Annotated in this window: 50 protein-coding genes, 4 tRNA genes, 3 rRNA genes and 1 other RNA gene (2 of these 58 running past the window's edge); 41 read left to right on the top strand and 17 right to left on the bottom strand. The window is 46.3% G+C overall.

The window, feature by feature from the left end; genetic code table 11:
- Nucleotides 1-397 carry the 3' portion of an RluA family pseudouridine synthase gene (locus U0021_RS04080; RefSeq protein WP_114800644.1) on the top strand. It extends 332 nt beyond the left edge of the window, so the window shows 397 of its 729 coding nt (coding positions 333-729); its start codon lies off the left edge, out of view; it ends in the stop codon at nt 395-397.
- 48 nt (nt 398-445) lie between these two features.
- Here U0021_RS04080 and U0021_RS04075 read toward each other — a convergent pair whose 3' ends face one another.
- The 5 genes from U0021_RS04075 to U0021_RS04055 form a co-directional block, all read right to left on the bottom strand.
- Complete coding sequence (locus U0021_RS04075; RefSeq protein ID WP_049237738.1) at nt 446-772, bottom strand: beta-lactamase hydrolase domain-containing protein; 327 nt, start codon at nt 770-772, stop codon at nt 446-448.
- A 139-nt stretch (nt 773-911) separates the two neighbouring features.
- Nucleotides 912-2,621 (bottom strand): SulP family inorganic anion transporter, encoded by a 1,710-nt coding sequence (locus tag U0021_RS04070; RefSeq protein WP_114800643.1) that lies wholly within the window; start codon nt 2,619-2,621, stop codon nt 912-914.
- A gap of 3 nt (nt 2,622-2,624) precedes the next feature.
- Nucleotides 2,625-3,017 (bottom strand): hypothetical protein, encoded by a 393-nt coding sequence (locus U0021_RS04065; RefSeq protein ID WP_327037552.1) that lies wholly within the window; start codon nt 3,015-3,017, stop codon nt 2,625-2,627.
- A 69-nt stretch (nt 3,018-3,086) separates the two neighbouring features.
- Nucleotides 3,087-3,407, bottom strand: a complete 321-nt coding sequence (locus tag U0021_RS04060) for a BolA family protein (protein WP_114801166.1) — start codon at nt 3,405-3,407, stop codon at nt 3,087-3,089.
- A gap of 30 nt (nt 3,408-3,437) precedes the next feature.
- Nucleotides 3,438-4,262 (bottom strand): M48 family metallopeptidase, encoded by an 825-nt coding sequence (locus U0021_RS04055; protein WP_078256076.1) that lies wholly within the window; start codon nt 4,260-4,262, stop codon nt 3,438-3,440.
- A gap of 349 nt (nt 4,263-4,611) precedes the next feature.
- Between U0021_RS04055 and pstS the strand changes: the two genes are divergently transcribed.
- The 9 genes from pstS to U0021_RS04010 all read left to right on the top strand — a co-directional run bounded on the left by pstS (nt 4,612) and on the right by U0021_RS04010 (nt 14,090).
- On the top strand, nt 4,612-5,751 hold the full coding sequence (gene pstS / locus U0021_RS04050) for a phosphate ABC transporter substrate-binding protein PstS (protein WP_049237730.1): 1,140 nt from the start codon (nt 4,612-4,614) through the stop codon (nt 5,749-5,751).
- A 107-nt stretch (nt 5,752-5,858) separates the two neighbouring features.
- Nucleotides 5,859-6,821, top strand: a complete 963-nt coding sequence (gene pstC, locus U0021_RS04045; RefSeq protein ID WP_049237728.1) for a phosphate ABC transporter permease subunit PstC — start codon at nt 5,859-5,861, stop codon at nt 6,819-6,821.
- 10 nt (nt 6,822-6,831) lie between these two features.
- A complete protein-coding gene (gene pstA / locus U0021_RS04040; protein WP_078256078.1) occupies nt 6,832-7,704 on the top strand; it encodes a phosphate ABC transporter permease PstA in 873 nt (290 codons plus the stop codon).
- Between the two features lie 101 nt (nt 7,705-7,805).
- Complete coding sequence (gene pstB / locus U0021_RS04035) at nt 7,806-8,612, top strand: phosphate ABC transporter ATP-binding protein PstB (protein WP_049237765.1); 807 nt, start codon at nt 7,806-7,808, stop codon at nt 8,610-8,612.
- Nucleotides 8,613-8,905: 293 nt separating this feature from the next.
- Nucleotides 8,906-9,595, top strand: coding sequence for a phosphate regulon transcriptional regulator PhoB (gene phoB / locus U0021_RS04030; RefSeq protein WP_114801165.1), 690 nt, complete (start codon nt 8,906-8,908; stop codon nt 9,593-9,595).
- A 2-nt stretch (nt 9,596-9,597) separates the two neighbouring features.
- Complete coding sequence (gene phoR / locus U0021_RS04025) at nt 9,598-10,653, top strand: phosphate regulon sensor histidine kinase PhoR (RefSeq protein WP_114801164.1); 1,056 nt, start codon at nt 9,598-9,600, stop codon at nt 10,651-10,653.
- A 3-nt stretch (nt 10,654-10,656) separates the two neighbouring features.
- Nucleotides 10,657-12,147 carry a Ppx/GppA phosphatase family protein gene (locus U0021_RS04020; RefSeq protein WP_114801163.1) on the top strand — a complete coding sequence of 497 codons (1,491 nt, stop codon included), beginning with the start codon at nt 10,657-10,659 and terminating at the stop codon, nt 12,145-12,147.
- A 149-nt stretch (nt 12,148-12,296) separates the two neighbouring features.
- Nucleotides 12,297-12,372 (top strand) — tRNA-Gly (locus tag U0021_RS04015).
- A gap of 725 nt (nt 12,373-13,097) precedes the next feature.
- A complete protein-coding gene (locus U0021_RS04010) occupies nt 13,098-14,090 on the top strand; it encodes an LLM class flavin-dependent oxidoreductase (protein WP_049235836.1) in 993 nt (330 codons plus the stop codon).
- A gap of 114 nt (nt 14,091-14,204) precedes the next feature.
- On the opposite strand, the gene upp is transcribed toward U0021_RS04010, so the two are convergent.
- Entirely contained in the window at nt 14,205-14,852 is a 648-nt protein-coding gene (gene upp, locus U0021_RS04005; protein WP_114801105.1) for a uracil phosphoribosyltransferase, read from the bottom strand.
- A gap of 179 nt (nt 14,853-15,031) precedes the next feature.
- Nucleotides 15,032-16,054 carry a PTS transporter subunit IIC gene (locus tag U0021_RS04000; protein WP_114801106.1) on the bottom strand — a complete coding sequence of 341 codons (1,023 nt, stop codon included), beginning with the start codon at nt 16,052-16,054 and terminating at the stop codon, nt 15,032-15,034.
- A 265-nt stretch (nt 16,055-16,319) separates the two neighbouring features.
- Here U0021_RS04000 and ligA point away from each other — a divergent pair, with 265 nt between their 5' ends.
- Nucleotides 16,320-18,395, top strand: a complete 2,076-nt coding sequence (gene ligA, locus U0021_RS03995; protein ID WP_114801107.1) for an NAD-dependent DNA ligase LigA — start codon at nt 16,320-16,322, stop codon at nt 18,393-18,395.
- A gap of 5 nt (nt 18,396-18,400) precedes the next feature.
- Nucleotides 18,401-19,291 carry a DMT family transporter gene (locus U0021_RS03990; RefSeq protein ID WP_114801108.1) on the top strand — a complete coding sequence of 297 codons (891 nt, stop codon included), beginning with the start codon at nt 18,401-18,403 and terminating at the stop codon, nt 19,289-19,291.
- A 35-nt stretch (nt 19,292-19,326) separates the two neighbouring features.
- Here U0021_RS03990 and U0021_RS03985 read toward each other — a convergent pair whose 3' ends face one another.
- Nucleotides 19,327-19,929, bottom strand: a complete 603-nt coding sequence (locus U0021_RS03985; RefSeq protein ID WP_227538746.1) for a hypothetical protein — start codon at nt 19,927-19,929, stop codon at nt 19,327-19,329.
- 1 nt (nt 19,930) lies between these two features.
- On the bottom strand, nt 19,931-20,398 hold the full coding sequence (locus U0021_RS03980; protein ID WP_227538747.1) for an Lrp/AsnC family transcriptional regulator: 468 nt from the start codon (nt 20,396-20,398) through the stop codon (nt 19,931-19,933).
- Nucleotides 20,399-20,606: 208 nt separating this feature from the next.
- On the opposite strand from U0021_RS03980, the gene rarD reads away from it, so the two are divergent.
- Nucleotides 20,607-21,515, top strand: a complete 909-nt coding sequence (gene rarD / locus U0021_RS03975) for an EamA family transporter RarD (RefSeq protein ID WP_114801110.1) — start codon at nt 20,607-20,609, stop codon at nt 21,513-21,515.
- Between the two features lie 54 nt (nt 21,516-21,569).
- Here the strand turns inward: rarD and smpB are convergent, their stop codons facing one another.
- Nucleotides 21,570-22,034 (bottom strand): SsrA-binding protein SmpB, encoded by a 465-nt coding sequence (gene smpB, locus U0021_RS03970; protein WP_049235842.1) that lies wholly within the window; start codon nt 22,032-22,034, stop codon nt 21,570-21,572.
- A gap of 211 nt (nt 22,035-22,245) precedes the next feature.
- Here smpB and nfsA point away from each other — a divergent pair, with 211 nt between their 5' ends.
- From nfsA to mscL, 25 genes are all read left to right on the top strand, one after another.
- Nucleotides 22,246-23,028, top strand: coding sequence for an oxygen-insensitive NADPH nitroreductase (nfsA, locus tag U0021_RS03965; RefSeq protein ID WP_114801111.1), 783 nt, complete (start codon nt 22,246-22,248; stop codon nt 23,026-23,028).
- A gap of 147 nt (nt 23,029-23,175) precedes the next feature.
- Complete coding sequence (gene coaD / locus U0021_RS03960) at nt 23,176-23,670, top strand: pantetheine-phosphate adenylyltransferase (RefSeq protein WP_064611642.1); 495 nt, start codon at nt 23,176-23,178, stop codon at nt 23,668-23,670.
- Between the two features lie 8 nt (nt 23,671-23,678).
- Nucleotides 23,679-23,927: a YfhL family 4Fe-4S dicluster ferredoxin gene (locus U0021_RS03955; RefSeq protein WP_078256089.1), complete on the top strand. Its 249-nt coding sequence runs from the start codon at nt 23,679-23,681 to the stop codon at nt 23,925-23,927.
- A gap of 22 nt (nt 23,928-23,949) precedes the next feature.
- Nucleotides 23,950-24,288, top strand: an RNA gene (rnpB, locus tag U0021_RS03950) — RNase P RNA component class A.
- A 131-nt stretch (nt 24,289-24,419) separates the two neighbouring features.
- Nucleotides 24,420-24,496: transfer RNA gene (locus U0021_RS03945), tRNA-Met, on the top strand.
- A gap of 430 nt (nt 24,497-24,926) precedes the next feature.
- Nucleotides 24,927-26,455: ribosomal RNA gene (locus U0021_RS03940) — 16S ribosomal RNA — on the top strand.
- Between the two features lie 61 nt (nt 26,456-26,516).
- Nucleotides 26,517-26,593 (top strand) — tRNA-Ile (locus tag U0021_RS03935).
- Between the two features lie 4 nt (nt 26,594-26,597).
- A tRNA-Ala gene (locus U0021_RS03930) sits at nt 26,598-26,673 on the top strand.
- A gap of 245 nt (nt 26,674-26,918) precedes the next feature.
- Nucleotides 26,919-29,772 (top strand): 23S ribosomal RNA (locus U0021_RS03925).
- Between the two features lie 145 nt (nt 29,773-29,917).
- Nucleotides 29,918-30,031: ribosomal RNA gene (gene rrf / locus U0021_RS03920) — 5S ribosomal RNA — on the top strand.
- Together the 16S, 23S and 5S rRNA genes with 3 tRNA genes alongside form the textbook arrangement of a ribosomal RNA operon.
- Before the next feature lie 132 nt (nt 30,032-30,163).
- Complete coding sequence (locus U0021_RS03915; protein ID WP_114800427.1) at nt 30,164-30,976, top strand: ABC transporter permease; 813 nt, start codon at nt 30,164-30,166, stop codon at nt 30,974-30,976.
- A gap of 9 nt (nt 30,977-30,985) precedes the next feature.
- Nucleotides 30,986-31,657, top strand: a complete 672-nt coding sequence (locus U0021_RS03910; RefSeq protein WP_049236914.1) for an ABC transporter ATP-binding protein — start codon at nt 30,986-30,988, stop codon at nt 31,655-31,657.
- Complete coding sequence (locus U0021_RS03905; protein WP_114800426.1) at nt 31,635-32,738, top strand: capsule biosynthesis protein; 1,104 nt, start codon at nt 31,635-31,637, stop codon at nt 32,736-32,738. Before U0021_RS03910 ends, U0021_RS03905 begins: the two co-directional genes overlap by 23 nt.
- 9 nt (nt 32,739-32,747) lie before the next feature.
- Complete coding sequence (locus U0021_RS03900; RefSeq protein WP_114800425.1) at nt 32,748-34,457, top strand: polysaccharide biosynthesis/export family protein; 1,710 nt, start codon at nt 32,748-32,750, stop codon at nt 34,455-34,457.
- A 20-nt stretch (nt 34,458-34,477) separates the two neighbouring features.
- Nucleotides 34,478-36,691: a capsular polysaccharide biosynthesis protein gene (locus U0021_RS03895; RefSeq protein WP_114800424.1), complete on the top strand. Its 2,214-nt coding sequence runs from the start codon at nt 34,478-34,480 to the stop codon at nt 36,689-36,691.
- Between the two features lie 76 nt (nt 36,692-36,767).
- A complete protein-coding gene (locus U0021_RS03890) occupies nt 36,768-37,997 on the top strand; it encodes a capsule biosynthesis protein (protein WP_114800423.1) in 1,230 nt (409 codons plus the stop codon).
- 270 nt (nt 37,998-38,267) lie between these two features.
- Nucleotides 38,268-40,082: a translation elongation factor 4 gene (gene lepA, locus U0021_RS03885; RefSeq protein ID WP_049236924.1), complete on the top strand. Its 1,815-nt coding sequence runs from the start codon at nt 38,268-38,270 to the stop codon at nt 40,080-40,082.
- A 56-nt stretch (nt 40,083-40,138) separates the two neighbouring features.
- Complete coding sequence (lepB, locus tag U0021_RS03880) at nt 40,139-41,233, top strand: signal peptidase I (protein ID WP_114800422.1); 1,095 nt, start codon at nt 40,139-40,141, stop codon at nt 41,231-41,233.
- Nucleotides 41,234-41,250: 17 nt separating this feature from the next.
- On the top strand, nt 41,251-42,039 hold the full coding sequence (gene rnc, locus U0021_RS03875) for a ribonuclease III (protein WP_049236928.1): 789 nt from the start codon (nt 41,251-41,253) through the stop codon (nt 42,037-42,039).
- A gap of 45 nt (nt 42,040-42,084) precedes the next feature.
- Entirely contained in the window at nt 42,085-43,080 is a 996-nt protein-coding gene (gene era, locus U0021_RS03870; protein ID WP_114800421.1) for a GTPase Era, read from the top strand.
- 23 nt (nt 43,081-43,103) lie between these two features.
- Nucleotides 43,104-43,913, top strand: coding sequence for a DNA repair protein RecO (gene recO / locus U0021_RS03865; protein WP_114800420.1), 810 nt, complete (start codon nt 43,104-43,106; stop codon nt 43,911-43,913).
- Between the two features lie 24 nt (nt 43,914-43,937).
- Entirely contained in the window at nt 43,938-44,687 is a 750-nt protein-coding gene (pdxJ, locus tag U0021_RS03860; protein WP_114800419.1) for a pyridoxine 5'-phosphate synthase, read from the top strand.
- 254 nt (nt 44,688-44,941) lie between these two features.
- Nucleotides 44,942-46,234, top strand: a complete 1,293-nt coding sequence (locus tag U0021_RS03855; protein ID WP_114800418.1) for an OmpA family protein — start codon at nt 44,942-44,944, stop codon at nt 46,232-46,234.
- A gap of 217 nt (nt 46,235-46,451) precedes the next feature.
- Nucleotides 46,452-48,296, top strand: coding sequence for a translational GTPase TypA (gene typA, locus U0021_RS03850; protein WP_114800417.1), 1,845 nt, complete (start codon nt 46,452-46,454; stop codon nt 48,294-48,296).
- 137 nt (nt 48,297-48,433) lie between these two features.
- The gene (gene mscL / locus U0021_RS03845; RefSeq protein ID WP_078256690.1) at nt 48,434-48,868 is read left to right on the top strand and encodes a large conductance mechanosensitive channel protein MscL; all 435 of its coding nucleotides are present in this window, start codon (nt 48,434-48,436) and stop codon (nt 48,866-48,868) included.
- Between the two features lie 81 nt (nt 48,869-48,949).
- On the opposite strand, the gene glmU is transcribed toward mscL, so the two are convergent.
- The 7 genes from glmU to U0021_RS03810 all read right to left on the bottom strand — a co-directional run bounded on the left by glmU (nt 48,950) and on the right by U0021_RS03810 (nt 55,305).
- Nucleotides 48,950-50,311 (bottom strand): bifunctional UDP-N-acetylglucosamine diphosphorylase/glucosamine-1-phosphate N-acetyltransferase GlmU, encoded by a 1,362-nt coding sequence (glmU, locus tag U0021_RS03840; protein ID WP_114800416.1) that lies wholly within the window; start codon nt 50,309-50,311, stop codon nt 48,950-48,952.
- 8 nt (nt 50,312-50,319) lie between these two features.
- Nucleotides 50,320-51,045 carry an ABC transporter permease gene (locus U0021_RS03835; RefSeq protein ID WP_078256688.1) on the bottom strand — a complete coding sequence of 242 codons (726 nt, stop codon included), beginning with the start codon at nt 51,043-51,045 and terminating at the stop codon, nt 50,320-50,322.
- A complete protein-coding gene (locus tag U0021_RS03830; protein WP_114800415.1) occupies nt 51,042-51,764 on the bottom strand; it encodes an ABC transporter permease in 723 nt (240 codons plus the stop codon). The genes U0021_RS03835 and U0021_RS03830 overlap by 4 nt, the downstream gene beginning before the upstream one ends.
- 185 nt (nt 51,765-51,949) lie before the next feature.
- Nucleotides 51,950-52,747 carry a transporter substrate-binding domain-containing protein gene (locus U0021_RS03825; protein ID WP_114800414.1) on the bottom strand — a complete coding sequence of 266 codons (798 nt, stop codon included), beginning with the start codon at nt 52,745-52,747 and terminating at the stop codon, nt 51,950-51,952.
- Between the two features lie 84 nt (nt 52,748-52,831).
- Nucleotides 52,832-53,632, bottom strand: coding sequence for a transporter substrate-binding domain-containing protein (locus tag U0021_RS03820; RefSeq protein WP_114800413.1), 801 nt, complete (start codon nt 53,630-53,632; stop codon nt 52,832-52,834).
- 81 nt (nt 53,633-53,713) lie between these two features.
- Nucleotides 53,714-54,490 (bottom strand): transporter substrate-binding domain-containing protein, encoded by a 777-nt coding sequence (locus tag U0021_RS03815; RefSeq protein ID WP_114800412.1) that lies wholly within the window; start codon nt 54,488-54,490, stop codon nt 53,714-53,716.
- Between the two features lie 41 nt (nt 54,491-54,531).
- A complete protein-coding gene (locus tag U0021_RS03810; RefSeq protein WP_049236955.1) occupies nt 54,532-55,305 on the bottom strand; it encodes an ABC transporter ATP-binding protein in 774 nt (257 codons plus the stop codon).
- Between the two features lie 223 nt (nt 55,306-55,528).
- On the opposite strand from U0021_RS03810, the gene U0021_RS03805 reads away from it, so the two are divergent.
- The 3 genes from U0021_RS03805 to U0021_RS03795 form a co-directional block, all read left to right on the top strand.
- Nucleotides 55,529-56,818, top strand: coding sequence for a glutamate-5-semialdehyde dehydrogenase (locus U0021_RS03805; RefSeq protein ID WP_114800411.1), 1,290 nt, complete (start codon nt 55,529-55,531; stop codon nt 56,816-56,818).
- A 37-nt stretch (nt 56,819-56,855) separates the two neighbouring features.
- Nucleotides 56,856-57,260, top strand: coding sequence for a carboxymuconolactone decarboxylase family protein (locus U0021_RS03800; RefSeq protein ID WP_114800410.1), 405 nt, complete (start codon nt 56,856-56,858; stop codon nt 57,258-57,260).
- Between the two features lie 197 nt (nt 57,261-57,457).
- Nucleotides 57,458-57,671: the start of a DNA translocase FtsK gene (locus tag U0021_RS03795; RefSeq protein WP_114800409.1), read on the top strand. The gene runs 2,399 nt beyond the window's last position; 214 of the gene's 2,613 nt are visible here — the first part of the coding sequence; it begins with the start codon at nt 57,458-57,460; the stop codon falls past the right edge of the window.

Below are 57,671 nucleotides of genomic sequence, written 5' to 3'. Positions count from 1 at the left end.
CGTTGTGTTTGGAACATTGATGACAGACGATAAAAAGGGTGTCATTGATGTGCCTGTGCGCTATGAGCCAACAACCAAGCCGCGTCATATTGTCGATATGGATTGGAATAAGCGGGCGCTGACCCATTATGAAGTGTTACATCATGAGCTGCGCTGTGATGAGAGCGGCAGGGCGCATCCTGTGACTCGAGTGGCGCTCAAGCCCATCACAGGGCGTAGTCATCAGCTTAGGGTGCATATGGTATATCTGGGTCATGTGATGATCGGTGATCCCATTTATGCTGAAGATGTGGCGCTTACACTGTCAAATCGCTTAAATCTACACGCTCACAAGCTTCGCTTAAAACACCCAACGCATGGCATTTGGATGGATTGGACCAGTCCAGTGCCATTTTAAGGCTGTGTATTTTAATTGGATGATGACCCAAAGATCATTATAGCCTGATCAGATCAAACCCGAGACGACCGCGCATTGATACAGGCGCTTGGCGCGTGAGCCTGTACCACAAAATACCATCACAGGTTTTGGCGCATCTTTAATCAGATCAGCGAACGCTTGGGCTTGGGCGAGATGGATGTCATCAATATCAATCGGCAGGGTGTGATAGCTAAGTCCAGCGATTTCGGCACTTTGAGCAATGTCAGACCCTTTGGGCTGCCCATCAATTTCATCATCAAAACGCAGATTAATCAAACTTTTAAAGCCTAATTTGGCAAGTCCATGACATTGCTTAGGATGGATTTGTTTGTAAAGGGTGATTTGACTGTGCATGGGTGAATCCTTGATATTTGTTTTGGATTTATGATACCCAATGCCAAGATGACTTGCAATTGTGATTTGGCATAAGCTTATGACAGTATTTAGCGATTACAGCTGTCATTGTTTCAAAATGGAATAAGGTAGGGCTGGTTCAAAGGTCTGTGCTGGGCTTGGTCAGGCTTTGAACTGCTTGATTGGCACTTAAAAAAATACGCCCTGACAGATCTTCAACCATCGGACTTGTCTTTAGAATATCCATCACAGGACCCTTGACTTCAGCCAAATGTAGGCGCTGACCACGCTCAATGCAGCTTTGATTGAAGGTGATAAGCATCTCTTGGGCAGATAAATCGACGTGATTGACCGCAGTCATCATCAGGACAATGTCATGAATGCTGGGGTCGTCAGACAGCTGGGTTAAATTGGCAAGAACGGACTGAGCATTACCAAAATACAAGCTTTCATCAATGCGCAAAAGCAGCAGTCCATCAAACGTGGTTGCTTCGTGCCGCTCAATATTACGAAAATGTTCGCTGTCACCGACGCGCCCCACAATGGCGATGTGTACTTGATGTGTGCGATAAATCATCGCGGCAAAACTTGCCAAAAGTCCGACAACCAAACCGCTATTTAAACCAAAAATAATCGAGGTAAAGAAGGTGATACCAAAACAAATGGCATCGAATTTATCCAGCTGCCACGCGCTGATAAAGGTTTTGGTATCAACCATCGAGATGACAGAGCTGATGATCACTGCTGCCAAAATGGCATAGGGCAGACCTGCCAAATAGCGCCCCAAAAAAAGCAAGATCATTAGCACGCCCAAGGCGCAAATGATGGACGCTAACGGTGTTTTGGCGCCCACAGACAGGTTTAGGCTGGTGCGCGAGATACCGCCTGCGACCGCAAAACCACCAAAGGCACCGCTGGTGATGTTCGCCAAACCCAAGCCCCCAAGCTCTTTGTTGGCATCGTACGGCTCACCGCGTATCCGTGCCTGCTGTGCTGAGATCGTACTTGACGAAATAAAAGCGATCAGCGCGATCAAGAGCGCCGAGGGTAATAAATCTAATAAAGTGGTTACAGAAAAATTGGGAAAAGCGATTTTGGGTAAACCTGTGGGCAAAGGTTGTAGCAATCTGATCTGCATTTGCTCAAATCCCATGCGATGACTGAGCCAAATGGAGAGGGCGACAATTAAAATGACAAAAAAGCGATTGCCAAAGCCGCGCCACTGAGTCGGCAGCCAGCCCCAAATCATCGCCTCACCATAACGACTGATGATCAATAAAAGGGTGACGCTAACCCCAAGTAAAGCTGTCGGCAGATGGATGGGTTGAGTGCTGGTATAAACACTTAAAAACAGGTCAATCAAGCTGTCAGCATTTAAAGGGACACCGATGATGTGCTTGATTTGACTAAAAATAATTAATACTGCTGCCCCGCTGATAAACCCTGAGGCGACGCCACGACTGACAAACTGCATAATCCAGCCCAGACGAATCAGCCCAGCGATCAATAAAATCCCGCCTACCATAAAGGCAAGAATGATGGCAAGTGAGTTGTATTGTAAGCTGCCAGCGGCATAGCCAGTCAGTGCTGATGCGGTCATGATGGCGGTAATGGCCACTGGACCGATAGATGAGACGCTACTGGCGCCTATCCATGCGTAGACAATCACAGGCGCGATGGCGGCATATAGCCCCATAATGGGCGGTAGACCTGCCAAGGCGGCATAGCCCAGGCTTTGAGGGATAACCAATACCGCCATCATAAGCCCAGCAGGGATGTCTGATAGAGCCGTGCGCGGATGCTGAATGAGCTGCAAAACCCAATGAGGCAGTAGATTTTGCACTCTCATCAGTTATTCTCCGTAGATTTTCACACCTTGGGCAAATGCACATTGTTTTTGGCGAGCGGCAAGAATCATGGCATCATGCTCACCATATAAGCGAGAGAGTGTCTCTTTTTTGGCGGCGCGCTGTCTGCTATTGGTGCCCACGCCCCAGCTGATGCTTGGATAGATGCCGTGGCGGCTGCCTGTCACACCGATCCCAATGCCAGAGGCGGATAAACCAATTTGCTCATTTTGAGCTCTTTCGACCAAAGTGGTGACGCGGCGCACTTCTGACTGCAGCTGAGTGCAGTCATAGCTGTGATACATATTGGGATTGACATACTGCGGCGTGATATTGCCAGTAGTGGCACAGCCTGCCAGCGCGACAGCAGAGGCTGCGGTGATCATGAATTTTTTCATCATAAAATCCCTATTAAAATCAATTTTTAGCCTTAACTTAATCATAGATCATAACGCCAAGGCAGATTATCAGCGACGAGAAGCGCACAAAGGGCTGTCAGGTGCTTGCTCAAGCTTCGCCCATTCATCAGGCGTATAGGCATGGATGGCAAGGGCGTGAACCGTGCCACCGCCACTCATCAAAAAAGGCTGAGCCAAGGCATAGACTGCCTGATGGCGAGCAGCCAAGCGCTGCCCCTCAAACGCTTCACTGACAATCAAAAGCTTAAAGTGGCTTTCTTTGCCCTCAAAATAGCCGGCATGCATGTGACTTTCGTTCTGCAATGACAGTGTGCTAGGGCTAAGCGCTTGTAGTGCTGCACTCAGCGCCGCTGCTGTTGGGTTATTCATCATATCACTTAACTAGTTTAATTTGATCAATTAGCGTCTGGGTGCTGCCTGATACAGTGGCATCACCGTTGGCACCAAGGCTTTTAGATTGCTAATGCGATTGGCAGAGCTTGGGTGTGTGCTCAAAAACTGCGGCACGCTGCCACCACCAGCTGACTGCATTTTTTGCCACAAAGTGACCGCAGCATTTGGATCGTAGCCTGCGCGTGCCATCAGCTCAATGCCAATTTTATCAGCTTCTGCTTCTTGGGTGCGCGAGTGCGGTAAGTCCAGTCCCAGCTGACCTGCTAAGCCTACCAGCTGTGCTTGACCGCTTGATAGCCCAAGCGCGCTCACTGCGATACCCAGAACGCCTTGGGTGGCGACGCCTCGGCTGGCTTTTTCGCGAGAATGCTCACGCAACGCATGCGCCATCTCATGCCCCATGATGGCAGCGATTTCGGCATCAGTCAGCTTTAGCCGCTCAATGATGCCAGTATAAAAGACAATCTTACCGCCTGGCATGACATAGGCATTGATTTGATTATCGGTGATGGCATGCACTTTCCAATCCCAGCTGGTCGCATCTGGACGCAGCGCTGTCGTCTGTGGAATCAGATGATTGGCAATGCGGCGAAGGCGCTGAACTTGCGCATAATTATTATCAAGCTTACCTTTGGCGCGCGCTTCATTGATGGTTTGTAGATAGGCTCGATTGGACAGCTGCATGATCTCTTCACTTGAAACCAATAATAGCTGTTTTCTGTCGGCGCCCACCACGCCTGCGCTGGTGGTGCTAGAGCAGCCAGCAATCGGTGCGACAGTGGCTGCAGCCAAAGTCACTGCCAAAACATTTTTTTTGATGAAACTTTGCATACTCATCCCTCGTAGAATGCCTGTGATGTCTTAAAATCGTAACGCTTGTAGTGATTATAAACCAAAGCCTTTTATAAGCCTAGCGATCTAAACAAAAAATTCACAAATTATCATTATTCATAGAATCACTATTTCAGTCGCTATTTTTTAAAAGCCAGTTTATTTAAAGCTCGCCTGACTTGCCTGCCAAAAGCCTTGTCATCAAATTGTCATATAATTTTCATATAACCGTCATCTGTCAGTCATTAAATCGTCATGCACGATTTTTACAATACGCATAACTTATGTGATAAATCTCCTTAGCTTTTAACATCCATATCCTTAATAGAGTTTACCCAACGGAGTTATGATGAAAACGAACATCAAATTGATCAGCCTATCTGTCGCTGCTGTTATCGCGCTAACTGCTTGTAGCAAAAAAGACGAACAAGCTGCAGCGGCTCAGCCAGAACCAGCTGCAACGACAGCAGCTCCAGCTGACGCTGCCCCAGCCGCTATGGAACAAGTTGCTATCAACATCACAGGCGCAGGCGCATCTTTCCCACAACCAATCTATGCCAAATGGTCAGCTGATTTCAAAGAAGCTACCAGCGGTCAAGTGAACTATCAATCAATCGGTTCCTCAGGTGGTATCAAGCAAATCATCGCTAAAACTGTTGATTTCGGTGCTTCAGATGCGCCATTGACTGTGGATGAGCTAAACGCTGAAAACCTAATCCAGTTCCCAACAGTGATCGGCGGTGTTGTGCCTGTGGTGAATATCGAAGGTATCGAAGCTGGCGCGCTTAAGCTAGATGGCGAAACTTTGGCAAATATCTACTTGGGTAAAGTGACGAAGTGGAACGACCCTGCGATTGTTGCACTTAACCCAGATTTGACACTGCCAGATGCTGACATCACCACAGTATTCCGTTCAGACGGTTCAGGCACGACCTTTAACTTCACTGACTACCTAAATAAAGTTTCAACCGACTGGGCAAGCTCAGTGGGCGTAGACAAAGCCATCAAATGGCCAACCGCTTCTTCAGGCGCTGCTGGTAAAGGTAACGAAGGCGTAGCAAGCTATGTTAGCCGCATCAAAAACTCAATCGGCTATGTAGAATACGCTTACGCCAAGCAAAATGGCATGTCTCATGTGGCACTTAAAAACGCCGCTGGCGAATTTGTTCAGCCATCAGCTGACAGCTTCGCTGCTGCAGGTGACATCGATTGGTCAGCAGCACCTGGCTTTAACCAAGTGCTAACCAACTCAGAAACTGCAGGCGCATGGCCAATCGCTGCTGCAACTTTCATCATCGTACACAAAAACCCAGAAAATCCTGAGCAAGTTGCTGGTGTTCTAAGATTCTTTGACTGGGCATACACCAATGGTGACCAAGCAGCGCTAGATCTTGACTATGTACCATTCAGCGACAAAGCGGTTGAGCTGTTCAAGGCAAGCTGGAGCGAAGTGAAAGACTCAAGCGGCAATGCAGTTTATGCACAATAAGCTGCCCTATAAGCTGCGATGACTTCTTGAAATGTGGCTTGTCAGAATTGGCAAGCCCATTATTTCTTAAAATACAGCCAATTTAGCAAAATCAGGGGAATTCCCAAATGACCACCCAAAATTCAGCACTCGCCGCCAGACTCAGTCGCCAAAAGCGACTTGATGGCGCTTTTGTTTGGACAACCAAACTGTCTGCGCTGCTTGTACTTTTGACTTTAGGCGGTATCATGCTGTCACTAGTCTTTGGTGCAATGCCGAGTATTCGCGAATTTGGTTTAAATTTTTATACCAGCAGTAACTGGGATCCAGTCGCTGGTCAGTTCGGTGCATTGGCACCAATTTATGGCACAATCGTCACCTCCATTATCGCGGTCGTGATTGCCGTGCCAGTCAGTTTTGGTATTGCTGTCTTTTTGACAGAACTTTGCCCAAACTTCCTAAAAAAGCCATTGGGTATCGCCATTGAGCTGCTTGCTGGTATTCCATCGATTATCTATGGTATGTGGGGTCTGTTTGTCTTTGCGCCTTGGTTCGGTGATACCGTGCAGCCATGGCTGATCAATCATTTGGCAGGACTGCCGATCATCGGTCAGATGTTTGTTGGTGCGCCTATTGGTATCGGTCTTTTCACGGCAGGTTTGGTACTTGCCATTATGATCATTCCATTCATCGCTGCGACCATGCGCGATGTGTTTTTGGTGGTGCCTGATTTGCTAAAAGAGTCGGCGTATGGCATGGGTGCGACTACTTGGGAAGTTGTTACTAAAGTTGTGCTGCCTTATACCAAAGCGGGTGTGGTCGGCGGTCTGATTTTGGGCTTGGGCCGTGCGCTTGGTGAGACCATGGCGGTGACTTTCTTGATTGGTAACACCTTTAATATCAATACAAGCCTATTTACTTCTGGGGTATCGATCACCTCAGCCTTGGCTAACGAATTTGCTGAAGCCTCAAGCGAGATGCATTTATCGTCGCTGCTACACTTAGGTTTGATTCTGTTTGTGATTAGTTTCATTGTATTATCAGCCTCTAAGCTTATGCTGATGAAGATCGACAAGCGAGCTGGAAAATAAGGATAATACCATGATTAATGAAAAAGCAAATTTTGCCAATCGCATCCATATGCCAAAGTATCATCGCCGCCGTGCGGTGAGCCGCTTTGCGATGGGATTGACCGCTGTTGCGATGACTTTTGGTCTGTTTTGGTTGGCTTGGATTTTGGTGACGTTATTTGCCCAAGGTATCCAAGGCTTGATGTCTATGCCAGTGTTTAGTATGGATACACCACCGCCGATGGCCGAAGGTGGTCTGCGTAACGCCATTGTCGGTTCGATCATGATTTCTTTTGCTGGTCTTGCGGTGGGTACGCCGATTGGGATTTTGACAGGCGTGTACTTAGCAGAATTTGACCAAGGCGGCTGGCTTGGTCGTGCCACGCGCTTTATGAATGACATTTTGCTGTCAGCACCTTCTATCGTGATTGGTTTGTTCGTATTTGCTTTGATGGTTCAAGGTCGCGGATTCTCAGGCTGGGCAGGCGTTGTTGCTTTGGCGGTGATTGTGATTCCTGTGGTGGTGCGCACCACAGAAAGCATGCTGCTACTTGTGCCCAATAACCTGCGCGAAGCAGGCTATGCACTAGGCGCGCCAAAATATAAATTGGTCAGCCACATTACCCTAAAATCCGCCAAAGCAGGTGTGATTACAGGCGTGCTGCTTGCTTTTGCTCGTATTGCTGGCGAAACTGCGCCGTTACTATTTACCGCGCTAAATAACCAATACTTTAGCACAGATATGTCTCAAGCGATGGCAAACTTACCAAATACCATCTATCAGTTTGCGATGAGTCCGTATGACAACTGGCATGCTTTGGCATGGGCAGCGGCGCTACTGATCACTTTTGCGGTATTACTGTTAAACATCATCGCTCGTGCTTTATCGTCCAAAGCGCATTAAGAGTCAATTGATCTTAGCCAACATAGCCAAAGTGTTTGAACACTTGCCAAATATAAGGAAAACTCAACATGAATACACTTAACCAAAGTCTGAACCCAACCATGAACACAGCGTTTACTGATAGCAACACCGATGATAAAACTCTAAGCCAAACTGCCGCCAAAGTACAAGTGCGTAATCTTGACTTTTATTATGGTGATTATAAGGCGCTTAAAAATATCAATTTAGATATTTTGGATAAAAAAGTTACCGCTTTTATCGGTCCGTCAGGCTGTGGTAAATCAACGCTTTTGCGCACGCTAAACCGTATGTATGACCTGTACTCAGGCATGCGTGCGACAGGTGAGATTATCTTGGATAACCAAAACATCTTAGACAGCCGCGTCGATGTTAACTTGCTACGCGCGCGCGTTGGCATGGTCTTTCAAAAGCCAACCCCATTTGCCATGTCAATTTATGACAATGTGGCGTTTGGTGTGAAGTTATATGAAAATTTATCTAAATCTGAGCTTGATGATCGCGTTGAATGGGCGCTTCAAAAATCTGCCCTATGGAATGAAGTCAAAGACAAGCTAAAAAAATCAGGTCTATCTTTATCAGGTGGTCAGCAGCAGCGTCTATGTATCGCGCGCAGTGTGGCGACGCGCCCTGAAGTGTTGCTACTAGATGAGCCAACATCAGCCCTAGACCCTATCTCAACAGGTGCGATCGAAGAGCTGATCCATGATCTAAAACAAGATTATACCATCGCGATCGTAACGCATAACATGCAGCAAGCGGTTCGCTGCTCTGACTTCACCGCTTATATGTATTTGGGCGATATGATTGAGATGGGCGAAACCAGCCAAATCTTCAACAATCCGCAAAATCAAGCAACGGCAGATTATATCGCTGGTCGTCACGGCTGATTGATCAAGCAAGAGTCTCTGTCTTGGGCCCAAGCTTTGGTGGGGCGATCAAAGGTGTCGTATTTTGATCGGTCAAAGGGCTTTGGCGGACAGCCCAAGGCGTGCTTAGCACTCCTTGGGTTTTATTTTGGTCGATGTCTTCTTACTTTTATGAATTAATTAAAGTTTGTTAAACGAATTAAGCCATGTTTTGTGGCTGTTATCGGACAATATTTATGTTACAATTTAACTCAGCCCTTACCCAAAAGCCTTATTCAACCTACCCAAAAGCCGTTTTAGGGAGTTCGCCATCAATGAGTGCAAAAATCTTGGTTGTTGAAGATGAGCCTGCCATCAATGAGCTGATTGCGGGGACTTTGGATTTGTCGGATTTTGATGTGGTTCAAGCCTATGACACCCAAGGCGCTTATGTGGCTGTGGTCGACGAAAAGCCTGATTTGATCTTATTGGATTGGATGATGCCACATGGAGAGTCTGGGATTGATTTTGCGCGCAGACTCAAGAAAAACCCAACCACTGCTGATATCCCCATCATCATGCTCACCGCCAAAGGTGAAGAAGATAATAAAGTGTATGGGCTCGATGCGGGTGCGGATGATTATATCACCAAGCCTTTTAGTACTCGAGAACTGATCAGCCGAGTCAAGGCAGTGCTTCGCCGCACAGGCATCGGCATGGGCAAAGAGCTGATGCAGGCGGGTAATTTATCCATCAACACAGCCAGCCAAAGAGTCATGGCAGGCGATGCTGAGATCACCATGAGTAGTACCGAATATCGTCTGCTTTGCTTTTTTGTGATGCACTCAGAGCGTGCCTATACACGCGCTCAGATTCTAGATGCGGTGTGGGGCGGTAATGTTTATATTGATGAGCGTACGGTGGATGTGCACATTCGTCGTCTGCGTAAGCTGCTGGCACCTTATGGGGCAGATACGCTGATTCAAACAGTGCGCGGTACAGGCTATCGGTTCTCGGATAAATAATCATGAAACACTCTGCTGCCGATTTTGGTTTATTGGTAGAGAATTTGCCTGATGGTATCGTGGTCATGGATATGAGCCGCTTGGCGATTGAGTACATCAATCCTGCCGCCAAGCGCTTGCTTGGTATCGCCTCTGATGAGACGCAAGGTCATGCCTTGCCAAGCACAGTGTTTGCAAATAGCACGTTTGAGCAGCTTTATGACATCTATAAAGATCCAAGTTTGCCCCACTCGTTTTGCCAAAATCACCCGACGATTACAGGCAATGTCCTAAACCTGCGCTTGGTGCGACTGACGGATGATCGCTGCGCTGTCATGGTCAAAGATCATACGCGCATGCAGCAGCTTGAGCAGATGCGGACAGATTTTGTGGGTAATGTGTCGCATGAGCTGCGTACGCCTTTGACAGTGATTTTGGGTTATCTTGAGAATTTTACACTGACTGATGATGTTAAGCCTGCGTGGGCGCGTGGGCTCAAACTTATGCGTGAGCAGGCTATCCGTATGAATGACTTAATCAATGATCTGCTCATGCTGTCGCGTCTTGAAAGTGATGAAACCAAGCCGATGGCTGAAGTCAATATGCCGCGCCTGCTGATGCAAGTATTTGATCAAGCATCTGCCAGTAACCAAGCGGGGCATTTGATTGATATTCATCTGGATACCGATAAAAATATTTTGGGGATTGAGGCTTATTTGTACAGTGCGATTATTAATTTGGTTTTAAATGCCATTAAATACACGCCATCAGGTGGGGCAATTGATATCATCTATGAAGAAGATGGCGGTGATGTTCATCTGTCGGTGACCGATAATGGCATTGGGATTAGTAGTGAGCATCTTGGGCGGCTGACTGAGCGATTTTATCGGGTGGACAGTGGGCGTAGCCGTGCGACAGGCGGGACGGGACTTGGACTTGCCATCGTGAAGCATGTGCTAAATAAGCACAATGCCCGCCTAGAAATCAGCTCAGAAGAAGGCGTTGGCTCTACCTTTCATATCATTTTTCCCAAAAGTCAAACCATCTCTACACAGACCTTACAAACACAAGCGATATAACAGATGCCCCTATCAGATACCGAAAAATTAGCCGCTATCGATATCGGCTCAAACAGTATCCACCTAGCCATCGCTGAGCGCCATGGCGATCAGCTTAGACGCATCGCTTCGATGAGCGAAAAAGTACAGTTGGCAATGGGGCTTGATGAGCACAATCACTTATCATCAGCTGTGATCGATCGCGGCATTGAGTGCTTGGCGCGATTTGCAGGGCGTTTGGGTGATGTGAATAACTCTCGGCTGCGTATCGTGGCGACCAATACACTAAGGCGCGCTGCCAATAGCCAAGAGTTTATCGCGCGCGCTAATGATATTTTGCCTGTGCAGATTGAGATCATCTCAGGACGCGAAGAGGCGCGGCTGATCTATCTAGGCGTGTCGCACACCTGCCCAAGTCATAAGCAAAGATTTGTGGTTGATATTGGTGGTGGCTCAACAGAGCTGATTATCGGTAAAAATCTCACCTCCATACTCACCGAAAGTACGCAGGTGGGCGTGGCAGGGTTTACGCAGCAGTTTTTTGGAGATGGTAGCATCAGTGCGTTGTCATTTGAAAAGGCGATTTATGCCGCCCAAAAAGAAATCATCAAGCATGGCAACCGCTATAAAAAAACTGGCTTTGATGAGGCAGTGGGATCATCAGGCACCATTAAGACCATCCAACAAGCGATCGCAGGGTTTGGGCTGGGTAATGAGATCACTTTGGCAGGCGTCGAGCAATTAAAATCGTCTTTGATTTCTTGTGGTCATATCGATGCCATCGATATGGTGGGTGTCAAGTCGCACCGAAAAGCCATTTTCCCTGCAGGCGTGGCGATCTTGCTTGCGATCATGCGTGTGTTTGGGATTCGTCTGCTTAGGTACTGTGATGGCGCGCTCAGAGAAGGCGTGATGTATGACATGTTATCACGCATGGATTTTCATGATGTGCGTGATGATTCGGTGGCGATGCTGATTGATCGATTTGGTGTCGATAAAAAACAAGCCAAACGCGTCGCCAAGACCGCAGGCGCGCTTTTTAATCAGGTGCATGAGCCTTTGGCTTTGGCGCTAGAAGGTGAGCAGATGCTCAGGCGTGCAGCTTTGTTGCACGAAGTGGGGCTTGCCATCGGGCATAGCAGCTATCATAAACACTCAAGCTATCTGCTCAGACATGCAGATATGGCAGGGTTTTCGCGTACCGATCAAGAAAAGCTGTCTTGGCTGGTTCGTTATCATCGCCGCGCCATCAATGGGGATGACTGCGAGCGCATCATCAAAAATGGCGGCGTGGGCTTGGCTTATTTGGCGCTTTTATTGCGCTTGTCGGTTGTCGCCAATCATGGGCGCTTTGAGATGTCTAAGCATCAGCTAAAACTTGCCATTGACGATAATCACTGGCATGTGACCGTAAAAATCGATCGCCCCGAACATCAGGCGTGTGTCATTGATATTCAAGATGAAGCACATTGGTTCGCCAAATGGGGCGTGCGTTTGACTGTGTCAAGCAACTGATAGATAAGTTTGGTGAAATTGTAATGTAAATCAGTGAGTTGCCATCAGATTTCATCATTTTGCCAAATTATTGCAAAAATTTTGTAAAAATGGCTTGACGGCATATATTTTTGGTGTATAATACGCAGCCATACAGCAAATGCTGATCAGCGGGAATAGCTCAGTTGGTAGAGCACAACCTTGCCAAGGTTGGGGTCGCGAGTTCGAATCTCGTTTCCCGCTCCAAATTTTAAAAAGCCCAAATCGAAAGATTTGGGCTTTTTTGTTGTTCAAAATCAAGGGGTTGGCAGCTATTATATCTTGTAGATTGGTTCGGGGATTATTAGCCTGCCATGCTAGCCGTTTGTTTTATTAGTGGAAATAAAAACCACCTTATGCCAAAGCAAATACCTATTGAATACGGCTGATTTGGATTGCGCTCAGCCACTTTTTGAGTCTTGATTTGTGATTTGTGCCGTGAGATCATTGCTAGACTAAAGTATGATAATCTGCGATAGGCTATCCGATCATTCTGCCACTACACACCTGATAAATATAGGTTTTTATGACGACAGTGATTCTGAAACCTTAACCACAATGATCTTTCTATTTCGATCAAGTGTGCTAATGATGGATTTGTATTCAGGTGCGAAGACCTATTTAAAGACATCATTGATCAACTTATTCAGGAAAATATCTTGACCAAAGACAACAAACTTATGATCACTCAAGATGATCAGGGTATAGACTTAGAAGATAGAATCGTAAAATTAAAAACAACGTTAGAGTATCTGATTGATCACTATTAATTAAAATTAGTCAAATCAAGTGAGGGCTGTTAGATAAATTGATATGTTGTATCAATGAAATATCAAACTGGTAAATGCATCATTTGCCCCCATATATTGATCAGATGCCCAAAACTGTCAAACAAGATTTTGGCTGAACGATCATAAAAAGAAGGTAAAATGATGACTGATTTATCCATTTTAGATTTATCCCCATTTCGTCAGGGCGAAAGCTTCGTTCAGGCGGTGGATAATACCGTAGCACTGGCTCAGCATGCCGAAAAATTAGGACTGAGCCGTTTTTGGATCGCTGAGCACCATAATACGCCGTATTTGGCGAGCTCTGCGACCAGTTTGCTCATTCAGCGTGTGCTAGATAGGACGGCGCATATTCGCGTCGGCTCAGGCGGCGTCATGCTGCCCAATCACTCGCCCTTTGTGGTGGCAGAGTATTATGGGACATTGGCGAGCTTATATCCTGATCGGGTGGATTTGGGGCTTGGGCGCGCGCCGGGTACAGATCCTGCGACTGCGCGCGCCATCCGCCGTAATCATGATGATTTTGCGATGAGTTTTCCAAATGATATCAAGGAGCTGCAATTTTATTTTGGTGACGAGACGGATAATGACAAAGTGCGCGCCTATCCTGCCAAAGGCCTAAAAGTACCGCTTTATATCTTGGGCTCGAGTACCGAAAGCGCGTATTTGGCGGCTCAAATGGGCTTGCCATATGCCTTTGCGTCGCACTTTGCACCACGCTTTTTGGCGCAGGCGGTGCAGATTTATCGTGAGTATTTTCAGCCATCGGCGGTACTTGATGCGCCTAAGGTGATCGTGGGGGTGAATGCGTTTGTTGCAGATACTGATGCCGAAGCGAAGTTGTTAGCCAGTACTAGTTTACAGTTTTTCTTAAATGTGGTGACAGGTCAGCGCAGTGGCATGAAGCCGCCCGTGACAGACATCGACGCGCACATTCCGCCGCACATTGTACAGATGGCTGATAGCATGATGTCATGCCGCTTGCTTGGTTCGCCTAAGACGGTGGCAGATCAGCTTGAGCAATTACAAAGCCAAGTTCAAGCCGATGAGCTGATGGCAGTCAGCTATATTTATGATGTCCAAAAACAGCACGATTCTTATGAGATGTTGGCTGATGTGGTCAAAAATTTTAAGTAGTGATCTGAAATCATTTTATAATATCGTAAATTAAAAATATGAAACATCAGCAAAACAAGTAGCCAAAAAATCAGCGCCTTCATCTTAAATGAAAGCGCTGATTTTTATAATGACTTAGCCAGCCTGCTTGGTGCCAAAAATCTTATCGCCAGCATCGCCAAGACCTGGGATGATGTAGCCGTCTTCGTTGAGATGGCTGTCTAAGGCGGCGGTATAGATTTTGACATCGGGGTGTGCTTCATTGACCAAGCGCACGCCTTCAGGTGCTGCGACCAGCACCAATGCTTTGATGTTGGTGCAGCCATGTTTTTTGAGCATATCAATGGTGGCGACCATGCTACCACCTGTTGCTAGCATTGGATCTAAGATCAAGGCAGGGCGACGGTCAATGTCATTGACAAATTTTTCAAAAAACGGCACAGGCTCTAGCGTCGTCTCATCGCGCTGAAGTCCGACCATGGAGATTTTGGCGGTAGGTAATAGATCAAGGACACCATCAAGCATCCCCAAGCCTGCGCGTAAGATGGGTACCACAGTGACTGTTTTACCTTTGATTTGCTCGCCAGTGATTTCACCGCACCAGCCTTGCATGCTAAAACTTTCGATCTCAAAATCTCGACTGGCTTCGTACGCCATCAGTCGCCCAAGCTCATTGGTCAGCGTGCGAAACTTATAAGTGCTGGTTTCTTTTTCGCGCATGAGTGACAGCTTGTGGCGGACAAGGGGATGGTCAATGACATGGACATTTAAAGGAGCGGTCATAATAGTGCCTTAATTAAGAAGATTTGCCACGATCTCATGATTTGAATGTGTGGCGATGCTGATAATGATACCAATTTTTTGGCAGAATTGCACTGGCTTTTGACTTGCCAATTTGAGTAAAGGCTACCCACAAAACCCTTAATCCACTTGCCGAAATCTTTGGCGATAGCGCGCTTTGGCTATTTATTAAGTCGCAGATCGCCTGTTTTAATCCAGCCTTTTTTGTAGCATAGCTTGGCAAATATCCAAGTCAAAATCGCAGGCAAAATGACATGAAAGCTGATGATAAGCATCCAAGTCATGGGACTGATACCCATGGCATCAAGCGTGCCAATCTGACCGACAAAGCCTGAGGTGCCCATGCCTGCCCCTGAAGGGATATTGGTCATGCCAAACACCGCCGTCGCAAAGGGGGCAAGCACGGCGCCTGATAGGGTGGGCGGTAGCCAGATTTTGGGATTTTTTAGGATGTTAGGGACCTGAATCATACTGGTGCCAAGCCCACATGCCAGCGCGCCACCGATGCCATTATCACGATAGCTCATCACCGCAAAGCCGATCATCTGCGCTGCGCAGCCGACCGTTGCAGCCCCTGCTGCCAAACCGCCAAGCCCAAGGCTGATGGCGATCGCCGCACTTGAGATGGGTAAAGTCAAAATCAGACCCATCGCAACCGCCACCACAATGCTCATCACAATCGGTGATAACTCTACCGCCCACATGATAAATTGCCCAAGGCTCACCATCAGCCGATCGATGGCAGGGCTGATAAATCCTGCCACTGCCATGCCGACGATGAGCGTCGTGGCAGGCGTGACGATGATATCCAAAGGCGTCATGCGATGGACAAATTTTCCAAACTCTGCCCCAATCAGCGCTGCCACGAATGCCCCAACAGGACCACCCATCGCCGCACCTGCAAAGCCTGTGGTGATCGAGGTGAACAGCACCAGCGGCGGCGCCTTGAGCGCATAAGCCACACCAGCGCCAATGGCTGCGCCCATTAGGCTTTGTGCTTGCGTGCCGATCTCGACCAGCCAAGGCAATCCAAGCCAAGTGCCCAAATTTTTGATAATCAATCCCAAAATCAGCGACGAAAACAAACCAAGCGCCATAAAGTTCAGGGCGTCGATGCTATAGCGCTGCCAAGAGATGGTAATATTTTGGCGCTCAAGATGTGCTTTGAAAGAAAAGTCGGTCATAAGATGATCTTAAGTTGATAAAAATTGACGCCCAAAGATTACTTTGTGGCGCTGAAATGATGAGCCAATCAAAGCCATTATTATAATTCAAAATTTATTCAAAAGTGATTAATTTTGACTGAAAACGGCGTAGCGATTCATTGATCTTGGATTGAATTTTCAAAAATCTATAACCGCTGATCACCACCGAAATACTCAAAAACATATAAAAATTTCTGCTAAAATAGGGCACTTAAGCCCAATGCATACCAACCAAAGTAGAATTATGAATACCCAAACTTCTTTTTTTGATGACGCATCCAAAGGCAGTTCTGCCAAAGCTGATGATAAGATCATCGCTCAGATGCGCGCCTTGATCGAGGTGCTAAAGCGCCATAATCATGCGTATTATGTGATGGATGCGCCGACGATTTCTGATGGCGAATATGATGGTCTGCGCCGCGAGCTGATGACACTTGAGGAGCAGTATCCCGATCTGATACAGCCTGACAGCCCGATCAATACAGTTGGTGGTGAGCCGCTACCATTTTTTACCCAAGTGGCGCATGAGGTGCCGATGCTATCACTGGGCAATGTGTTCAATGCTGATGATATGTCAGGATTTTTGCGCCGTGCCAATGAGCGATTGGGCGTGGTCATTGATGAGTATGAAATGGAGCTAAAGCTTGATGGATTGGCGGTATCGCTAAAGTATCAATGCGGTCAATTCATCCAAGCGGTCACGCGCGGCGACGGGCAGGTGGGCGAGGACATCACGCATAATGTCAGAACAATCCGTAATTTGCCATTGACTTTGGCAGGATGTGAGCAAATCAAGCGGCTTGAGATCCGCGGTGAGGTGCTGATGCCAAAAGCAGGTTTTGAAAAATTAAATCGGGAAAGCACCGCACGCGGCGAAAAAACCTTTGCCAATCCGCGCAATGCCGCCGCAGGCTCGCTCAGGCAGTTAAACGCTGCCATCGCCGCCGCGCGTCCGTTAGCGTTTTTTGGGTATTCGGTGAATGATGGATTACCAGATGGCATCACCACGCAGTCAGGCGCGATGCAGTGGCTTGGTCAGCTTGGATTTGAGACCGCGCCTTTTGAGGTCGCCAAAAGTCTTGATGAGATTCAAGCATTTTATGCCCACATTATCAAAACGCGCAGCCAGTTACCTTTTGAAATTGATGGCTTGGTCATTAAGGTGAATGATTTGGGTTTGCAGGCGCGATTGGGATTTTTAAGCCGTGAACCGCGCTGGGCGACTGCGTATAAATTCCCTGCCGAAACTGTGCCTACCAGGCTGATGGGTGTTGAGTGGCAAGTGGGGCGGACAGGGACTTTGACACCTGTTGGTAAGCTTGAGCCGGTGAATGTGGGCGGCGTTACGGTCAGTAATGTCACGCTGCATAATTTTGGTGAGATTGAGCGTCTTGGGGTGATGATCGGCGATATGGTCAATGTCCACCGAGCAGGTGATGTCATACCCAAGGTCTCCGGGGTCATCACTGAGCTGCGTCCTAGCGATGCTGGTTTGATCACTTTGCCAAGCACTTGCCCGGTTTGTCAATCGCCTGTCGCCTTGCCAGACGGTGAGGCGCTGGCAAGATGTACTGGCGGACTGTACTGCGCCGCCCAGCAGCAAGAGGCGCTGATTCATTTTGTTGCTCGCCGTGCGATGGATATTGATGGCTTGGGCGGTCAGTGGCTGATTAAGTTTTTTGAAATGGGGCTGGTTCGGACGGTGGCGGATATTTATAAGCTCCATGAGCAGGCTGAGCATTTGATGACGCTAGAAGGCTTGGGTGATAAATCAGTCACCAAAATGCTGGCTGCTATCGAAACATCCAAACAAACGACCTTGCCACGTTTTATTTTTGCCTTGGGGATCCGCGGTGTTGGTGAAAGCACAGCGCTGTCATTGGCGCAGCAGTTTGGCGATTTGCAGCCAATCATTGATGCGGATTTAGAAGCGCTGCAAGCTGTCCCTGATATCGGTGAAGTAACCGCCCAATCAATTTACGATTTTTTTCGCGCGCCGCATAATATTGAAGTGGTGCAGGCGCTGATTGAGGCGGGTGTTCATTGGCAGGCGATGGATACGCCCGACGCATCGTCGCTGCCATTGGCTGGCGAGACTTGGGTGGTGACTGGTACTTTGGCAAGTATGGGGCGCGATGAAGCCAAAGATAAACTCATTGCTTTGGGTGCTAAAGTTGCCGGCAGCGTGTCGGCGAAGACCACACGGCTACTTGCTGGTGAAAAAGCCGGCAGCAAACTTGAAAAAGCTCAAAAGCTTGGTGTTGCAGTCGTTTTAGAAGATGAATTTTTAGCACTACTGACTTCATACGATCAGGCATAGCAGCGATGAGTCGGATAAATAATCCACAAACCCTGCCCATGCTTGGGCTATTGATCGGGTGTATCTTATTTGGCATGGGCAGCTTGATTGTGGTGCATGTCGATGTTGGCGCTTATGCCATGGCATTTTGGCGATTGGCGGTGTCGTCTATCGTATTTGTGCTGCTCGCGCTCTTGTTTCGCCAAAAGTTCCCCCGATCAAAACCTGCCTTGGTATATGCACTGCTTGCAGGCGCCGCGCTTGGTCTTGATTTGGCGCTATGGCATGAGAGCATCCATGCGGTAGGTCCTGGCATTTCTACCCTGTTAAATAGCTTGCAAATTTTCTTTTTGGCGTTTATTGGCTTTTGTTTTTTTGGCGAGCGTCAAAATCGGATGCAGCTTGTTAGTCTTATGCTTGCGGTGATGGGTGTAGCGCTGATTGCCAGTCCTGAGTTTAGGCATAATGGGCAGGCAGGCTTGGGCTTTGTGACAGGGATCGTCTCTGGTGCCTGCCTTGCGATTTCTTTGACTTGGGTTCGTCAAGTGCATTATCATGCGCCGACGCCACTGTTTAGCTTGATGGCTTTGGTGGGTGCAGGGGGTGCGATGGCGGTGCTGCCTTTGATGCTTTGGCTGGATCAAGGTCAGATCCTGCCCAAGACACCCCATGAGCTTGGCTGGATCTTGGTCTATGGCACAGTCATGCAGTGCTTGGCTTTTGGTGCGATTGCGTTTAGTATTCCGCGTCTGAGCTTGGCGGTGACGGGACTGTTATTATTATCTGAACCTGTAGCGGCACTGATGCTGGATTATTTTTGGTTAAATAAATCCATCACCGCCATACAGTGGCTAGGCGCGGCACTCACCATGGCTGCCATTTATTTAGGCTCGGTCAAAGCCAAAGCCAAGCACTGATTTGGTAAAACTCAAACCCTTTTTGATTCGCTGATTTATTGAGCGTTTTGAGTCGATACAATCTCAATGGGCAGCTCCAAGCCTTCAGCAAATTTATCAGAGATAATATAGCTATGCTGTTCATTGACGACATCAGGCGTCACTTGAATGATCAGCGCAGGATCGCTGCCATCACGAAAGCGATGAGCGATATACTGATTGCCAAGCTGATCGACGATTTTACCAAGCGCTTCTGGGCTTGCCATGGATAGCAGCATAGAATATTGCGCTTGTTCAGCACTGATATTGTAGACATTGGCATAATTAACGACAGGCTCACTGTCGATCAAAAATGGATAATCAAAGGCAGTTTTATCCACTTTGGCGGTCTTGGTATCAATGTGCGACCAGTCAATTTTTGTTTTGCCATCTTCGGTGATGATGGGCTGAATTGACGACGCCAAAGGCTCATGATCTGCCCCAAGCTCATCTAGTAGCGCTTGAAAATCATGGGGATTGTCTAAATTTTCATGATCATCGGTGGTTTTGGCAGCCTTAGCGTCATCATGGATGAGTTTTAAATTATCTTCAGTGCTGCGGTCATGGCAGCCGATGAGTGCAACCGCCAAAAGCGGTATGATAAACTTAAACACAGGCATATCAATCATCCAAATAAATTTTTGTACTAGATTTTACCGAATTCATCACAAATTGGCTATTAAAATTAGCGACATTATTATCACCAGACAGATTTTGGCGCGTAAAGCGATGATAATCTTGCATGTCTTTATTCACAACCGTCAGCACAAAGTCATAATCCCCTGAAATTTCATAGCAGCTGAGCACTTGCGGATGTGTTGCCATCAGTCTTTCAAATCGGTGCTGCATTGGCGTGTTTGAATGGGTCATTTTGATCAGTACAAGCACGATCAGCGGTCTGTGGACTTTGGCAGGATTGACGATGGCGACGGTGCGTTCGATCGCTTTGACATCGCTTAATTGACTGATGCGCCGCTGCGCTGTGGCGGTGGAGATTTGCAGTTTTTCAGCGATCGTTTTTAGGGGTAAGGTGGCATCGTCTTGCAGTATGTTTAAAATTTTTTTGTCAATATGATCAAGTTTATGCATTATTATAAATTCCAAAAATATGAGAAATTTTATCACAATCCATAGAATTTTGAAAAATATACTCATGATAGCAGCGATTATTTGAACATTGTATCATCCTTTTTTCTTACAATACGCCTATTATTTTAATCAATTTACCATCAATAATTAGGATGCGACGGTCTTTATGATGACAGCGGTCTTGAGATACACAGGCAGGATTTTTCAAATGAGCCATCTGTTGACTGGCAATCAGCTGATGATTGGGGTGATCCTTGCGGCATTGTCCAATGTGCTTTTTGGTGTGCTGTACGCCTATGGCAAATGGATGGCGCCTTTGACGGGGACGCAGGTATTTTTTTGGCGCATGGTGATGATGTGGCTGTGCATGGCGGCATTTTTGGTGATGACGGGCAAGATGGCTCAGGTTAAGGCTGATTTGCAGGCGATCCATAGCGCCAAATCTTGGGTGTATTTGCTGCTACCCACGCCCATCTTGGCAAGTCAGCTGTGGCTGTTTATGTGGGCGCCGGTGAATGGACAGAGTATTCAGGTGTCGATGGGGTATTTTTTATTTCCGCTGACGATGGTCGTGGCAGGGTTTTTGGTGTTTCGTGAAAGACTGACCAAGCTGCAGACACTTGCCGTGGCGCTGGCGGCGGCTGGTGTGAGCGTAGAGATTTGGCGCACCAGCGGCATCAGCTGGGCGACGCTTTGGGTGTGTGGCACGTATCCGATTTATTATGTGATGCGGCGATTGCTTGGGGTGCGTGCCTTGACAGGTTTGTTTGTTGATTTATCGATCATTGCGCCGATTTGCTTAGTGGGCATCTTGATGAGCGATGCGGCGATGGTCACAAGCAGCGGCACGCTGCTGATCAAGGCATTGGGGCTTGGGGCGATCAGCGTGCTTGCAATGGCGACTAATATCGAAGCCAGCCGCCTTTTGCCTGTCAGTTTATTTGGGATGCTAAGTTATCTTGAGCCGGTTTTATTATTCATACTGTCGATTACGATTTTGGGCGGCGTGTTTAGCTTGGGTATGTTGGCAAGTTATGGACTGATTTGGGCGGCGGTGGTGTGCTTGATTATCCAAGGGCTGTTTGCGAATCGCCAAAAAGATGAGCAGCGCAGTTAGTCTTGATGACGCAGCCACTAAAAACGATGCCAAATTAGCATCGTTTTTTGATTTTTACAGTTGATTTTTAAAGCCGCGCTGTTTATCACGCGCAAAATCACGCTCTTTGAGTGTTGCGCGCTTGTCGTGCAGCTTTTTGCCTTTGGCAAGGGCGATTTCGCATTTGACGCGCCCATTTTTCCAATAACAAGACAGCGCCACCACCGCATAGCCTTTTTGATTCACCATGCCATAGAGCTTGTCAATCTCGCGGCGATTTAGCAAAAGCTTACGTGTGCGAATGTTATCAGGATTGACGTGTGTTGAGCTGGTCAAAAGTGGCTGAATGTGCGCACCAAATAAAAACGCTTCACCATTTTTAAAGATCACATAGCTTTCGGTGATTGACATTTTGCCTGCGCGAATGGATTTGACTTCCCAGCCTTCAAGCACTAAGCCTGCTTCATAAGTTTCTTCAATAAAATATTCATGCCGCGCCTTTTTATTAGCGCAGATCTGATTGCTTGGTTTTTTTGCCATAATGTGTCCTTATTATTCTTAAAATTACTCAAAATAAGTCGTATTTGACCTTTATTATAGCAAAATTCGCCAAGTTATTCATATAAGTGTCATCTTGCTGGGCGAATTTAACATGGCGGAGCGCTTTGGTGGCGTAGCGGTTGCGTCATCCCCAAAAAATTTGTTAATATGAAGTAGGTATTCATACTTTAAGCTTTAAAAGGAAACAATGATGCTAAACAGTCAACCCACTTTAGAAACCTTAATGAACCACCGCTCGATTCGAAAGTACACAGGCGAGCCGATTTCTGAGGAAATGTTCACCGCGATACTTGAGGCAGGACGTGCGGTATCGACGTCAAGTTTTCTTCAGGCAGCAAGCATCATCCGCGTGGTGGATAAGTCTAAGCGCACTCAGCTAAGACAAATTTCTTGTAATATGAGCCAAGAAGAGTATGAGCAGGCACTTGCTGATGGTAAGCGTTTGGGTCATGCTTATGTAGAAGATTGTGCTGAGTATTTGGTGTTTTGTATGGACAGTCATCGCCATAATCAGCTTGCTGATGTGCAGACTGACTGGACAGAAGTGATGGTCATTGGGGCGATTGATGCCGCTTTGATGGCACAAAATGTGCTGGCGGCTGCAGAAAGCTTAGGGCTTGGCGGCGTCTATATCGGCAGCCTACGCAATGACATTCGCCGTGCAGGCGAGATTTTGGGCTTGCCAAAACATGTGGTGCCTTTGTTTGGGCTGTGCTTGGGTCACCCAGATATGTCTTCTAAGATCAATCAATCGCAGCGCCCGCGCTTGCCACTGGATGTACTGGTGTCTACAGATACTTACCAAGTGCCAGATGAGCGCGCGCTGGCAGAGTATAATGATGTGGTGCGTGAATATTATCAAGGACGCGGATTGGATTTGGACTGGAGCGCCCAAATTGCCTCGACTTTTGGCAGCGAAGTGCGCCCATTCATGCTTGAATACCTACAAGACCAAGGCTTTGCGAAGCGTTAATTGATCAAATTGAGCATTTAAACTCATAATTCATTGATGATTAGTCAATAAAGGCAGGCAAGTCCTGCCTTTATATTTTCATATTTAAAAGTCAATAAAAATTTGCTACCATAGGCAGTTTGTTTTGTAATCAAAAGGCGTATCGCCATGACAGCTACCCCTAGAAAAGTTCTTTATCCTGGCACATTTGATCCGATGACCAACGGTCACATTGATTTGGTGAATCGTGCGCTCAAGTTATTTGACGAAGTGATCATTGCTGTGGCATTTGCGCATCACAAAAAGCCGCTCTTTGATTTTGATGAGCGTGTGGCATTGGTAAAACAGTATTTTGCGGATAATCCTAAAGTGTCAGTGGTGGGTTTTGAGGGATTATTGGTTGAATTCGCCAAAGAGCAGGGGGCAAGTGCGGTACTGCGTGGGCTGCGCGCGGTGAGTGATTTTGAATATGAATTTGGACTTGCTAATATGAATCGCAGTTTGGATGATAATTTTGAAGCAGTGTTTTTGACCCCGTCTCAAGAGTATTCATTCGTATCATCAACCTTGGTGCGCGAAGTCGCTAAGCTTGGTGGCGATGTCAGTAAATTTGTCCCTGAATCGGTGTTGGCGGCATTTGACAAAAAGTTTCATCAATCATAGGCGCTGTTATGGCATTAAAAATTACCGAAGAGTGCATTAACTGCGATGTCTGCGAGCCAGTTTGCCCTAATGAAGCCATCTATGCAGGCGAGGATATTTATGTGATCAATCCAGCCTTATGCACTGAATGTGTCGGGCATTATGATACACCTCAGTGCGTGGATATTTGTCCTGTGGACTGCATTCCCAAAGATCCAAAATTTCCAGAGACCGAAGACGAGCTGATGGCAAAATATCAAAAACTTACCGCTGGTTGATAAACTATGTTATAATTATAAGTTGGCAGACTAGGCAATCGCCGGCACGACAGTGCGGGAGGAAAGTCCGGGCTACATAGGGCGATGTGCTAGCTAACGGCTAGGAGGCGAAAGCCTACGACCAGTGCAACAGAGAATAGACCGCCTATGATATAGGTAAGGGTGAAACGGTGGGGTAAGAGCCCACCGCATGACTGGCAACAGTTCATGGCAAGGTAAACTCCACATGTAGCAAGACCAAATAGGAACTCAATGGGTTGCCCACTCAGAGTTCGGGTAGGTTGCTTGAGCGTATTGGCGACGATACGCCTAGATGAATGATTGTCCACGACAGAACCCGGCTTATCGGTCTGCCTTCTGATGTTTATGGCTTTATTTATATCGTCCAAAGGAACTGCTCTACTGCTGCTCATCAATATTAAAATTTTTGAAAATTTTTTAATTTTACCGTTGACAAGCCAAAACTTTATGCTATAATTTGCGTCCTGTAACGGCGATGTAGCTCAGCTGGTTAGAGCGCACGACTCATAATCGTGAGGTCAAGAGTTCAAGTCTCTTCATCGCCACCACATATTATAAAAATTTAAAATAAATGCTTGACAGAAGATTTTAATTCATTATAATATGACTTCTACTCTGATGAATGAGTAGCAAAATTTACGAACTCTAACTAATTCGTAAAAAACCAAACAAAAAGCTTGACTTCAAAACATCCCATGTTATAATGGTCAGCTCAGGTTAATCAGACGATGATTAACACACTATTTAAAATCCAAACTAAAGAACAACTTGTGTGGATTTTTGTCAATACAAGATACTTAAAAAGATAATCATTTATTGATACTGTTTACTTATCTTAAGTCAGGCAAAAATACTCAAAGTTAATTCATTAACACGATGAGCAGATATTGAAATATATATCATTTGCTAGTAAGTACGATAAATGAGCCAACATTAAAGTCCAATCAAACAGCTTTGTTTGACTGGCAAATCAAGATTAAACTGAAGAGTTTGATCATGGCTCAGATTGAACGCTGGCGGCAGGCTTAACACATGCAAGTCGAACGAGGTTAGAAAGCTTGCTTTTGATACCTAGTGGCGGACGGGTGAGTAATGCTTAGGAATCTGCCTAGTAGTGGGGGATAACTTGGGGAAACTCAAGCTAATACCGCATACGACCTACGGGTGAAAGGGGGCGCAAGCTCTCGCTATTAGATGAGCCTAAGTCGGATTAGCTAGTTGGTGGGGTAAAGGCCTACCAAGGCGACGATCTGTAGCTGGTCTGAGAGGATGATCAGCCACACTGGGACTGAGACACGGCCCAGACTCCTACGGGAGGCAGCAGTGGGGAATATTGGACAATGGGCGAAAGCCTGATCCAGCCATGCCGCGTGTGTGAAGAAGGCCTTTTGGTTGTAAAGCACTTTAAGTGGGGAGGAAAAGTTAATGGTTAATACCCATTAGCCCTGACGTTACCCACAGAATAAGCACCGGCTAACTCTGTGCCAGCAGCCGCGGTAATACAGAGGGTGCAAGCGTTAATCGGAATTACTGGGCGTAAAGCGCGCGTAGGTGGTTACTTAAGTCAGATGTGAAAGCCCCGGGCTTAACCTGGGAACTGCATCTGATACTGGGTAACTAGAGTAGGTGAGAGGGGAGTAGAATTCCAGGTGTAGCGGTGAAATGCGTAGAGATCTGGAGGAATACCGATGGCGAAGGCAGCTCCCTGGCATCATACTGACACTGAGGTGCGAAAGCGTGGGTAGCAAACAGGATTAGATACCCTGGTAGTCCACGCCGTAAACGATGTCTACCAGTCGTTGGGTCTTTTAAAGACTTAGTGACGCAGTTAACGCAATAAGTAGACCGCCTGGGGAGTACGGCCGCAAGGTTAAAACTCAAATGAATTGACGGGGGCCCGCACAAGCGGTGGAGCATGTGGTTTAATTCGATGCAACGCGAAGAACCTTACCTGGTCTTGACATAGTAGGAATCCTGCAGAGATGCGGGAGTGCCTTCGGGAATCTACATACAGGTGCTGCATGGCTGTCGTCAGCTCGTGTCGTGAGATGTTGGGTTAAGTCCCGCAACGAGCGCAACCCTTTTCCTTAGTTACCAGCACCTCGGGTGGGAACTCTAAGGATACTGCCAGTGACAAACTGGAGGAAGGCGGGGACGACGTCAAGTCATCATGGCCCTTACGACCAGGGCTACACACGTGCTACAATGGTAGGTACAAAGGGTTGCTACACAGCGATGTGATGCCAATCTCAAAAAGCCTATCGTAGTCCGGATTGGAGTCTGCAACTCGACTCCATGAAGTCGGAATCGCTAGTAATCGCAGATCAGAATGCTGCGGTGAATACGTTCCCGGGCCTTGTACACACCGCCCGTCACACCATGGGAGTTGATCTCACCAGAAGTGGGTAGCCTAACGCAAGAGGGCGCTCACCACGGTGGGGTCGATGACTGGGGTGAAGTCGTAACAAGGTAGCCGTAGGGGAACCTGCGGCTGGATCACCTCCTTAACGAAGTTATCTGATTGGCAAGAATTCACAACAAGTTGTTCTTTGGTAAGATGTTTAAAACGGGTCTATAGCTCAGTTGGTTAGAGCACCGTGTTGATAACGCGGGGGTCATAAGTTCAAGTCTTATTAGACCCACCATTTTGGGGCCATAGCTCAGTTGGTAGAGCGCCTGCCTTGCACGCAGGAGGTCAGGAGTTCGACTCTCCTTGGCTCCACCACTAAACATCAAAGCATACATAAGCAATTTAAATAAGATTTCTTATTTATGCTTTTATTTTATAAACTGACGAAGTTTATAACATTATTTAACAACATAGTATGAGTCTGGGTTAATTATTATCCAACGTAATAATTAACCAGGGTGATTGTACCCAATACAATCACCCAAAGTAAAGAGAACTGAATCAAGCGTAAACATAGGTAAATCGTTACACATTACCCATAAGACCCCTTGGGGTTGTATGGTCAAGTAATGAAGTGCACATGGTGGATGCCTTGGCAGTCAGAGGCGATGAAAGACGTGATAGCCTGCGATAAGCGTCGGTGAGGTGGCAATATCCTGTGACCCGGCGATTTCTGAATGGGGAAACCCACCTAAGATAACTTAGGTATCATAATTTATTTTATGAGGCGAACCGGGAGAAGTGAAACATCTCAGTACCCCGAGGAAAAGACATCAATAGAGATTCCCCAAGTAGCGGCGAGCGAACGGGGAGGAGCCGATCAATTTTACAGTAGCAAAATGGCGTGGGAAAGCCAACCGTAGTAGGTGATAGTCCTGTATGCGAAACTGTTTAAGCGACATATTAAGTAGGGCGGAACACGAGAAATTCTGTCTGAAGATGGGGGGACCATCCTCCAAGGCTAAATACTCCTGACTGACCGATAGTGAACCAGTACCGTGAGGGAAAGGCGAAAAGAACCCCTGTTAGGGGAGTGAAATAGAACCTGAAACCGTGTGCATACAAGCAGTCGGAGCGGATTTATTCCGTGACGGCGTACCTTTTGTATAATGGGTCAGCGACTTATATTCTGTAGCAAGGTTAACCATCTAGGGGAGCCGTAGGGAAACCGAGTCTTAATAGGGCGCATAGTTGCAGGGTATAGACCCGAAACCGAGTGATCTATCCATGAGCAGGTTGAAAGTGCCGTAACAGGCACCGGAGGACCGAACCCACTGTCGTTGAAAAGCCAGGGGATGACTTGTGGATAGGGGTGAAAGGCTAATCAAACTCGGTGATAGCTGGTTCTCCCCGAAAGCTATTTAGGTAGCGCCTCGGACGAACACCATTGGGGGTAGAGCACTGTTTCGGCTAGGGGGTCATCCCGACTTACCAAACCGATGCAAACTCCGAATACCGATGAGTGATATCCGGGAGACAGACGGCGGGTGCTAACGTCCGTCGTCAAGAGGGAAACAACCCAGACCGCCAGCTAAGGCCCCAAATTCCTAGTTAAGTGGGAAACGATGTGGGAAGGCACAGACAGCTAGGATGTTGGCTTAGAAGCAGCCATCATTTAAAGAAAGCGTAATAGCTCACTAGTCGAGTCGGCCTGCGCGGAAGATGTAACGGGGCTCAAACTAGGAGCCGAAGCTGCGGATTTAATTGTTTCAATTAAGTGGTAGGGGAGCGTTGTGTAAGCCTGTGAAGGTGCACTGTAAGGTGTGCTGGAGGTATCACAAGAGCGAATGCTGACGTGAGTAACGACAAAACGGGTGAAAAGCCCGTTCGCCGGAAGACCAAGGGTTCCAGTCCAACGTTAATCGGGGCTGGGTGAGTCGACCCCTAAGGCGAGGCCGAAAGGCGTAGTCGATGGGAAATCGGTTAATATTCCGATACTTGTTTATGATGCGATGGAGGGACGGAGAAGGTTATGCCAGCCTGGCGATGGTTGTCCAGGTGGAAGGATGTAGTTAGACTGAGTAGGCAAATCCGCTCGGTTATTAATGAGATCTGATAGCAAGCTGATTGATCAGCGAAGTGGCAAATACCATGCTTCCAGGAAAAGCTTCTAAGCATAGTCATAAATGAATCGTACCCGAAACCGACACAGGTGGTCAGGTAGAGAATACCAAGGCGCTTGAGAGAACTCTGCTGAAGGAACTAGGCAAAATGGTACCGTAACTTCGGGAGAAGGTACGCTCCTGTTTGTGAAATCCTCGCGATGTAAGCGAATGGGAGTCGCAGATACCAGGCTGCTGCAACTGTTTATTAAAAACACAGCACTCTGCAAACACGAAAGTGGACGTATAGGGTGTGATGCCTGCCCGGTGCTGGAAGGTTAATTGATGGGGTTAGCGTATGCGAAGCTCTTGATCGAAGCCCCAGTAAACGGCGGCCGTAACTATAACGGTCCTAAGGTAGCGAAATTCCTTGTCGGGTAAGTTCCGACCTGCACGAATGGCATAATGATGGCAGCGCTGTCTCCAGCAGAGACTCAGTGAAATCGAAATCGCAGTGAAGATGCTGTGTACCCGCGGCTAGACGGAAAGACCCCGTGAACCTTTACTACAGCTTTACATTGAACTTTGACCTAACTTGTGTAGGATAGGTGGGAGGCTTTGAAGTGGCGACGCCAGTTGCCATGGAGCCATCCTTGAAATACCACCCTGGTTATGTTGGGGTTCTAACTTGAGATTAACAGATCTAAGGACAATGTATGGTGGGTAGTTTGACTGGGGCGGTCTCCTCCTAAAGAGTAACGGAGGAGTACGAAGGTGCGCTCAGAACGGTCGGAAATCGTTCAAAGAGTATAAAGGCAAAAGCGCGCTTAACTGCGAGACCCACAAGTCGAGCAGGTACGAAAGTAGGTCTTAGTGATCCGGTGGTTCTGTATGGAAGGGCCATCGCTCAACGGATAAAAGGTACTCTGGGGATAACAGGCTGATACCGCCCAAGAGTTCATATCGACGGCGGTGTTTGGCACCTCGATGTCGGCTCATCTCATCCTGGGGCTGAAGCAGGTCCCAAGGGTATGGCTGTTCGCCATTTAAAGAGGTACGCGAGCTGGGTTTAGAACGTCGTGAGACAGTTCGGTCCCTATCTACCGTGGGCGTTGGAAATTTGAGAGGATCTGCTCCTAGTACGAGAGGACCAGAGTGGACGAACCTCTGGTGTTCCGGTTGTTTCGCCAGAAGCATTGCCGGGTAGCTACGTTCGGATGGGATAACCGCTGAAAGCATCTAAGCGGGAAGCCCACCTCAAGATGAGATTTCCCTAAAGAGCCGTTGTAGACGACGACGTTGATAGGTTGGGTGTGGAAGCACAGCGATGTGTGTAGCTAACCAATACTAATTGCTCGTTTGGCTTGACCATACAACACCCAAGTGGTTTTACCCACTGACAGTGTTGTGTGTAAAGTGTAAGATTTTACCTTAGCTTGATTTAAGTCAAACCATCACAAATGATGATCTTGAAACCAAACTATAACAGACTCATACCGCGTTGTTAATCCTTTTACGCTGACGACAATAGCAAGATGGAACCACCTGATCCCTTCCCGAACTCAGAAGTGAAACGTCTTAGCGCCGATGGTAGTGTGGTTCGCCCATGTGAGAGTAGGTCATCGTCAGCACCCTTATTCAATCCCCCTTGCATTGGAAGATGTGAGGGGGTTTTGTTTGGGGGGGATTTAAAGTTGTTTTTACCTTGAATCGAAGTGTGGTACAATAGTTCAATTTTCAAATTGTTATAAAATCGATCATTCATGTCAGTACAGTTACCGCCTTATCGACCTATTAAAAAACGTAGCGGCATCGCAGTGATGACTGCTGCTATACATGCGTTATTAATGCGTGAGCTGCAAACACGTTTTGGGGGCTATCGTTTGGGGTATCTGTGGGCGCCATTGGAGGTTTTGGCGCAAGTAATGATATTCCTGATTATTTTTGGCGCAATTATGGAGCGGGTACTCCCAGGAATAGACTATAAGCTTTTTTTAGTTGCTGGCATTATTCCTTTTTTTATGATGCAGCGTATTGCACTAAGATCTCTTGGGGCAGTTGAAGCTAATCAAGGCCTGTTAATGTATCGCGCTGTACGTCACATAGATATTATTCTTGCCCGCTCATTTTTAGAACTTGTCATCTACTTTTTTACTTTTATTATTCTTCTGCTAGGTCTAACTTTTTTTGGAGTGACTTTTAGTCTTGCTCATCTGCACATAGTGTTGATTGGTTGGGTTGGCATGTTCTTTTTTAGCTTGGGGCTGGCGCTGATTTTAATGATCATTGGGCATTATGGTGGTGAAATTAGTAAGATTATCAGTATTTTATTTACCATGCTTTATTTTGCATCAGGCGTTATCTATTCGGTGCACATGATTCCAGAGCCCTACATGAGTTATTTGATGTATAATCCTTTTATACATAATTTGGAAATGATGCGCCATGCGTTGTCGCCTACATACCCGATATATCATGTTAGCTTTGGATATTTTGCTGCATGGACGATCTGTGTGATGTTTTTGGGGTTGCTGCTATATAAAGCCTTTGAGCGTGATTTGATTCGCACTAAATAATTACTCGCTATGATACAAGTTAAAAATATTACCAAATCCTTTATGACAAAACAGGGTCGCCATTACTTGTTTAAGGATCTTAACTTTACTATCGAAGATAAGCAGTCGGTGGGTTTACTTGGGCGTAATGGCGCGGGCAAATCAACTTTATTGCGGATTATCTGTGGGCTTGATGAGCCTGACAGTGGTGAAGTCATCACTAACTCAACGATCTCATGGCCGGTGGGTGTGGGCGGTGGTTTTCAAGGCAGTTTGACAGGTCGGCAAAATGTTCGTTTTGTTTGCCGATTATACTCAAGTGGCGATTATATCGATGAAAAGATCCGCTTTGTTGAAGAATTTGCCGATATTGGAAAATATTTTGACATGCCTGTTAAAAGCTATTCTTCGGGCATGCGCTCTAGACTGACTTTTGGCTTGTCTTTGGCGTTTGATTTTGACTATTATATGCTGGATGAGGTTAGTGCAGTAGGTGATGCCGCGTTTCGCAAACGCAGCGAGGAAGTGCTGCAAGCTCGCCGTGAGCAATCTGGTTTTTTGGTGGTGTCACATAATTTGGGTGATATTGAGCGGAACTGCGATTTGGCGATTGTGCTGATGGATCAAACCGCACATGTATTTGAAAATGTAAAAGAAGCGATCGAGGTATATAACAAGCATGTCCATCAAGCTAAGAAATAAACGCATCAATCAATGGTTGTTTGTCATTGTAGTGATTGCGCCTTGGATTGCGATCATTTGCTATTTGCTATTATTTGCTGCACCGCGTTATGTCAGCACTTCAAGTGTTGTGGTGAAGCAAGTAAGCGAGCAAGGGGTTTCGGCAACGGGCATTTCAGCTTTATTAGGTGTTAATAATACAAATCGTGATGATGCGGTCTATCTGACAGAATATATCTTATCTACCGATCTGATCAAACGGCTTGATGAGCGCTTTGATTTTCGTAATAACTACTATGTCAACGGCCGCGACTTTGTCAGTGAGATTGATCAAGAAGCCTCTCAAGAAGAGCTCGTTAAATATTATAAAAAACGTGTTTCGGTGTCTTTAGATGACGTAAGCTCAGTACTTACCGTATCAACCGAAGGGTTCACGCCTGAATTTGCTCTTGAGTTGAACCAAGCGATCTTAAATGAGTCAGAGATTTTTGTTAATGATATTTCCAAAAAAGTCGCCAGCGAGCAGCTTGCTTTTGTGACGACTCAGGTGGCGGATGCGGAAAATCGCTTGAATGAAGCTAAGCAAACACTGCTTGATTACCAAAATACGAATGAAATCTTTGACCCTCAAACCAATGCTCAAATCGTCAATCAGGTCATCGCAACTTTGCAAGGTCAGTTAAGTAGCTTGCGCACAGAAGAGCGTCAGCTGCTAAGCTATCTGAATCCTGAGGCGCCGCAAGTGGTAAGCTTGCGCAGCCAAATTGCGTCAGTAGAAAAACAAATTCGTGAAGAGCAAGCCAAATTAACATCGCCGCGTAATAGTCGATTGAACACACAGACGGCGCAATTTGAATCCATCAAAGCGGATGTTGAATTTGCAAATGAGCTTTATAAACTGGCTTTAACATCGCTTGAAAGCGCGCGTATCGAAGCAATCCGTAAGATGAAAAACTTGGTTGTCATCTCATCGCCGCATGCTGCCGAAGATGCTCGATATCCTCGTTATGCTTATGTTATTGGTACGTCGTTAGCGCTTTTACTGATTTTATATGGTTTTATAGTATTGATTTTGGCAATTATTCGTGACCATTCAAAATAGGATGAGATTATGTTAAAAAAAACCTTAGTTCTTTCAATGGTTGCGACGCTATCTGTTGGCGCAGCATCAGCCAATAGCCCGTCTAATAACAATGGTCGTTTGGCGGTACTGGCCGCCACTGGGCAAGTGCCTGCCGAGGCAACAGCAGCAGAAGCGGTCGCTGCTGCCAGTCTTGGTAGTAGTGCGGTGATCAACAATTCTAGTGCATATCAAGAAATTGTAGATGCCAATATCAATCAGCCTAAGATATTTGGCGCGCAACTGTTTCGAGGGGCATTTTCGACAACCTCGGGATCCACTTTTAATGACAGTTATGTGATCAACCCTGGCGATAATGTGCAGGTGAGAATGTGGGGCGCATATCAATATGCAGCAACGATGACGGTCGATCCGCAGGGAAATATTTTCTTGCCGAATGTGGGTCCTGTACGCGTGGCAGGTATTCAAAACGGTCAATTGCAATCAGTTGTACAAACGGCAATCTCTAGAATTTATCGCTCAAACGTCGGTGTCTACGCCTCTCTTGAGCAAGCGCAGCCTGTCAAAGTTTTTGTCACAGGTTTTGTGAATCAGCCGGGATATTATGGTGGCCTTGCGGCGGATTCGGTGCTGAGTTATCTTGATCGAGCAGGCGGCGTCGATCCTGAACGCGGCAGTTATATTGATATTCAAATTCGCCGTAATGGTCAAGTGGTGCAGCAAGTGAATCTGTATGATTTTTTGATCGCGGGTCGTTTGCAGCCTTTTGCTTTTCGAGATGGTGATGTCATTACCGTTGCACCACAAAAGCGGACATTTAGCATCTCAGGTCGTGTACAAAATGAGTACATTTTTGAATACAATGTGAACAATCTTACCGTCGCTGATGTATTGTCTGTGGCAAATCCACTGGCTGATGCAACAAACATCAGCATCACTCGAGCAGCAGGTCGTGCACAGACGGCAGAATATTATCCGCTGTCTGAAGCTGATCGGGTGCCTGTGAATCACGGCGATACTTTGGTGGTAACTTCAGATCGTTATGCCGGTACAATCGCTGTACAGGTAACAGGAGCGCACCGAGGGAATGGCGCAGTCATTTTGCCTCATGGCGCTCGCCTAAAAGACGTCATCGCGCAGCTAGAGCCATCAAGTTTGGCAAATGTACAAAATTTATCCATCTACCGCAAATCGGTTGCCGAGCAGCAAAAGCAGGCGATCAATCAAGCGTTGAATCGCTTGGAGGAAATGACTTTAGCGACGCAATCGGTGACTCGAGAAGAGGCTCAGCTACGTGCTGAAGATGCGAAACTTGTGGAGCAGTTCATTGCTAAGGCGCGGCGTATTGAGCCCACAGGGCGAGTTGTTGTTGTGCCAAACTCGTGGCAAGATATCATTCTTCAGCAAGGGGATGTTATTCACATTCCTGAGCAAACCTCCATCATCACAGTCAATGGTCAAGTACGCGCCCAAGGTGCTTTGACCTATGATCCAAGCCTGACCGTTGCGGATTATATCGCTAAATCAGGCGGAATGGATGATAGCGCCGATCCGAAAAATATTTTGGTCATGCAACAAAATGGCGAAACCAAAGTGGTGAATTTGGCATACCGCGTTCAGGAAGGTGATGAGATCATGGTCTTGCCGAAAGTGAAGACCCGTCGTGTGGAAATCGCCCGCGGCATCTCGCAGATTTTCTATCAAATTGCTGTGGCAGCAGGCGTAATCGCCGCCTTATAAGACTGGAAGTTAGGTGTCAGATGCGCGCACGGCCCCAAGTGTTTTTTACTTCTCAGGCGATTATTAACAATAATCGCCTGCTTTCGGCTGCTTTGGATGCGCCTATCCAAGTTTTGGGATGGCGGCATTACTTAAATAAACACCAAGCCTTTGATCACCAAGCAATATTAGCTTGGGGGCTAAGACCATCTGCTCAAAAAGCAGAGCGTTTGGCAAAACGTCTGAACTTAGCTCTTTGGCGAGCTGAAGATGGGTTTTTGCGTTCGCTAGATGGCGGTACAAAGAGTCGATATGCTGCCAGTTTTGTTTTGGATGATTTGGGCATTTATTTTGATCTAACTCGTCCCAATCGCTTGCAAAGCTTGATTTATCAAACTGTTCAAGATTGGAATGAAGTTAAACAAGCTCAAGCTGATGTGCTGATTGATAAGCTGATTAACCATAAATTGTCCAAATATAATGCCTCTAGTACCGCACCAAACCTGTCTTTGCTTGCTAAAAATAACAAACCCCATGTGATCATTGTTGATCAAGTGGTGGGTGATGCGTCGGTCACAGGGGCGGGTGCTGACGCCCAAAGTTTTTTTGCGATGTATGATGCGGCGCGCCGTATATATCCAGAGGCTAATATTTGGATTAAGGCACATCCTGCCGGCCAAGGATATTTTGGTACACAACACCGTGACGCCTTGGTAATTGGCGAATCTTGCAATCCCATTGCGCTGCTTGAACAGGCGGAGGCAGTCTTCACTGTCAGTAGCCACATGGGTTTTGAGGCGCTAATGCTTGGCAAAACTGTCCACTGTTTTGGCGTCAATTGGTATTCAGGGTTTGGTCTGACGATAGATGATTTTATCAAAGACTCTAAGCTTTATCGTCAAGTACAAGCCCAATATCTTGACCATCCATGCCCAAATGTCGCACAGCTGTTTTATGCCAGTTATATTGAATACAGTTACTATGCCGATCCTGCTACTGGCAGGCGCTCGGATATTGAGACGGTCATGGACTATTTGATCACCAATCGATATTGGCAAGATCGGCTGGCAGGTGATTTACTTGCTTATGATTTTAGCCGCTGGAAAGTGTCATTTGTCAAGGGTTTTGTTAAATTTCCGCAGACCGACTTGGTATTCAAATCAAAAACCAAAATGCGATTATTTTATACCGATCGTTATAATGCTTGGCGTGCCCAGCAAGATGACAAAAAATCTCTTAGAGCATTGCCCGATCATCAGTGCTACTTGGTTTGGGGCTTGGCTGCCAAACAATCCCTTGCTCAAAAAATTTTAGATTACCAAGATCGTGCTTGCGCCGATATTTTGTGTATGGAAGATGGATTTATTCGATCTAATGGACTTGGCGCAACATTGATCGAGCCACTATCAGTTGTCATTGATGATTTGGGTATCTACTTTGATACTACTTGCCCATCTCGCCTTGAAACCATTTTAAAAACTATTCATTTGGATGACAAACAGAGGCAGCGAGCGCAAAGACTGCATCAATTGTTACTTAGCCATCAAGTCAGCAAATATAATGTTGGCAATAAAAATCACACCTTGCTTGAGCGTATTGATGAGCTTAAAGCAACTAAGCCTCAGGCTAAAGTTCACTTGGTGGTTGGTCAAGTAGAAGATGATGCCTCGGTACAAAACTGTGCAAGCCTAATCAAAAAAAATGGAGAACTTCTTAACAAAGTTCGGCAACAATTGCCCCAAGACATCATTATTTATAAGCCTCATCCAGATGTCGAGGCAGGGCTTAGACACGGAAAACTTGATGATAAAACACAGCAGCTGGCTGATGTAATCGCTCATGATGCTGCCATGCCGATGTGTCTAGAGCATTGCGATGTCGTGCACACGATCAGCTCTTTGACAGGATTTGAGGCATTATTGCGCGGCTTGGATGTGGTGTGCTATGGTATGCCATTTTATGCAGGATTTGGGCTGACCCAAGATGTAATCGAGCCTGATAACACTCTAAAACAAGCAGCACTGGCTCGGCGGTCGCGTAATCAGCCGCTGACTTTAGAGGCATTGATATACGGCGTTTTGATTGATTACCCAATTTATCATTTGCCAAATCAATATGGACTTGCGCAGTGCGAGCAGGTGATTGAATATATTTATCAGCACTCAGCAAATGCCAAGCCGCCCTCTGTGATTCATCGTGTGAAGCGCATGGCTAAAACTCGGCTGATGCAGCTGCGCAAGTTTACGATTCGATAAAACATCTTACAAAAAATCATGTTAAAATAGCGAATTCTTTTAAATCCTCGCCTTTAACTTGCTGTACTGAGTCTTTATGTCTGCATCCATGAAACGACTGTTAAAACATCGTAATATCTTACTTTTACAAGGTAAGATGGGTACGTTTTTTTGTCGTTTTGCCAGTTTTTTGATGGATGGGGGGCGCACAGTCCACAAAATCAATTTCAATGCCGGTGATGCGTTTTTTTATTGCTACAAAGATATGATGACCAATTATCGGGGGCAGCTGCATGAGTTTGATGACTTTCTCAAGGCAGTAATTGCTCAGCATGACATTGATGCGGTGGTGTGCTTTAATGATTGTCGCCCTTATCATATGATCGCCAAAGATGTGTGTGCGTTATTGGGCGTGTCATTTTTTGTTTTTGAAGAAGGTTATTTGCGCCCTGATTATATCACGCTAGAAGAGCATGGTATTAACGGCTATTCTCGTCTGAATCCTGCCATGATAGACAGTTTTGATAAAGCCAATGACCGTCCGAAATATACTGCTAATCGTTTTTGGCGACTGTGCGTGGCAAGCATTGTCTATTATCTTGTGGTTTTTTTGGGTGGTAAAAAGTATCCTTACTATTCTCATTATCGGGGCTTATCCATATCTCAGGAGATGATCTCGTGGATGCGAGCGCCGATCCGTAAAGCCATGCGTTATCTGCCAGACAGGCTTTTGCAACAGCGTCTTATCAAGCATTCAAGTCAGCAGTATTTTTTGGTGAGCTTGCAAGTTCATAACGATTCACAAATCACGCATCATAGTGATTATCAGGATGTGACTGAATTTATCGAAATTGTGCTTAAATCATTCGCAGTGCACGCCCCTAAACATACACAGATTTTATTTAAACATCATCCACTCGATCGTGGACATCGAGACTATAAAGCGTTTATTCAAGCGCTGTCCGATCTTTACCAAATCCAAGGCCGTGCGCACTACGGCTGTGACATGCACCTGCCCAGCTTGATTCGTCATAGTATTGGCATGATCACTGTTAATAGTACCACCGGTCTTCAGTCTATCTACCACAAAAAACCTACCAAGGTGATGGGTCGGGCGTTGTATGATATTGATGGTTTGACCGATCAAAAACCATTGGATGAATTTTGGACAGATCCAGTTGCCCCTGATCATGAATTTTATCTAAAATTTCGTGAATACCTGATTGAGCAAACGCAGCTCAATGGCTCGTTTTATGGCGCCTCTCCTTGGGCACTACCTTATATTCATCCCCAAGAAGTGGGCGTACCTCCTGAAAAAGACAGCTGATCTGTTTAGCGTATTTTGAGCGCTTAAATTTGTCTCTGCCTATCAGTGAAAGGCGCTCAAAACAACCGCATCAGCCCAATAAATCCATACTCCTTTTTCGTAAAATATCTGCTTACCGAATAAGCTCTTAAAAGGGTGCGTAATCTTGAATCCTGGTGATCTTAAGCTGCCGATTTCCCATAAAAACTGTGAAATTGATGGCGAAACACTGTCAGATAAGGTAAAATATTCTGTTATCTTATTTTTATTTTCTTTTGATAAGCGCTTTATATGACTGCAAAAAAACCAACCGATATCTCTCATATTCGTAATTTTTCTATCATTGCTCATATTGATCATGGTAAGAGCACTTTGGCTGACCGCTTTATTCAAGTTTGCGGTGGTCTGTCAGATCGTGAGATGCAAGCCCAGGTGCTAGATAGCATGGATATCGAGCGCGAACGTGGAATTACGATCAAAGCGCAGTCGGTGACTTTGTATTACAATCATCCTAACGGCGAAACGTATCAACTTAATTTTATTGATACGCCTGGTCACGTAGATTTTAGTTATGAAGTCTCTCGATCATTGGCAGCTTGCGAAGGGGCGCTGCTTGTGGTCGATGCTGCTCAAGGAGTTGAAGCTCAAAGTGTGGCCAACTGCTACACCGCCGTGGAGCAAGGGCTGGAAGTATTGCCAGTTTTAAATAAGATCGATCTGCCCCAGGTTGAGCCTGAGCGCGTCATTGAAGAGATCGAGGATATCATCGGTATTGAGGCTGTCGAAGCACCAAGAGTATCTGCTAAGACGGGCGTAGGCATCGAGGAATTGTTAACAACTTTGTGCAATACCATCCCTGCGCCGACAGGAGATCGCGAGGCGCCGCTTCAGGCTTTGATCATTGATTCTTGGTTTGATAATTATTTGGGTGTAGTATCACTAGTGCGCGTCCGCGAAGGTCAGGTCGCCAAAGGGGATAAAATCTTCATTAAATCGACTGGTGAGACACACATTGTCACCTCAGTTGGGGTTTTTACCCCAAAATCCCTAGAAACAGATGTGCTGTACGCAGGCGAAGTGGGTTTTGTGATTGCAGGGATTAAGGACATCCAAGGCGCTCCTGTGGGTGATACCATTACGCACGCCAAAACGCCAGATGTAGAAAATATTCCAGGGTTTCAAAAAGTCACACCTCAAGTCTATGCAGGGATGTTTCCGATTGATTCCAGTGATTTTGAAAAATTCCGTGAAGCCCTGCAAAAGCTTCAAATTAATGATGCGGCGCTATTTTTTGAGCCTGATACTTCTGAGGCACTGGGATTTGGTTTTCGCTGTGGATTTTTGGGCATGTTGCACATGGAGATCATCCAAGAGCGACTTGAGCGCGAATATGATCTTGACCTAATTACCACAGCGCCTTCGGTGATTTACGAAATTGTCAAGAAAAATGGCGATATCATTTATGTGGATAACCCATCCAAACTGCCTGACACAGGAGTGATTGCTGAGTTTCGTGAGCCGATTGCTCGCTGCCATATTTTGGTGCCTCAAGAGTATTTGGGTAATGTGATCACTTTGGCGATTGAGCGTCGAGGCGTCCAAGTCGATATGAAGTTCATGGCGCGTCAAGTGCAGGTGATCTTTGATATTCCGATGGGCGAAGTTGTCATGGACTTTTTTGACAAGCTAAAATCTGCCAGTCGCGGATTTGCGTCGCTGGATTATGGCTTTGAGCGCTATGAAGCTGATAAATTGGTGCGTGTTGATGTGCTGATTAATGGTGAGAAAGTCGATGCGCTAGCGATGATTTGCCATCAAGAACACGCCCGCCGCCGCGGCAATCAGTTGGTCGAAAAAATGAAAGAGCTGATTCCTCGTCAAATGTTTGATGTGGCGATTCAGGCAGCGATCGGCAGCCAAATCATTGCCAGAAGTACGGTTAAAGCCATGCGTAAGGATGTTTTGGCGAAATGCTATGGCGGTGATGTCAGCCGTAAGAAAAAATTGCTTGAAAAACAAAAAGCAGGTAAAAAACGCATGAAGCAGGTCGGCAGTGTCGAAATTCCACAAGAAGCATTCTTGGCTGTTTTGAAAGTTGACAGTTAAGTATTTGATCGTGTATCGCTGCATAAAGCTTGGCACAGTTGCCGTAGGAGAATTTGGTGAATTTTGACATTAATTTAATTATCGTACCGATAACTTTGGCGTTTTTGGTGATTTGGCTGGTGGATAAGCTTGCCCTAAAACAACATCTTGCCGTCAAGCAGCATGCTAAAGCAGTCAAATTTGCCGAAACTCAATTTTCAATGCAGAAGCAAAGGCTCGAGTCGGCTTTGGCAAGTCACGGCATGCGTGCCGATGCCCAAAGTTATACGCCTGACGCTCACGCCCCAAGCGATGTGCAAGCAGCTTATCAGGATTTTCACGCAAGCCGTGTGAAGCTTGCCACCTTACAAGGCAATCCTGCCAGCGAAACAAAAGTGGTGCGCTGGGCTTATGAGTTTTTGCCTGTTTTATTGGCGATTGTGATTGTGCGTGCATTTATTGTTGAGCCGTTTAATATCCCATCATCTTCTATGGTGCCGACATTATATACCGGAGATTTTATTGCGGTGAATAAATCGGCGTATGGACTGCGCTTGCCAATAACACACACCAAGATTTTGGATACTGGCAGCCCTGAGCGTGGCGATGTCGCTGTTTTTCGTTATCCTGTGAATGATAATATTTATTTTATCAAACGCGTGATCGGCTTGCCTGGCGATGTCGTGAGTTTTGATCGTGGGATGTTGTCGATTAATGGTGAAAAAGTAGGAAGTGCAGCTGTAAATTATCAAATACCAAGTGCGTTATTGGATAAAATGCTGCCTAATATGATTCATGGTCAACTGCTCAGCGATGTAGACCGAGCAAATTGGGGACGTCAAGAAGAGCGTTTGGCGCGTTATCAAACTGAAAATTTGGGTAGTCATACTTATACGGTCAGATATCTGGCTGATATGAATTCGTCAGCACAGGCACCATTTTTAATGGCGCATTCTAAAGAATTGGCTGCTTCTGGCGGCGAGCGTTGGTCGATTGAGGTGCCCAAAGGGCAGTACTTTGTGATGGGTGATAATCGCGATCGTAGCGATGATGGGCGTTTTTGGGGCTTTGTGCCAGAATCTAATCTGTCGGGCAAGGCAACTTATATTTGGATGCATAAAGAGCCAGGGTTTAACTTGCCAAGTTTTGAGCGTAATGGTGCCATTGATTAAATTATCCGGAATTAACTGTGAATAACAAAACCTCAAAAATCACCAAAGCACCAAAATCAGCCGCTAAGACGCCTGATCAGCTGCCATACTTTACCGACTTTGAGCAAGGATTGCCCGTGCTTTGCGCTAAGCTTGGATATCAGTTTGTAGATAGCTCGCTGCCACGCCGTGCCTTGACCCACCGCTCATATGATCCCAAACAAAGCTATGAGCGACTGGAGTTTTTGGGGGATGCGCTTTTGAGTTTGATTATTGCAAAAGCATTATTTACACAGTATCCTGAGCATGACGAAGGCAAACTTACGCGGATGCGGGCGACTTTGGTGCGCCAAGAAACGCTCGTTCAAATCGCTGATCGCCTTGAGCTGTCGCGGCACTTGATTTTGGGCGTTGGTGAGCGTAAAGGCGGCGGTCGCCACCGGGCATCAATTTTGGCGGATGCAGTCGAGGCACTCATTGCTGCTGTGTATTTGGATAATTTAAAAAGCGATGGTGAAGATGTCGTCAATCGCATGGTGATGGATTGGTATAAAGATCTGATTACAGAAGTGGGTCAAGAGCAGGTGCTCAAAGATGCCAAATCCCGCCTACAAGAGCTACTTCAGGGCAATCGCTTACCATTACCAACCTATGAACTTATCCAGACCTTAGGCAGTGCACCCAATCAAGTCTTTGTGGTGCAATGTCGCTGCGCCGTGGCAGGCATAAGTCCGATCACAGAAACGGGCGCCAGCCGCCGCATTGCTGAACAAAAATGCGCTGAAAGAATGATTAATCAATTAAATAAATTATCACTTAACAATTAAATTTGCTTTAAGCAGGTTGATTGAAAAGTAACTATAAGGAAAAATATGCCTGACGATACTAAAACTCACAACAATGAAGACACCATCTCGGCGTTTTTTGAAGGTCAATCAACGCCGAAAAATGAGTCTTTTAAGGCAGGTTTTGTCGCGATTGTTGGGCGTCCCAATGTCGGCAAATCGACGCTCATGAACCATCTGCTTGGACAAAAGCTGTCCATTACTTCTAGAAAGCCGCAGACAACCCGTCATCGCATTCATGGCATTTTAACCGATGAAAACATGCAGATTGTGTTTGTTGACACCCCGGGCATTCACGGCAAAGAAGTGCGCGCCATCAATGAGCGGATGAATAAAGCGGCAATCTCTGCGCTGTCAGATGTGGATGTGGTGCTGTTCGTGGTCGATGGGCTTCAATGGCGAGAAGATGATCTTTTGACGCTTGAGAAATTGTCATCGACCAATTTGCCCGTTATTTTGGTAATTAATAAGGCAGACACGATCAAAGATAAAGCCCAGCTACTGCCCGTGATCGAAAGCTTCAGTGAAAGTTTTGACTTTGCAGATATTATCCCTGTTTCTGCACTCCGCCGCCATAATCTTGATCGCTTGCAGTCTGTCATTGGTGAATATCTGCCGGTCAGACCTGCAATTTTTGATGCTGAGCAAATCACTGACCGTTCGGAGCGTTTTTTGGCATCGGAGATCATCCGTGAAAAAATCATGCGTGCTTCAGGTGATGAAGTGCCTTATGATTTGACCGTGCAGATTGATACTTTTAAGGATGAGCCTGCGCACCGTGATCCAGAAACAGGCAAATGGCGTAAGGCGGTCACATTCATTGATGCCACAATTTTTGTAGAAAGAGCGGGTCAAAAGTCGATCGTCATTGGAGATAAAGGCGCTCGCATCAAACAGGTGGGTATTGACGCTCGTAAAGATATGGAAGTACTGTTTGATCGCAAGATCATGCTCACACTGTGGGTAAAAGTGAAGCGTGGCTGGAGTGATGATGAGCGTGCGCTGAACAGTTTGGGCTATTAAGCCAAACATTTTGAGACAAGGATATGCGTGCCACTGCGCTTAATGGTTATTTGCTTCATCAGCGCCCCTATCAAGAAAAGCGAGCGATTTATCAGTTTTTTTCGCATGAGCAGGGGGTGGTGCATGGTGTTGGCGCGCGTGGTATGCCTTTATTTGCGCCGATTTGGTTGATGTCAAGTGGTGCAAAATCATTAAAAAGTTTCAGTCAAATCAGCTTGGGATTTTCAGGTGAATTTGCACAGCAGCTAAAAACGCAGTCAAGTGAAGACACTTGGAATCAGGCAAGTTACGGCTTGACCACGGGGCGAGTGCAGTATGCGCTTTTATATATGAATGAAGTGCTTTATAAGCTGCTTGCTATCGAAAGTCCTTGCCCTGAGCTGTGGCAAGTGTATCATGCCAATACTGCCAAACTTCACGCGCTTGATCGGCTGACACTATCACCGGCAGATGAGATGCAAGCCATGAAGCTTTACTTACGAAGCTTTGAAAGGGCGCTATTTTCAGAGCTTGGGGTGGGGATGGATTTTTATGTTGATGGGCATGGGACACCGATTAATGCTGATGCCATTTATTACTATATCCCTCAAATGGGCTTTGTTTTGGATCACATTGCACTGACTCAAACCGATCGCCAGATTAAGATCGGTGGTGCTCATTATACAGGTGCCCAGATTTTACAGATGGGTGCTGCGATAGATGATCCAGAACTTGCTTTGCGTTTTTTGAATCAATTTAGCCAAATCCAAAAGGAGCTTTTGGATGATTTGTTGGGCTATCAGCCCTTGCACAGCCGTACCTTGTGGCAGCAAAGCATCCAATATTTGCAATAGCGATTAAATTTATTAAGGAATATGATGAACGAACCGTTATTAGGCGTTAATATTGACCACATTGCAACATTAAGAAATGCGCGCGGCGTGGATTATCCTTGTCCTATTGAAGGAGCGCTCATTTGTGAACAGGCGGGCGCATCGGGGATTACATTACACCTGCGCGAAGATCGTCGGCATATCCGCGATGCCGATGTGTATGAAATGGCTCAGCGGCTCAAGACTCGCATGAATCTTGAGATGGCGGTGACAGATGAGATGCTTGGTATCGCACTTAAAGTGCGTCCGGCGTGGGTGTGCCTTGTTCCTGAAAAACGCCAAGAGCTCACCACCGAAGGCGGGCTTGATGTTGTCAATTTACCAAATTTTCAAGCATTCATACACAGCCTTCAGCAGGCAGGCATTCGGGTGTCTTTATTCATAGATCCAGATTTACACCAAATTGATGCTGCAATTGCTTTGGGTGCTGATGCCATCGAGCTGCATACTGGCACTTATGCCCATGCCACTTTAAAAAATGATCAAGCCAAGATTGACCATGAGCTTAAGCGGATCAAACAAGCAGCTGCCTACGCGCAAGCAAATTCTGCGCTATTGGTTAATGCCGGTCATGGCTTGACGCGTGATAATGTTGCAGCCATTGCTCAAATTGACGGCATCCATGAGCTAAATATTGGTCATGCATTGATTGCCGATGCCGTGTTTATGGGTCTTGAGAGCGCAGTGAAGGCGATGAAGGCAGCCTTTACGGAAGGTAAAATGATAAATGATTAACGCTTTAGAAAGAAAATCGTAAACAATGATGATGGTTGTGTAATATTATGTATTTTTATTCAAAAAAAGGTTGTAAATAAATTCATTTGCCATTAAGCTAAGCCTACAAGCCACAGTAAATACCTATTAGCAGCGTGACTCATTGGTCGCCTAGAATCTGAATAATTTTGTAACAGATTATTGGCAGGTGTTGGATAGCTATGCTAAAATAGGTGCGGTAATCTTGAAAAACCAACCATTCCTTGGAGGAATTTATGAAATTTAACAAAATCGCTCTTGCGGTAATCGCTGCAGCTGCAGCGCCTGTTGCTGCTCAAGCTGGCGTAACTGTTAGCCCATTGCTACTTGGCTATCACTACACTGACGAAGCTCATGATGACCAGCGCGAAATCCTTCGCACTGGTAAACAGCTAAATACTGGTAACAATACTAATAACCCACAAAATGGTGGTGTTGCATTAGACAGCGATCTATGGACTGGTGCGGCGATCGGTATTGAATTGACTCCATCAACTCAGTTCCAAGTTGAGTATGGTGTGTCTAACCGTGATGCACAGTCTTCAGACAAGTCTGCACATCGTTTTGATGCAGAGCAAGAAACCATCAGCGGTAACTTTTTGATCGGTACCGAGCAGTTCAGTGGTTATAATCCAGCTAATAAGTTCAAACCATATGTCTTGATCGGTGCTGGTCAATCTAAGATCAAAGTAGAAGCAACTGAAGCATATGTTGCTGAGGCAGCTAACGGTCAAGATATTAAAGCAGGTCAGCTTGTTCGCGCAGGTCAAGAAGTGTCTGAGTCTAAAGACACTATCGGTAACTTAGGTCTTGGCGCTCGTTACTTAGTAAATGATGCCCTTGCATTCCGTGGTGAGGCTCGTGCTATCCATAACTTTGACAACAAATGGTGGGAAGGTCTAGCTTTGGCTGGTCTAGAAGTTACTCTAGGTGGTCGTTTGGCACCTGCAGTACCAGTAGCTCCAGTGGCTGAGCCAGTGGCTCCAGTGGTCGATACTGTGGTTATTGAAGATACTATCGTTGACTCAGACCAAGACGGTGTACCTGATCATCTAGACGCATGCCCAGGCACTCCAATGAACACTGTAGTTGATGCACGTGGCTGTCCAGTTCAAGTTAACCTGGTAGAAGAGTTACGTCAAGAGCTTCGCGTATTCTTCGATTACGATAAATCAGCGATCAAGCCACAATATCGTGAAGAAGTTGCTAAAGTCGCTGCTCAAATGCGCGAGTTCCCGAATGCAACAGCAACCATTGAAGGTCACGCTTCACGTGACTCAGCACGCTCAAATGCACGTTATAACCAACGTCTATCTGAAGCTCGTGCAAATGCTGTGAAGTCAATGCTATCTAACGAGTTTGGTATCGCTCCAAATCGTCTGAATGCTGTAGGTTATGGCTTCGATCGTCCGATCGCTCCAAACACCACTGCTGAAGGCAAAGCGATGAACCGCCGTGTAGAAGCTGTGATCACTGGTAGCAAAACTACTACTGTAGATCAAACTAAAGATATGGTTGTTCAACCATAATTTAGAGAGTTGCTTGTAGTATGTAAGCAGCACAACAAAAAGCCACCCATTACAGGTGGCTTTTTGTATTTGTTGTTTAAATCTTTTTTAATTATACAATCTGAACTTATGTTATAATAAACAGTTTTCTTGGCTTTAAAAATTGGGTTATTGTGCCCAACAATTGGCTTTTCATTACATCGGGCAAATCGCACGATCATAATTTATATGAGTATATATGGCAAACGACATTAAGCACTTGCGTAATATCGCAATTATCGCTCACGTTGACCACGGTAAAACTACCTTAGTTGATAAACTTCTACAACAATCAGGGGCGCTGGGTGAGCGCTCTGGTGAAATTGAACGCGTCATGGATTCAAATGCCCTTGAGTCTGAACGAGGGATCACTATCCTAGCAAAAAATACCGCCATCCGATGGACAGATAAGCGCACTAATACCGAGTATCGTATCAACATCGTCGATACCCCAGGGCACGCCGATTTTGGTGGTGAGGTTGAGCGCGTCATGTCGATGGTTGACTGCGTACTATTATTAGTGGATTCTCAAGAAGGTCCCATGCCACAAACGCGATTTGTGACCCAAAAAGCATTTGCTCGTGGGCTTAAGCCGATTGTTATCATTAATAAAATTGATAAACCAGCGGCTCGTGCAGATTGGGTTATTGATCAAGTATTTGATTTGTTTGACAGCCTTGAGGCAACTGATGAGCAACTGGATTTTCCCATTGTCTACGCATCAGGCATCAATGGTATCGCAGGACTTGAACCGGATAATCTTGCCGAAGACATGACACCATTGTTTGAGACGATCGTGGACATTGTTGAGCCGCCTAAAGTTGATGTTGAGGGACCATTTCAAATGCAGATCTCAAGCCTTGACTACAATAGCTTTGTTGGGGTGATTGGGGTTGGTCGTATCCAAAGAGGGTCTGTCAAAACAAATACTCCGGTTGCAATCATCGATAAAGATGGTAACAAGCGAAATGGCCGCATTTTAAAGATCATGGGCTATCATGGCCTTGAGCGTGTTGATGTTGAATCTGCTCAAGCAGGAGATATTGTCTGTATTACAGGTATCGATGCTTTGAACATCTCTGATACGATCTGCGATCCTCAGCATGTTGAAGCCCTACCGGCACTGTCTGTTGATGAGCCGACGGTCTCAATGACTTTTCAGGTCAATGATTCACCTTTTGCCGGCAAAGAAGGCAAGTTCGTGACTTCGCGTAATATCCGTGAGCGCCTTGATCGTGAATTGATTCATAATGTTGCGCTGCGCGTCGAAGATACGGACAGTCCAGAAAAATTTAAAGTTTCAGGTCGTGGTGAGCTGCATTTGTCAGTATTGATTGAAAATATGCGCCGCGAAGGCTTTGAGCTTGGCGTTTCTCGCCCGCAAGTGATCATGAAAGAAATTGATGGTGTCATGTGCGAGCCATTCGAAAATGTCACTTTTGATGTTGAGGAGCAGCATCAAGGTGCGGTCATGCAGGAGATGGGCAACCGTAAGGGCGAGCTGACCAATATGGAAGTTGATGGTAAAGGCCGTATTCGCATCGAAGCCACCGTTCCTTCTCGCGGCTTGATCGGTTTTCGTTCAGCCTTTTTGACTATGACGTCAGGCACAGGTATCATGACTTCTAGCTTTAGCCACTATGGTCCTGCCAAAGAAGGTACAGTGGCTAAGCGCCAAAATGGTGTTCTGGTATCGATGGTCACAGGCACTTGCTTGGCTTATGCGTTATTTAGCTTACAAGAGCGCGGCCGTTTATTTGCCAAGCCGCAGCTTGAAGTTTACGAAGGCATGATCATTGGCATCAATTCACGCTCAGATGATATGGTAGTAAACCCAACCAAAGCCAAGCAGCTGACCAATATTCGAGCTTCAGGCTCTGACGATGCGATCATTTTGACGCCGGCGCTGGATTATACGCTTGAGCAGGCGCTTGAGTTCATCGAAGATGATGAATTGGTTGAAGTGACGCCCAAATCGATTCGCATTCGTAAACGTTATTTGACTGAAAATGAGCGTAAGCGCTTTAGTCGTAAAAAAGATTGATAGCCTTGGCAGCGGTGTTGAAGTTCAGCGCCGTTGTGGATGACTTTATTGTCTACTGTGTGCATGCGATTTTAGAACGGATGTATGGGTTTGGATGGTCGGATGCGCTTATTTTAATTGATATTTGAGTATATATCATGAGTTTAGTTCAAGAATTTAAAGAATTTGCCTTAAAAGGCAATGTGATGGATTTGGCGGTCGGTGTAATCATCGGTGCGGCTTTTGGTAAGATCACCACATCGTTGGTTGAAGATGTGATCATGCCGATCATTGCATTCATCATGGGCGGTGAGTTCGACTTTAAAAATATGTTCATCTTGTTGGGTGATGCGCCAGCTGGCGTGCCGATGACTTATGAAGCGCTTAAAGAAGCGGGCGCACCGATGCTGGCTTATGGCAGCTTTATTACAGTTGTTATCAACTTCATCATTTTGGCATTTATCATCTTTATGATGGTCAAGGCGATGAACAAATTACGCCGTAAGGCAGAAGAGCCAGCAGCGCCAGAAGAGCCAGCAGAGGAGATTCTACTGCTGCGTGAGATCAGTGCAAAACTTGGCGAAAAAAGATAAGCTTTTTGCCATTATAAATGCCGCTAAACTTAGCGGCATTTATTTTTGGTTAAGCGGCATGGACCAAATATTCAGTGGTCATCATTTGGTCTTTTTAGTAGGGCGAGACCAACCTGTGATGGTGGCTTGTTTCGCTCTGGCTAAGGTCAAAGCATTTTCTTGGGCATCTTTGGTGATGACCGATCCTGCGCCGATCGTTGCATCACTGCCGATCGTCACAGGAGCGACTAAGCTTGAATTACTGCCAATGAAAGCGCGGTCACCAATTGTCGTGGTAAACTTATTGACGCCATCATAATTACATGTAATCACACCAGCGCCAACGTTCACATCCTGTCCGATGACACTGTCGCCAGCATAACTGAGATGATTAATCTTACTGCCTACACCGACGGTCGTTTTCTTAGTTTCGACAAAATTACCAATTTTGACATCATCTGCCAGTACGGTTTTTGGTCTTAGATGGGCAAATGGTCCAATAGCCACATGCTGACCAATTAGACTGTCATCAATGACGCAGTGGGCTTTGATGTGCGTTTGGTTACCAATGCGACTGTTGGTAATGACATTGCCTGCATCAATCCGCACGCCTTCGCCCAAATGAACGTCGCCTACAAATACGGTATTAATATCAATAAAAACATCTTGATCGCAGGTCAATGTGCCACGAATATCGACTCGACTTGGGTCGGCGAACTGTACGCCAGCCAATTGTAGCTGATAAACTTGGTGTGATTGAAAGGCTCGCTCAAGATTGGCAAGCTGAATGCGATCATTAACGCCCTCAATCTCAAAGGCAAACTCAGGCTCAATGGTCGCAATCTCAATGCCATCATTAACAGCCAATTTGACAATATCTGTCAAATAATATTCGCCTTGGGCATTGTCATTAGTGAGCATGGGTAGGTACTTGTGTAGCAGTGCATTGTCCACACAATAGATACCGCTGTTAATTTCTGTGATTAGCTTTTGTTGGGCATCGGCGTCTTTTTCTTCGACGATGGCAACGACCTTGCCCTGATCTCGGACAATCCGCCCCAAACCAAACGGATGCTCAACATTCAAAGTTAGCATCGAGATGCCGCTGGTATTGGCTTGAACAAGGTTTTGTAAGGTTTCGGCTTGAGTTAGGGGTACATCGCCGTATAAGATAAGGCTCTTGCCTTCTTTTGGCAGATGGGGCAGTGCCATCTTGACCGCGTGACCTGTGCCTAGCTGCTGCGTTTGTTCAGCAAAGGTGATCGGATAGGCAGACAGTGACTCTTTGACCATCTCACCGCCAAAGCCATAAATCAAAATCGTGCCATCTGCTTGAATTTGTGTGCAGGTATCTAAAACATGCTGAACCAAAGCCTTGCCTGCCAAGGTTTGCAAAACTTTGGGTCGGCTAGATTTCATGCGGGTGCCTTTTCCGGCAGCCAAAATAATGGTATGTAATGTCATAAGTCTTCCTAAATCGGTGGATTTGGATTCACCACAGGCGGAATATAGCGTTTATGGCGATTAACATGGCGCTCAAATTGGCGGAACATAAATAAAAATACCCAACTGATGACCAAATAAATCACACCAGCGGCAAAAAACATCTCCAAATTAAGATAAGTGACGGCAATGATGTCTCGAGCCTTATGCGTCAGTTCAACCACTGTAATGGACGCTGCCAAAGCACTCCCCTTGAGCATGAATATCACTTCATTGCTATAGGCAGGTATCATGATACCAAAGGCACGCGGCAGAGTGACGCGGCGCAATTTTTGCAGTCTCGACATGCCAATGGCATCGGCAGCTTCCAGCTCTCCGGCAGGCACGGCCATGACTGCACCGCGAACGATTTCCCCGATATAGGCTGAAGTGTTTAAGGTAAAGGCGATGATGGCGCACCAGTAGGCTTGGCTAAAAACAGGCTCCCAAAGAAAAGACTCTTTTAGGGCGCTAAATTGCCCCAAGCCATAGTAAATTAAGAAAATCTGAACCAGTAAAGGCGTGCCGCGAAAGAAAAAAATGTAAGCTGCCGGAATAGCGCGAAGCCACAATACTGGAGAAAGTCGCCACAGACCAAGAATGACACCAAACACAAGACCCAAAGCGCAAGACAGCACCACAAGCTCAATGGTGGTGACCGATGCAGCGAGCAAATCTGGAAAATATTTAATAATTGCTTGCCAATTCCAGTTCATGATCGACCCCCTGAGTGTTTGTGAAGTAGCTTAGCATACCGTGCAGCAGGGTTGGCGCGAGATTCACACCACATGGTAAAAAGCGTAATCACTGACGTCAAAGCCAAATAGATGAAAGCAGCAGCCAAATAGAAGGTAAAAGGTTTTTGGGTGGATTGCGCGGCACGCTGTGAAAAATACATCAAGTCTTGTAAACCAATTAACGAAACCAAGGCGGTGTCTTTAAGAAGTACCAAAGTTAAGTTACCAAGACCAGGCAATGCCACCATCCACATCTGGGGCAGGATAATGCGCATCAAAGTCTGTACTGGCGTCATGCCGATGCTTTGAGCGGACTCCCATTGCCCTTTGGGGATGTCCTGAATCGCCATGCGAAAAACTTCGGTCGCATAAGCACCAAACATGATGGATAGGGCGGCAACCCCTGCCCAAAATTGACTCACATCAATGCGCCCTGTGTAGCCCATTTGTCTTGCGATGGCGGCCAAAATGACACTACCGCCAAAGAAGATGAAAAACACCATCAAAAGCTCAGGAATACCGCGGACAATCGTCGTATAAGCATTGGCAATTTTTTGTAATATCCAAACGCCAGAAAGTTTGGCAAGCGCACCAAGCAAACCAAATAACAGACCAAACACCAAACTGGCAAGCCCAAGTTTTATGGTCAAAATTGTACCTTGCAATAAAATGGGGCCGTAGCCTTGTAAGTCAAACACGCCAGTACCTTAAATTAAAAAATACCATCAGTTGATCGCTGAGATTGATTGGTTTTGGGTAAACCGCTCAGCCAATCATCAAAGGAAGGATGGTTTAGCAAAAATCAAATTGCCATACAAAAAGCAACTTTCGGCGATGGGTTTTACCGCCGAAAGCGCAGAGTTTTTATGACTTCTTAGAAGCCTTATTCAATGTTGTTTGGCATACCTGCTTCGCCAAAATGCTCAATGACAATTTGTTTGTAGGTGCCATCAGCCTTGATTGCGGCTAAAGCTTCATTGAACTTTTGTAATAATGCGGTGTTACCTTTATCGACAGCGATTGAGATTTTGTCGTCGATATCGATATCCTCACCTTTGATCTCAAAATTTTGACCCAAATCTGAGCTAAGCCAAGTCAGTGCTGGCAGCTTATCAGAAATCATCGCATCAGCACGCTCATTACCCAAGTCAATAAAAGCATTGTCCAGCGTATCATACAGTTGCGGCTTGCTGTCTGGATAGGCTTGAGTCAACCACTGACTTGAGATGGTTGAACGCTGAGCGACGATCTTGGCGGCATTGATGGCGTCCGCACTGGTTGGATCAAAATCTGAGCCTTTTTTTGCCAAAAATACCAAAGAGTTGATATAGTAAGGCTCACTAAAATCCACTTGCTCGCTGCGCTCAGGGGTCACTGACATTGCCGCAACGATGGCATCAAACTTACCTGTTTTTAGAGATGGTATGATGCCGTCCCAATCTTGAGCGATGATCTCACATTTGGTTTGCATTTTTTCGCATAAAGCATTAGCAATATCCACATCAAAACCGCCCAAACTACCGTCTGGATTGGTGTAGTTAAACGGTGCATAAGCGCCTTCGGTGGCAATACGCAGGGTGTCACCACTGCCCGCTGCGCTTTGTTCATTTTGACCGCTACAAGCTGAGATACTAAATGCGCCAACAATGGCTACCATCAGTCCAAATGTTTTAAATTTCACAATCTACTCCTTGATTTGGTGTTACTAAAATTCTCGATGGTGCCGCTTTGAATTACCTCAAAGCGACAGCGCCATTAGCCAAACTTATTGACCTACCGCTTGGCTGTCAAAGTATTTGGCAACAATTTCATCATATTTGCCGTTGGTTTTTAGGCTGGCAAGCGCAGCGTCAAAGTCTGCTTTTAAAGGATTACCTTTACGCACAGCGATCCCAACTTTATCGCCGATGTCAATGGGCGCGCCTTTGATTTCAAATTCAGAACCAGCATCAGTGGTCAGCCAGTCAGCAGCAGGCACGACATCAGACAGCATGAATTCAGCACGACCAGCAGTCAAATCAAGATAGGCATTGTCTTGTTTATCATAAGTTTTGATGATGGCGTCTGGATAATTTTTTTGAAGATATTCAGCCGAAACGGTTGCTTGCTGTGTTGCAACAGTTTTACCTGCGATGTCATCGATGGTAGCGGCATTGCCTTTTTTGCCAATCAGCACAAGCGTATTATCAAAATAAGGCTCGCTAAAGTCCACTGCATTTAGGCGCTCTTCGGTGATCGACATGCCTGCCATGATGGCGTCAGATTTATTGGCATTTAAACTTGGAATCAGGCTGTCCCAGTCTTGGCTGACGATTTGACAGTCGGCTTGCATCTGCTCGCACAGCGCATTTGCCAAATCAATCTCAAAGCCCACCAGTTGACCTTGATTGTCCAGATAGCTAAATGGCTTAAAGCTAGATTCGGTCGCGATGATGAGCTCTCTTTGGGCGGTTGAGCTGTTGGGATTGGCGGCAGTTTCGGTATTAGCCGCAGGCTGGTCGTTGCTACATGCGGCAAGTAAAGAAACACAAAGTGTGGCTGCGGTAAATTTTAACAGTGTTTTCATAATAACCCCTTAATACGCTTAATATGCAAGAATGGATAATCAGCGCACCCAAAGGCAGATGCGCCAAACCTAAAAATCAGCTTATTGAAAGTGCGCTTTTTCAATTTCTGCCAATTTACCGCTTTCTTTGATTTTGGCTAAAGCTGCATCAAATTCAGCTTTTAGGCTATCGCCTTTGCGTACGGCGATACCCAAGTGATCGTTATTGTCAATCTCTTCGCCGATTAAGCCAAACTCACCATTACCTTCTTGCTTAAGCCAGTCGGCAGCCGAGACTTTTTCAGCCATGACCGCATGATTGCGTCCTGCTTTCATATCCAAATAAGAGTTGGTGTAGGTGTCATGTAGCTGAACACGGTTGCCGTCTTTGCCATCATATTTTTCGGTGATGTAGGCAGCGCCAGTGGTACCACGCTGACTGGCAAGGGTTTTGTTGGTGATGTCATTTGGATCAAAACTGCCGTCATCTTTGGCAAGCCAAACGATGGTATTAGAAAAGTAAGAATCCGAAAAATCCACCTGCGCCTGACGCTCAGGAGTGATAGACATGCCTGCGATGATGGCGTCATATTTGCCTGCCAATAAGCTTGGGATCAAGCCGTCCCAATCTTGAGCGATGATTTGACAGTCAGCATTCATCTCGGCACACAAGGCATTCATCACATCCACATCAAAACCGACAATCTTGCCACTGGCATCGGTATCATTAAAGGGAGGATAGGCAGCTTCAGTTGCGATAACAATGCTTTTTTGGGCTTGTTCGGCAGGCGCCGCTGTTTGGGTGTTGGCTTCTTCTTTGGTGCAACCAACCAAAGCAACACAGGCAACAGCTGCCAAAGTGGCAAATGGTTTCATCATGATAAATTCCTTGGGTTAATAAAAATTTGGCAAAAATAAAATTAGCGGTGCGATGCCATAAATTCGCGTACGCGCGCTGATTTTGGGTGGTCAAACACTTCTTCAGGCGTGCCAATTTCTTCAATGCGACCTTGATGTAAAAACACCACTTTGCTTGAGACTTCACGAGCAAAGCGCATCTCATGCGTGACGATGAGCATGGTACGACCTTCGGCAGCCAACTCACGCATCACCGACAGCACTTCATTGACCAGCTCAGGATCCAGTGCAGAGGTTGGCTCATCAAACAGCAGCACTTGTGGATGCATCGCAAGCGAACGAGCGATCGCCACGCGCTGACGCTGACCGCCTGACAAGTTGTCAGGATAGGCATCCTTTTTATCCAAAAGCCCGACCTTAGTCAAAAGGCGCTCGGCGTCTTTGATGGCATCGGCTTTTGAGATGCCAAGCACTTGGGTGGGACCTTCGATGATATTTTGTAAAATGGTTTTGTGCGGCCACAAATTGAAGTTTTGGAACACAAAGCCGATTTTTGAGCGAAATTTTTCAAGCTGTTTATTGTCGGCAGCGACCAATTCGCCTTTGTGCGATTTCAGTTTTAGTTCTTCTTGACCGACGATGATTTTGCCAGACGTTGGCTTTTCAAGCAGATTGATGCAGCGTAGTAAAGTGGACTTGCCAGAGCCTGATGAGCCCAAAATACTGATCACATCGCCATCGTGCGCAGTCAAAGACACACCTTTTAACACCTCAAGTGAGCCATAGCTTTTATGAATGTCTTGTAAATCCAGGGCAATGGGGCGTGAATCGGTCATGAAAAATCCTAAAACAGGTGAAAATCAGCACAAAAGGCCAGCAAATATCTATACAATTTCATCAAAACAAAATTTAGCACTATAATTTTACCCCAAAAAGCCATAAAGACAAAATATTTTTCGCAATTTTTTCTGTATTTATTGAGATTTGCAATCATTCGGGGTGGTATTTTGATAATTTTATGCTTACAATTGATGGTTGTCACTGTTATTAGGGAAAGTTATGACTGCTCAATCGTTTGATGTTGCTGCTTATATGCAATCGGTCGGCACCAAAGCTAAGCAGGCGTCTGCTGTGTTGGCGGCGGCTGATACCAAAACAAAAAATCACGCACTGACCGCCATCAAATCAGTGCTACTCACTCAAAAAGATCACGTGCTGGCTGCGAATGCCATCGATGTCCAAAATGGAAAAAATAATGGGCTTGATGCTGCCTTATTGGATAGGCTGATCTTAAACGATGCGCGTTTTGAGGGCATGATCGCTTCTTTGGATGATGTGATCACGCTGCCTGATCCGATTGGGGAGATCAGCGATTTGACCTACCGCCCATCGGGTATTCAGCTGGGTAAGATGCGTGTGCCGCTTGGTGTGATTGGCATGATTTATGAATCTCGTCCTAATGTCACGCTTGAGGCGGCAAGTCTTGCCATCAAATCAGGCAATGCCATCATCCTGCGCGGCGGATCAGAAGCTTATCACTCAAATCAAGCGATCGCCTCGTGTATTCATGAAGGCTTGGCAAAGGTCAATCTGCCTACTGACATTGTGCAGGTGCTCACCACCACAGACCGCGCGGCAGTCGATAGCCTGATTACCATGAAACAGACGGTCGATGTCATCATCCCGCGCGGCGGCAAAGGTCTGATTGAGCGGATCAGCCGTGGTGCGACAGTGCCTGTGATTAAGCACCTAGATGGTAATTGCCACACGTTCATTGATCAAGATGCTGACCTAAAAATGGCGATCGAGGTATCCGTGAACGCCAAGACATCTCGGTATGCGCCTTGTAATGTCATGGAGACGCTGCTGGTGCATGAAAAAATCGCCGATCAAGCGCTGCCCAAGATTTTGTCTGCCATGCACGCTGTCAATGACGCCATGGAATTTCGAGTGTGCGAGCGATCGCTTGCGCTGTTAAAAGATGCCCAGCTTAATTTGGTTCAAGCCACACAAGAAGATTGGTACACCGAATATCTGGCGCCGATATTGGCAGTGAAAGTGGTTGATGATTTATCGGCGGCGATTGCTCACATCAATCACTACGGCAGCCACCATACGGATGTGATCATCACCGAAAATTACCGCGCTGCCAATACATTTATCCGCCAAGTCGATTCCTCCAGTGTCATGGTCAATGCCTCAAGCCGCTTTGCAGATGGCTTTGAGTACGGTTTGGGTGCAGAAATTGGCATTTCTACCGATAAAATCCATGCGCGTGGTCCAGTGGGCTTACACGGCTTGACGAGCGAAAAATGGGTGGTCTTTGGGCATGGGGAAATACGCCCTTAAGATATTTGATATTCATTTTAATCAATAAGGAAATGACATGAGTAGTATCAACGATAAAAACAGCACTTACCAAAATGGCGTGGCAGTGCGCAAGCAAGTGATGGGCGAGGCGCACGTTGAGCGTTCGATGGGGCAGGTGACGCCTTTTAATGAGTCTTTGCAAGATTGGATCAATGAGCACGCGTGGGGCTCGACTTGGCAACGCGGCGGCATTGATAAAAAAACACGTTCTTTGGTGACGATGGCGTTTTTGATTGCTCAAAAAAGCCCAACCGAGCTCAAAGGTCACATTCGCGGAGCGGTGAATAATGGCGCAAGCCTTGAAGAAATCCAAGAAGTGCTGCTACACAGCTTGCCTTATTGTGGCGCGCCTGCCACCCAAGAGGCTTATCGTGCGGCAAATGAAATCTTGACCGAGATGGGTCTGTTGCCTAAGCCCTAAATGATCGATGGGCTTGTCCGCTCATCTTAAGGATGGCTGAAGAGTAAGCCTATTGTGTGTCGATCAGCCGCCTAAGCTTGTCAAATAAGGCGTGGCTTTATTTGACAAGCTGCAAATGTTTGGCTAATTGAATCAAATTCGCTATAATAGACAGTTATGTCAAATATAAGACGCCCATCGCCTGCCGACGAGTCATCATGAGTAATCTATTTCAAAATCCGACCATTACCCGTCTCATGGGTAAACTGCCAACCATCAAGCAACTGATTTTTAGTATCTTTGGTATTGTATTGTTGGTATTTTTATTTTTATCGCTCTTGTCTTATGATCCAGCGGATTCGGCATGGTCGCATGTTGGCAGTCATTCGACCATTAATAATGTCGGTGGACCGCTTGGTGCGTGGGTGGCGG

It is taken from the genome of Moraxella canis (assembly GCF_034424565.1).
GTDB lineage: Bacteria > Pseudomonadota > Gammaproteobacteria > Pseudomonadales > Moraxellaceae > Moraxella > Moraxella canis.
This window is presented reverse-complemented; position numbering and strand designations above follow the sequence as displayed.

What these genes read in the sequence shown, in the direction of transcription:
- pstS (WP_049237730.1), top strand. Translation starts at nt 4,612, where the DNA reads ATGAAAACGAACATCAAATTGATCAGCCTATCTGTCGCTGCTGTTATC.
- U0021_RS04060 (WP_114801166.1), bottom strand. Translation starts at nt 3,407, where the DNA reads ATGAATAACCCAACAGCAGCGGCGCTGAGTGCAGCACTACAAGCGCTT.
- U0021_RS03915 (WP_114800427.1), top strand. Translation starts at nt 30,164, where the DNA reads ATGTCAGTACAGTTACCGCCTTATCGACCTATTAAAAAACGTAGCGGC.
- pstA (WP_078256078.1), top strand. Translation starts at nt 6,832, where the DNA reads ATGATTAATGAAAAAGCAAATTTTGCCAATCGCATCCATATGCCAAAG.
- U0021_RS03890 (WP_114800423.1), top strand. Translation starts at nt 36,768, where the DNA reads ATGTCTGCATCCATGAAACGACTGTTAAAACATCGTAATATCTTACTT.
- U0021_RS03910 (WP_049236914.1), top strand. Translation starts at nt 30,986, where the DNA reads ATGATACAAGTTAAAAATATTACCAAATCCTTTATGACAAAACAGGGT.
- pdxJ (WP_114800419.1), top strand. Translation starts at nt 43,938, where the DNA reads ATGAACGAACCGTTATTAGGCGTTAATATTGACCACATTGCAACATTA.
- U0021_RS03855 (WP_114800418.1), top strand. Translation starts at nt 44,942, where the DNA reads ATGAAATTTAACAAAATCGCTCTTGCGGTAATCGCTGCAGCTGCAGCG.
- U0021_RS03990 (WP_114801108.1), top strand. Translation starts at nt 18,401, where the DNA reads ATGAGTCGGATAAATAATCCACAAACCCTGCCCATGCTTGGGCTATTG.
- typA (WP_114800417.1), top strand. Translation starts at nt 46,452, where the DNA reads ATGGCAAACGACATTAAGCACTTGCGTAATATCGCAATTATCGCTCAC.
- U0021_RS03905 (WP_114800426.1), top strand. Translation starts at nt 31,635, where the DNA reads ATGTCCATCAAGCTAAGAAATAAACGCATCAATCAATGGTTGTTTGTC.
- U0021_RS03815 (WP_114800412.1), bottom strand. Translation starts at nt 54,490, where the DNA reads ATGATGAAACCATTTGCCACTTTGGCAGCTGTTGCCTGTGTTGCTTTG.
- U0021_RS04055 (WP_078256076.1), bottom strand. Translation starts at nt 4,262, where the DNA reads ATGCAAAGTTTCATCAAAAAAAATGTTTTGGCAGTGACTTTGGCTGCA.
- era (WP_114800421.1), top strand. Translation starts at nt 42,085, where the DNA reads ATGCCTGACGATACTAAAACTCACAACAATGAAGACACCATCTCGGCG.
- U0021_RS04020 (WP_114801163.1), top strand. Translation starts at nt 10,657, where the DNA reads ATGCCCCTATCAGATACCGAAAAATTAGCCGCTATCGATATCGGCTCA.
- ligA (WP_114801107.1), top strand. Translation starts at nt 16,320, where the DNA reads ATGAATACCCAAACTTCTTTTTTTGATGACGCATCCAAAGGCAGTTCT.
- U0021_RS03985 (WP_227538746.1), bottom strand. Translation starts at nt 19,929, where the DNA reads ATGCCTGTGTTTAAGTTTATCATACCGCTTTTGGCGGTTGCACTCATC.
- U0021_RS04000 (WP_114801106.1), bottom strand. Translation starts at nt 16,054, where the DNA reads ATGACCGACTTTTCTTTCAAAGCACATCTTGAGCGCCAAAATATTACC.
- U0021_RS03980 (WP_227538747.1), bottom strand. Translation starts at nt 20,398, where the DNA reads ATGCATAAACTTGATCATATTGACAAAAAAATTTTAAACATACTGCAA.
- U0021_RS03800 (WP_114800410.1), top strand. Translation starts at nt 56,856, where the DNA reads ATGAGTAGTATCAACGATAAAAACAGCACTTACCAAAATGGCGTGGCA.
- lepA (WP_049236924.1), top strand. Translation starts at nt 38,268, where the DNA reads ATGACTGCAAAAAAACCAACCGATATCTCTCATATTCGTAATTTTTCT.
- coaD (WP_064611642.1), top strand. Translation starts at nt 23,176, where the DNA reads ATGACAGCTACCCCTAGAAAAGTTCTTTATCCTGGCACATTTGATCCG.
- mscL (WP_078256690.1), top strand. Translation starts at nt 48,434, where the DNA reads ATGAGTTTAGTTCAAGAATTTAAAGAATTTGCCTTAAAAGGCAATGTG.
- U0021_RS04075 (WP_049237738.1), bottom strand. Translation starts at nt 772, where the DNA reads ATGCACAGTCAAATCACCCTTTACAAACAAATCCATCCTAAGCAATGT.
- U0021_RS04065 (WP_327037552.1), bottom strand. Translation starts at nt 3,017, where the DNA reads ATGAAAAAATTCATGATCACCGCAGCCTCTGCTGTCGCGCTGGCAGGC.
- U0021_RS03955 (WP_078256089.1), top strand. Translation starts at nt 23,679, where the DNA reads ATGGCATTAAAAATTACCGAAGAGTGCATTAACTGCGATGTCTGCGAG.
- rarD (WP_114801110.1), top strand. Translation starts at nt 20,607, where the DNA reads ATGAGCCATCTGTTGACTGGCAATCAGCTGATGATTGGGGTGATCCTT.
- U0021_RS03805 (WP_114800411.1), top strand. Translation starts at nt 55,529, where the DNA reads ATGACTGCTCAATCGTTTGATGTTGCTGCTTATATGCAATCGGTCGGC.
- phoB (WP_114801165.1), top strand. Translation starts at nt 8,906, where the DNA reads ATGAGTGCAAAAATCTTGGTTGTTGAAGATGAGCCTGCCATCAATGAG.
- phoR (WP_114801164.1), top strand. Translation starts at nt 9,598, where the DNA reads ATGAAACACTCTGCTGCCGATTTTGGTTTATTGGTAGAGAATTTGCCT.
- U0021_RS04070 (WP_114800643.1), bottom strand. Translation starts at nt 2,621, where the DNA reads ATGAGAGTGCAAAATCTACTGCCTCATTGGGTTTTGCAGCTCATTCAG.
- U0021_RS03900 (WP_114800425.1), top strand. Translation starts at nt 32,748, where the DNA reads ATGTTAAAAAAAACCTTAGTTCTTTCAATGGTTGCGACGCTATCTGTT.
- nfsA (WP_114801111.1), top strand. Translation starts at nt 22,246, where the DNA reads ATGCTAAACAGTCAACCCACTTTAGAAACCTTAATGAACCACCGCTCG.
- U0021_RS04010 (WP_049235836.1), top strand. Translation starts at nt 13,098, where the DNA reads ATGACTGATTTATCCATTTTAGATTTATCCCCATTTCGTCAGGGCGAA.
- glmU (WP_114800416.1), bottom strand. Translation starts at nt 50,311, where the DNA reads ATGACATTACATACCATTATTTTGGCTGCCGGAAAAGGCACCCGCATG.
- smpB (WP_049235842.1), bottom strand. Translation starts at nt 22,034, where the DNA reads ATGGCAAAAAAACCAAGCAATCAGATCTGCGCTAATAAAAAGGCGCGG.
- pstB (WP_049237765.1), top strand. Translation starts at nt 7,806, where the DNA reads ATGAACACAGCGTTTACTGATAGCAACACCGATGATAAAACTCTAAGC.
- U0021_RS03895 (WP_114800424.1), top strand. Translation starts at nt 34,478, where the DNA reads ATGCGCGCACGGCCCCAAGTGTTTTTTACTTCTCAGGCGATTATTAAC.
- U0021_RS03835 (WP_078256688.1), bottom strand. Translation starts at nt 51,045, where the DNA reads ATGAACTGGAATTGGCAAGCAATTATTAAATATTTTCCAGATTTGCTC.
- U0021_RS03820 (WP_114800413.1), bottom strand. Translation starts at nt 53,632, where the DNA reads ATGAAAACACTGTTAAAATTTACCGCAGCCACACTTTGTGTTTCTTTA.
- pstC (WP_049237728.1), top strand. Translation starts at nt 5,859, where the DNA reads ATGACCACCCAAAATTCAGCACTCGCCGCCAGACTCAGTCGCCAAAAG.
- upp (WP_114801105.1), bottom strand. Translation starts at nt 14,852, where the DNA reads ATGACCGCTCCTTTAAATGTCCATGTCATTGACCATCCCCTTGTCCGC.
- recO (WP_114800420.1), top strand. Translation starts at nt 43,104, where the DNA reads ATGCGTGCCACTGCGCTTAATGGTTATTTGCTTCATCAGCGCCCCTAT.
- U0021_RS03810 (WP_049236955.1), bottom strand. Translation starts at nt 55,305, where the DNA reads ATGACCGATTCACGCCCCATTGCCCTGGATTTACAAGACATTCATAAA.